General features: G+C 73.5%; 53 protein-coding genes and 2 pseudogenes (1 of these 55 cut by a window edge). 36 read left to right on the plus strand and 19 right to left on the minus strand.

The annotated features are described in order from the left end of the window. Positions 1-172: 172 nt before the first annotated feature. From AB0D46_RS27985 to AB0D46_RS27995, 3 genes and pseudogenes are all read right to left on the minus strand, one after another. The gene (locus AB0D46_RS27985) at positions 173-979 is read right to left on the minus strand and encodes a CAP domain-containing protein (RefSeq protein ID WP_362881431.1); all 807 of its coding nucleotides are present in this window, start codon (positions 977-979) and stop codon (positions 173-175) included. A gap of 504 nt (positions 980-1,483) precedes the next feature. Next, the gene (locus AB0D46_RS27990) at positions 1,484-1,903 is read right to left on the minus strand and encodes a subtilase-type protease inhibitor (RefSeq protein WP_362881432.1); all 420 of its coding nucleotides are present in this window, start codon (positions 1,901-1,903) and stop codon (positions 1,484-1,486) included. A 362-nt stretch (positions 1,904-2,265) separates the two neighbouring features. Beyond that, positions 2,266-2,414: pseudogene (locus AB0D46_RS27995) on the minus strand (ectoine/hydroxyectoine ABC transporter ATP-binding protein EhuA); the annotation flags it as partial. Between the two features lie 160 nt (positions 2,415-2,574). Here AB0D46_RS27995 and AB0D46_RS28000 point away from each other — a divergent pair. Further along, positions 2,575-3,126, plus strand: a complete 552-nt coding sequence (locus AB0D46_RS28000; protein WP_362881434.1) for a rhodanese-like domain-containing protein — start codon at positions 2,575-2,577, stop codon at positions 3,124-3,126. A 106-nt stretch (positions 3,127-3,232) separates the two neighbouring features. Here AB0D46_RS28000 and AB0D46_RS28005 read toward each other — a convergent pair whose 3' ends face one another. Next, complete coding sequence (locus AB0D46_RS28005; protein WP_362881435.1) at positions 3,233-4,495, minus strand: cytochrome P450; 1,263 nt, start codon at positions 4,493-4,495, stop codon at positions 3,233-3,235. A 159-nt stretch (positions 4,496-4,654) separates the two neighbouring features. On the opposite strand from AB0D46_RS28005, the gene AB0D46_RS28010 reads away from it, so the two are divergent. Further along, positions 4,655-4,891 (plus strand): hypothetical protein, encoded by a 237-nt coding sequence (locus AB0D46_RS28010; protein ID WP_362881437.1) that lies wholly within the window; start codon positions 4,655-4,657, stop codon positions 4,889-4,891. A 132-nt stretch (positions 4,892-5,023) separates the two neighbouring features. Here the strand turns inward: AB0D46_RS28010 and AB0D46_RS28015 are convergent, their stop codons facing one another. The 3 genes from AB0D46_RS28015 to AB0D46_RS28025 form a co-directional block, all read right to left on the minus strand. Continuing rightward, a complete protein-coding gene (locus AB0D46_RS28015) occupies positions 5,024-5,458 on the minus strand; it encodes a VOC family protein (protein WP_362881439.1) in 435 nt (144 codons plus the stop codon). A 384-nt stretch (positions 5,459-5,842) separates the two neighbouring features. Further along, complete coding sequence (gene gap / locus AB0D46_RS28020) at positions 5,843-6,838, minus strand: type I glyceraldehyde-3-phosphate dehydrogenase (protein WP_362881441.1); 996 nt, start codon at positions 6,836-6,838, stop codon at positions 5,843-5,845. A 224-nt stretch (positions 6,839-7,062) separates the two neighbouring features. Beyond that, entirely contained in the window at positions 7,063-8,019 is a 957-nt protein-coding gene (locus AB0D46_RS28025) for a helix-turn-helix domain-containing protein (RefSeq protein ID WP_362881443.1), read from the minus strand. A 133-nt stretch (positions 8,020-8,152) separates the two neighbouring features. Between AB0D46_RS28025 and AB0D46_RS28030 the strand changes: the two genes are divergently transcribed. Beyond that, positions 8,153-10,213 carry a DUF4139 domain-containing protein gene (locus tag AB0D46_RS28030; protein ID WP_362881444.1) on the plus strand — a complete coding sequence of 687 codons (2,061 nt, stop codon included), beginning with the start codon at positions 8,153-8,155 and terminating at the stop codon, positions 10,211-10,213. Between the two features lie 8 nt (positions 10,214-10,221). Continuing rightward, positions 10,222-11,784 carry a mucoidy inhibitor MuiA family protein gene (locus AB0D46_RS28035; RefSeq protein ID WP_362881446.1) on the plus strand — a complete coding sequence of 521 codons (1,563 nt, stop codon included), beginning with the start codon at positions 10,222-10,224 and terminating at the stop codon, positions 11,782-11,784. A 198-nt stretch (positions 11,785-11,982) separates the two neighbouring features. On the opposite strand, the gene sigJ is transcribed toward AB0D46_RS28035, so the two are convergent. Further along, positions 11,983-12,936: an RNA polymerase sigma factor SigJ gene (gene sigJ, locus AB0D46_RS28040; RefSeq protein WP_362881448.1), complete on the minus strand. Its 954-nt coding sequence runs from the start codon at positions 12,934-12,936 to the stop codon at positions 11,983-11,985. 170 nt (positions 12,937-13,106) lie between these two features. On the opposite strand from sigJ, the gene AB0D46_RS28045 reads away from it, so the two are divergent. Beyond that, the gene (locus AB0D46_RS28045; RefSeq protein ID WP_362881451.1) at positions 13,107-13,520 is read left to right on the plus strand and encodes a hypothetical protein; all 414 of its coding nucleotides are present in this window, start codon (positions 13,107-13,109) and stop codon (positions 13,518-13,520) included. Positions 13,521-14,346: 826 nt separating this feature from the next. Then, positions 14,347-14,703 (plus strand): CAP domain-containing protein, encoded by a 357-nt coding sequence (locus AB0D46_RS28050; protein WP_362881452.1) that lies wholly within the window; start codon positions 14,347-14,349, stop codon positions 14,701-14,703. 51 nt (positions 14,704-14,754) lie between these two features. Here the strand turns inward: AB0D46_RS28050 and AB0D46_RS28055 are convergent, their stop codons facing one another. The 5 genes from AB0D46_RS28055 to AB0D46_RS28075 form a co-directional block, all read right to left on the minus strand. Beyond that, the gene (locus AB0D46_RS28055; RefSeq protein ID WP_362881454.1) at positions 14,755-15,132 is read right to left on the minus strand and encodes a DUF4180 domain-containing protein; all 378 of its coding nucleotides are present in this window, start codon (positions 15,130-15,132) and stop codon (positions 14,755-14,757) included. Positions 15,133-15,227: 95 nt separating this feature from the next. Continuing rightward, a complete protein-coding gene (locus AB0D46_RS28060) occupies positions 15,228-15,596 on the minus strand; it encodes a VOC family protein (RefSeq protein ID WP_362881456.1) in 369 nt (122 codons plus the stop codon). An 82-nt stretch (positions 15,597-15,678) separates the two neighbouring features. Continuing rightward, the gene (locus tag AB0D46_RS28065; RefSeq protein WP_362881458.1) at positions 15,679-16,422 is read right to left on the minus strand and encodes a DUF6193 family natural product biosynthesis protein; all 744 of its coding nucleotides are present in this window, start codon (positions 16,420-16,422) and stop codon (positions 15,679-15,681) included. Continuing rightward, complete coding sequence (locus AB0D46_RS28070; RefSeq protein WP_362881460.1) at positions 16,419-16,676, minus strand: hypothetical protein; 258 nt, start codon at positions 16,674-16,676, stop codon at positions 16,419-16,421. Before AB0D46_RS28070 ends, AB0D46_RS28065 begins: the two co-directional genes overlap by 4 nt. A gap of 114 nt (positions 16,677-16,790) precedes the next feature. Beyond that, positions 16,791-17,279: an NUDIX hydrolase gene (locus tag AB0D46_RS28075; protein ID WP_362881462.1), complete on the minus strand. Its 489-nt coding sequence runs from the start codon at positions 17,277-17,279 to the stop codon at positions 16,791-16,793. 389 nt (positions 17,280-17,668) lie between these two features. On the opposite strand from AB0D46_RS28075, the gene AB0D46_RS28080 reads away from it, so the two are divergent. The 4 genes and pseudogenes from AB0D46_RS28080 to AB0D46_RS28095 all read left to right on the plus strand — a co-directional run bounded on the left by AB0D46_RS28080 (position 17,669) and on the right by AB0D46_RS28095 (position 21,171). Then, positions 17,669-18,400, plus strand: coding sequence for a hypothetical protein (locus tag AB0D46_RS28080; RefSeq protein WP_362881464.1), 732 nt, complete (start codon positions 17,669-17,671; stop codon positions 18,398-18,400). Positions 18,401-18,597: 197 nt separating this feature from the next. Continuing rightward, complete coding sequence (locus AB0D46_RS28085) at positions 18,598-19,299, plus strand: DUF4232 domain-containing protein (protein ID WP_362881466.1); 702 nt, start codon at positions 18,598-18,600, stop codon at positions 19,297-19,299. A gap of 339 nt (positions 19,300-19,638) precedes the next feature. Beyond that, complete coding sequence (bla, locus tag AB0D46_RS28090) at positions 19,639-20,556, plus strand: class A beta-lactamase (RefSeq protein ID WP_362881468.1); 918 nt, start codon at positions 19,639-19,641, stop codon at positions 20,554-20,556. 106 nt (positions 20,557-20,662) lie between these two features. Next, a pseudogene (locus AB0D46_RS28095) lies at positions 20,663-21,171 on the plus strand (DinB family protein). 103 nt (positions 21,172-21,274) lie between these two features. Here AB0D46_RS28095 and AB0D46_RS28100 read toward each other — a convergent pair. After that, the gene (locus tag AB0D46_RS28100; RefSeq protein ID WP_362881470.1) at positions 21,275-21,886 is read right to left on the minus strand and encodes a CatB-related O-acetyltransferase; all 612 of its coding nucleotides are present in this window, start codon (positions 21,884-21,886) and stop codon (positions 21,275-21,277) included. 139 nt (positions 21,887-22,025) lie between these two features. Next, a complete protein-coding gene (locus AB0D46_RS28105) occupies positions 22,026-22,769 on the minus strand; it encodes a carbonic anhydrase (RefSeq protein WP_362881472.1) in 744 nt (247 codons plus the stop codon). 238 nt (positions 22,770-23,007) lie between these two features. Here AB0D46_RS28105 and AB0D46_RS28110 point away from each other — a divergent pair, with 238 nt between their 5' ends. Next, positions 23,008-23,556 (plus strand): MmcQ/YjbR family DNA-binding protein, encoded by a 549-nt coding sequence (locus tag AB0D46_RS28110; RefSeq protein ID WP_362881473.1) that lies wholly within the window; start codon positions 23,008-23,010, stop codon positions 23,554-23,556. A gap of 81 nt (positions 23,557-23,637) precedes the next feature. On the opposite strand, the gene AB0D46_RS28115 is transcribed toward AB0D46_RS28110, so the two are convergent. After that, a complete protein-coding gene (locus tag AB0D46_RS28115; protein ID WP_362881475.1) occupies positions 23,638-24,606 on the minus strand; it encodes a YafY family protein in 969 nt (322 codons plus the stop codon). Between the two features lie 63 nt (positions 24,607-24,669). On the opposite strand from AB0D46_RS28115, the gene AB0D46_RS28120 reads away from it, so the two are divergent. Next, on the plus strand, positions 24,670-25,815 hold the full coding sequence (locus AB0D46_RS28120) for an epoxide hydrolase family protein (RefSeq protein WP_362881477.1): 1,146 nt from the start codon (positions 24,670-24,672) through the stop codon (positions 25,813-25,815). Positions 25,816-25,864: 49 nt separating this feature from the next. Here the strand turns inward: AB0D46_RS28120 and AB0D46_RS28125 are convergent, their stop codons facing one another. After that, complete coding sequence (locus AB0D46_RS28125) at positions 25,865-26,374, minus strand: 2'-5' RNA ligase family protein (RefSeq protein WP_362881479.1); 510 nt, start codon at positions 26,372-26,374, stop codon at positions 25,865-25,867. Positions 26,375-26,721: 347 nt separating this feature from the next. Continuing rightward, entirely contained in the window at positions 26,722-27,339 is a 618-nt protein-coding gene (locus AB0D46_RS28130; RefSeq protein WP_362881481.1) for a MarR family winged helix-turn-helix transcriptional regulator, read from the minus strand. A gap of 367 nt (positions 27,340-27,706) precedes the next feature. Between AB0D46_RS28130 and ectA the strand changes: the two genes are divergently transcribed. From ectA to AB0D46_RS28180, 10 genes are all read left to right on the plus strand, one after another. After that, entirely contained in the window at positions 27,707-28,276 is a 570-nt protein-coding gene (ectA, locus tag AB0D46_RS28135) for a diaminobutyrate acetyltransferase (RefSeq protein WP_362881483.1), read from the plus strand. Between the two features lie 57 nt (positions 28,277-28,333). After that, on the plus strand, positions 28,334-29,602 hold the full coding sequence (gene ectB / locus AB0D46_RS28140; RefSeq protein ID WP_362881485.1) for a diaminobutyrate--2-oxoglutarate transaminase: 1,269 nt from the start codon (positions 28,334-28,336) through the stop codon (positions 29,600-29,602). 72 nt (positions 29,603-29,674) lie between these two features. Further along, positions 29,675-30,079, plus strand: a complete 405-nt coding sequence (locus AB0D46_RS28145; protein WP_362881487.1) for an ectoine synthase — start codon at positions 29,675-29,677, stop codon at positions 30,077-30,079. Between the two features lie 62 nt (positions 30,080-30,141). After that, positions 30,142-31,044 carry an ectoine hydroxylase gene (gene thpD / locus AB0D46_RS28150; RefSeq protein WP_362881488.1) on the plus strand — a complete coding sequence of 301 codons (903 nt, stop codon included), beginning with the start codon at positions 30,142-30,144 and terminating at the stop codon, positions 31,042-31,044. A 135-nt stretch (positions 31,045-31,179) separates the two neighbouring features. Continuing rightward, positions 31,180-32,079 carry an NAD-dependent protein deacetylase gene (locus AB0D46_RS28155; protein WP_362881490.1) on the plus strand — a complete coding sequence of 300 codons (900 nt, stop codon included), beginning with the start codon at positions 31,180-31,182 and terminating at the stop codon, positions 32,077-32,079. Positions 32,080-32,327: 248 nt separating this feature from the next. Next, the gene (locus AB0D46_RS28160; RefSeq protein ID WP_362881532.1) at positions 32,328-33,815 is read left to right on the plus strand and encodes a SulP family inorganic anion transporter; all 1,488 of its coding nucleotides are present in this window, start codon (positions 32,328-32,330) and stop codon (positions 33,813-33,815) included. Positions 33,816-33,983: 168 nt separating this feature from the next. Next, positions 33,984-34,424: a hypothetical protein gene (locus tag AB0D46_RS28165; RefSeq protein ID WP_362881492.1), complete on the plus strand. Its 441-nt coding sequence runs from the start codon at positions 33,984-33,986 to the stop codon at positions 34,422-34,424. A 152-nt stretch (positions 34,425-34,576) separates the two neighbouring features. Then, a complete protein-coding gene (sigK, locus tag AB0D46_RS28170) occupies positions 34,577-35,176 on the plus strand; it encodes an ECF RNA polymerase sigma factor SigK (RefSeq protein ID WP_362881494.1) in 600 nt (199 codons plus the stop codon). Next, the gene (locus AB0D46_RS28175) at positions 35,173-35,970 is read left to right on the plus strand and encodes an anti-sigma factor (protein WP_362881495.1); all 798 of its coding nucleotides are present in this window, start codon (positions 35,173-35,175) and stop codon (positions 35,968-35,970) included. Before sigK ends, AB0D46_RS28175 begins: the two co-directional genes overlap by 4 nt. 148 nt (positions 35,971-36,118) lie before the next feature. After that, complete coding sequence (locus AB0D46_RS28180) at positions 36,119-36,568, plus strand: SRPBCC family protein (protein ID WP_362881497.1); 450 nt, start codon at positions 36,119-36,121, stop codon at positions 36,566-36,568. A gap of 273 nt (positions 36,569-36,841) precedes the next feature. On the opposite strand, the gene AB0D46_RS28185 is transcribed toward AB0D46_RS28180, so the two are convergent. Beyond that, entirely contained in the window at positions 36,842-37,201 is a 360-nt protein-coding gene (locus AB0D46_RS28185) for a hypothetical protein (RefSeq protein ID WP_362881534.1), read from the minus strand. A gap of 512 nt (positions 37,202-37,713) precedes the next feature. Here AB0D46_RS28185 and AB0D46_RS28190 point away from each other — a divergent pair. The 14 genes from AB0D46_RS28190 to AB0D46_RS28255 form a co-directional block, all read left to right on the plus strand. Then, entirely contained in the window at positions 37,714-39,852 is a 2,139-nt protein-coding gene (locus AB0D46_RS28190; protein WP_362881498.1) for a BTAD domain-containing putative transcriptional regulator, read from the plus strand. 276 nt (positions 39,853-40,128) lie between these two features. Continuing rightward, on the plus strand, positions 40,129-43,254 hold the full coding sequence (locus tag AB0D46_RS28195; RefSeq protein ID WP_362881500.1) for a BTAD domain-containing putative transcriptional regulator: 3,126 nt from the start codon (positions 40,129-40,131) through the stop codon (positions 43,252-43,254). A 224-nt stretch (positions 43,255-43,478) separates the two neighbouring features. After that, positions 43,479-44,753 (plus strand): cytochrome P450, encoded by a 1,275-nt coding sequence (locus AB0D46_RS28200; RefSeq protein WP_362881502.1) that lies wholly within the window; start codon positions 43,479-43,481, stop codon positions 44,751-44,753. A gap of 4 nt (positions 44,754-44,757) precedes the next feature. Beyond that, a complete protein-coding gene (locus AB0D46_RS28205; protein WP_362881504.1) occupies positions 44,758-45,891 on the plus strand; it encodes an acyl-CoA dehydrogenase family protein in 1,134 nt (377 codons plus the stop codon). 115 nt (positions 45,892-46,006) lie between these two features. Next, complete coding sequence (locus tag AB0D46_RS28210) at positions 46,007-47,134, plus strand: GNAT family N-acetyltransferase (RefSeq protein ID WP_362881506.1); 1,128 nt, start codon at positions 46,007-46,009, stop codon at positions 47,132-47,134. A gap of 123 nt (positions 47,135-47,257) precedes the next feature. Further along, positions 47,258-47,710, plus strand: a complete 453-nt coding sequence (locus tag AB0D46_RS28215; RefSeq protein WP_362881507.1) for an SRPBCC family protein — start codon at positions 47,258-47,260, stop codon at positions 47,708-47,710. A gap of 53 nt (positions 47,711-47,763) precedes the next feature. Then, entirely contained in the window at positions 47,764-49,059 is a 1,296-nt protein-coding gene (locus AB0D46_RS28220) for an aspartate aminotransferase family protein (RefSeq protein WP_362881509.1), read from the plus strand. A gap of 81 nt (positions 49,060-49,140) precedes the next feature. After that, positions 49,141-49,428 carry an acyl carrier protein gene (locus tag AB0D46_RS28225; protein ID WP_362881510.1) on the plus strand — a complete coding sequence of 96 codons (288 nt, stop codon included), beginning with the start codon at positions 49,141-49,143 and terminating at the stop codon, positions 49,426-49,428. After that, positions 49,425-50,690 carry a beta-ketoacyl-[acyl-carrier-protein] synthase family protein gene (locus tag AB0D46_RS28230; protein ID WP_362881512.1) on the plus strand — a complete coding sequence of 422 codons (1,266 nt, stop codon included), beginning with the start codon at positions 49,425-49,427 and terminating at the stop codon, positions 50,688-50,690. The genes AB0D46_RS28225 and AB0D46_RS28230 overlap by 4 nt, the downstream gene beginning before the upstream one ends. A gap of 17 nt (positions 50,691-50,707) precedes the next feature. Further along, positions 50,708-51,775: an SDR family oxidoreductase gene (locus tag AB0D46_RS28235; RefSeq protein WP_362881514.1), complete on the plus strand. Its 1,068-nt coding sequence runs from the start codon at positions 50,708-50,710 to the stop codon at positions 51,773-51,775. Between the two features lie 61 nt (positions 51,776-51,836). After that, positions 51,837-52,355, plus strand: coding sequence for an NADPH-dependent FMN reductase (locus AB0D46_RS28240; protein WP_362881516.1), 519 nt, complete (start codon positions 51,837-51,839; stop codon positions 52,353-52,355). A gap of 203 nt (positions 52,356-52,558) precedes the next feature. Beyond that, positions 52,559-53,272: a 2-phosphosulfolactate phosphatase gene (locus AB0D46_RS28245; protein WP_362881517.1), complete on the plus strand. Its 714-nt coding sequence runs from the start codon at positions 52,559-52,561 to the stop codon at positions 53,270-53,272. Positions 53,273-53,555: 283 nt separating this feature from the next. Continuing rightward, on the plus strand, positions 53,556-54,296 hold the full coding sequence (locus tag AB0D46_RS28250; protein WP_362881518.1) for an adenosylcobinamide amidohydrolase: 741 nt from the start codon (positions 53,556-53,558) through the stop codon (positions 54,294-54,296). 368 nt (positions 54,297-54,664) lie between these two features. Continuing rightward, a protein-coding gene (locus AB0D46_RS28255) for a bifunctional nitrate reductase/sulfite reductase flavoprotein subunit alpha (protein ID WP_362881520.1) crosses the window boundary here: on the plus strand, positions 54,665-57,205 show its 5' portion. The gene runs 1,845 nt beyond the window's last position; the window shows 2,541 of its 4,386 coding nt (coding positions 1-2,541); it begins with the start codon at positions 54,665-54,667; the stop codon falls past the right edge of the window.

Raw genomic sequence — 57,205 nt, forward strand, 5'->3', positions numbered from 1 at the left:
TCGGTGCGGTGGCCGGGCTGCCCCTCGCCGCCTGGCTGTACGGCCGCTTCGTCACCACCGGGGTCGTTCCGGCGACCCTGGAGCGCACCGCGGGGTCCGGCCGCCCCCTCGTCCTCCGTCGGCGCGGTACGCCGTACGTCGGCGCCTCGCGTCACCGGGCCGCTCGGGCGGGTCAGCGCGTGGCGCCGAAGCTCTGCGTCCAGTACTGGCCGGGCTGGGCGAGGCCGATCCCGATCTCCTTGAAGGAGCAGTCGAGGATGTTCCGCTTGTGCCCCGGGCTGTTCATCCAGCCTTCCATGACCTTCGCGGCGGTGTCGTAGCCGTAGGCGACGTTCTCGCCGTACGTCCTCCACTGGTAGCCGGCGCGGGTGATGCGCTGCCCCGGGTCCGAACCGTCGGAACCGGTGTGGGACATGTTGGAGTGGGCGGCCATGTCGGCGCTGTGGTCCTGTGCGGCCTTCGTCAGCTTCTCGTTGACGGTGAGCACGGGGCACCCGACGGCGGCCCGCTCCTTGTTGACGAGTGCCAGGACCTCGGCGGCGGCGCCGGTGGGGGCCTGGGCGTCGGCGGGGGCGCCGGTCCCGGGCGCCTCGGTCGACGGCTCGACGGGCTGCGGCTGCTCGACCGGCGGCTGCGCCGGCTGCCGGGGTGCCTGCTGGGGCCGCTCGGCGGGCTGCGGAGCCTCGGCCACCGGGTCGGCGACGGGCGGCTCGGCGACGGGCTGCGCCACCGGCTGCGCGACGGGCTCGGCCGGCGCCGCCTCGGGGGCCTCGGCCTGGACCGGAGCCTGCACGGGCTGCTGCGCCCCCGGTCGGCCGTGCCAGGGGCGGCTGTCCTGCTGGGAGGAGACGACCCGTACGGGGTCGGTCTCCTGGGTGTCCAGGCACGCCATGGCCGTGGTGGGCACGCCCACGACGGCCAGCACGCCGACGGCGACGGCTATCTTCCGGTGGTGCTTCTTCTTACGGTGCTTCTTCATGCGGGACCTCACTCGGTGATCGCGAAGCTCCCGGCGCCGGACCGCGAAGGCGCCGGAGGAGTCGCCATTCTTAGAAGCCCGGCAGGGGCCTGGCAAGCCGCGACCCCGGAGCCGTGGAGGGGGTCCGGGACACGGCTTGAATCGGCCCGAAGATCGTGCATGCCCGGGCTGCGGCCGCGAGGGCCCCCACCTGGTGGACCGCCAGAACCGGCCCCCGTCGGCCTTGTTGGAGCGGGTCGAACAGGAGTCAGGAATTCCGTTTCTGGCGGAGTGCGGCATGTCCTCGCGAAACAGCGACATAAGCCGACATGTCGCCGCCCCGAGGATCACCGCGAAGGCCGTCCGGCCGGCGTGCGGGCCGTGACGCATGTCACGGGTGCGGGAGGGAACCGAAGAGCGCGCCGCCCGCACAGCCGCCACCCGTAGCCCCTCCGGCGCCCACAACCCCTCCGCCGCGCGTCGCGGCGCCGCGACGCACGCCGCCGCACCGCGGACCGCCGTGGATCAGAAGGCGAAGACGGCGTTGCCGTTCAGGGTCGCGTTCATGACGCAGGCGTTGGAGAACGTGTGCTTCCAGGCGACCCGGCTGCCCTGCCAGACACCGTCGGCCGTGACGGTGACGGGGTCGTAGTGCATGGGGCACGCCCGCTGCGGGTCCGGGGCGGCCAGCAGCCGGTCGAAGGCGCCACCGGCGGCGTGCAGCGCCCCGCAGGCGGCGGCGGGGTCGGGGTGCGTACCCGAGGCGGTCGGGGCGCAGCTGAGGGTGGAGGCACGTAAGGCGGTGTCCGTGGCCGTGTCGCCCTGGACGATGGTGAAGACCATCGCGGACGGGGCGTACAGGCTCGTCGGGCGGGCCTCGGCCACACCGGAAGCTCCTACGAGGCACAGGAGGGCGGCGGCAGAGACCGTGGTGATGCGACGCACAGCACAACTCACTTTCGATTCCAAGGTTGAACGCAATACTTTCTTGCAATATCGCGCCTTGACTCGACAAACAGTGTCCGATGCGAAGGGGCAGCGCACATCGATGACCGATTTACGGACACTCCGTTCGGATAGCGGGCACCGAATGGTCGTTCGGGCAGCTCACGGCGGGTGCGTCCGCTCCCGGCGCGATCACCGGCCCGCCGCGGAACGGGCCGTGACCTGCGCTCGGACCCGCCGCCCGCCGCGCGCGGTTCACCGAACGGCCACGCAGCTTGACCGGATCGGACCGGTGCGGGGCGCTGCGCACGCCCGTTCGGGGTCCGACGGGCCGGCGCCCGCCGCGTGAACGGTGCTCCGGGTCAGAGCACCTTGGAGCGGAAGGCCCGGGTTCGCTCCTGTCGTGGCGCGTCCCACACGGCCGCGGGCGACCCCTGTTCGACGACGAGTCCGCCGCCATGAACACGACGGTGTCGGCGCCCTCCCGGGCGAAGCCGATCTCGTGCGTCACGGTGCGCGGCGCCGGGTCCGCGTCCGTTGTTGCGGGAACGTGGCGAGCGTGTGGCAGTCGGGCCGGGGAGCCGCTTCGAGTGCGGTGCGGCGCCTAGGATCCCCGGCACGTGCCGCCGCTTCCGCGCACGCCGTCCCCCTGCCGAGGAACACGATCCGCCATGAGTGTGACCGCCGCCCTGAGCGTGCCCGAGGCGCTGCCCCGCCTCCACGAACTGACCGTCGTGGACGTCCGTACCCCAGGCGAGTTCGCGTCCGGGCACCTGCCGGACGCCGTCAACGTGCCGCTCGACCGGCTCGGTCGGTCCCTGCCGGAGCTGCGGGAGGCGTCCGGTCGCAGGCCGCTGCTGGTGGTGTGCGCCTCCGGAGCCCGTGCGTCGAACGCCGTCGCCGTCCTGGCCTCCCACGGCCTCGACGCGTCCGTGCTCACCGGCGGCACCACCGCCTGGGCGGCCGGCGGCCACCGCCTCGTCCACCCCGACGGCCGGCCGCGGGCCGTCTGGGCCATGGAACGCCAGGTCCGCCTCGCCGCGGGTTCCCTGGTCCTGCTCGGCCTGGTCCTCGGCCGCTTCGCACACCCCGCGTTCCAGCTGCTGTCCGCGGGCGTCGCGGCCGGGTTGGTGTTCTCGGCCCTCAGCAACACCTGCGGCATGGCGGTCGTGCTGGGCCGGCTGCCGTTCAACCGGCGGGCGGGCGCGGCAGCGGCTCGATGAAGGGGTGTCCGGACGAACGCCGCCCACCGGGGCACGCCTGCCCGGCGGTCGCGGCCGCCTGACCGCCGGGACCGGCCGACCGTCCCGGTCCGGTGCGCCCGAGCCGCTACACGGGTCGGATGACCATGCCGCTGCGCGGCCGGGTGGGTATCCGGTTCAGCGGGATCGTCAGGTCCTGGCGCGCGACGGTGTGGTCCAGCCGGCCCAGCGCGGTGGCCAGGGCGGTCAGCACACCGACCACGACGTCCTCGCCGGGGCAACGGTGCCCCGTACGGACGTCTCCCCCGCCCTGCGCGATCAGCAGGTCGCCGTGCGGTTCGCGGCCCAGGAAGCGGGTGGGGTCGAAGACGTAGGGCCGTTCGAACAGCTCCGGGTCGTGGTGGTGGCCGTACACGTCCAGGAGGACCAGGGTGCCCGCGGGAACGACGTCGCCCCGGTGTTCGAGGTCGTGCGCGGCGACCCCGCCCACGAAGGGGACGAACGGGTAGAACCGGCGGACCTCGTGCGCGAACGCCCGCGCGTACGTCCAGTCCCCCGCGCGCAGCCGTGCGCGCAGCTCGGGGTCGCGCTCCAGGGCGTGCGCGGCGAAGGCGGCGAACCAGGCGATCGCGACGGTGGGCCGGATGATGTTGAGCAGTTCCACGGCGGCGGTGTGCGGGTCGAGGGGCATGCCGTCGGCGTCGCGGTGCTCGGCCACCGTCTCCAGGACCGACCGGGACGGCCCCGCGCCGCCGCCCGGGAAGGTGAGGACACCGGGATGCGCGCGGCCGGCCCGTACGTCCGTCACGGCGTGCGCCAAGCCCTGCTCCTGTCGGGCGCGGGCCCGGCGGGCCTTCCAGTGCCGTGGCCCGGGCGTCGCGAAACCGTCGACCATGGCCACGCAGTCCTCGGCGATCTCGCGGGCCGCGTCCTGGGTCACGGGCAGGCCCACCCAGTCGCAGACCGCCTCGGCGAGCACCGCGGCCATCCGGTCGAAAAGCACGATCTCCCGGCCGCGGGCCCGCGCGAACGCCTCGTGCCAGTGCGTCCCGATCCGGTCCACCAAGGCGGCGACGCCCTCGCGCGACATGAGCAGGGACACGAACATCTCCTTGCGGACCCGGTGCGCCTCGCCGTCCAGGGTGTGGACGGCGCCGCGACCGAAGAGGGTGTCGAGCACGGGCCCCGGTAGGGCGTCGTGCCGCAGGACGTGCCGCTCCTCGTAGAAGAACGCGACATCGGCGGGACCGTGCAGGACGATCGCGGGCCGCCCGAGCACGCGGGTGCGCACCGGGCCGCCGTCCGAGCCCCGGCGTCGGCGCAGGTCGGGCAGCCAGGCGTAGCCCTGCGTCCACAGGGAAACGGTGCCGTCGATCATCGGGAGGGGCATGCCCGGCGCCTACCCGGCGATCCGGACCGCACGCGGGTTCGCCCCGGGGGCCGCTATCGGGTTCCCTGCCCGTGCCCCGTGCGCGCCCCGCCGCCACGAACGCGGTTTCCGTTCGTGTCGCCGCGCCCGCCGGCGCCCGGGACGTGGAACCGTCTCCGCATGACCGAAAGTTCGACGCCTCACATCTCCGCGGCCCGGGTCACCGTGCTGGCCGTGCAGCCCGGCAACCCGCCCTTCCGCCTCGTCGAGGTCGACGGGGAGTTCATCGGGAGGGCCACATCGATGACGGACGTGCTGCTCGTCGCCGCGGAGGCCGGCGTCACGGTCCACGACCTCGACGACCCCGAGGACGTCCACTGGGTGGGCGGCGGCAAGTTCACCTGGCACGTGCGCTAGGCCGGCGCGCGTGGCCGCGTCCCCGCCGGGCCCGGCCACCACCCGACCGGTCCCGCCGGCGGCCGGCCGGCGCGGGACGCGCCACCTCGGCCCCCGGTCCGGCGCCGGTCGCCGCGCGCCGCCCGGACTCCGTTACGGGGAACCGAGGTCCGGGATCGTCAGGGCGCCGTCCTCGGCCAACGGGAATCCGGGATTGTGGGCGATCTCCCAGAGGTGGCCGTCGGGGTCGGCGAAACAGCCCGAGTAGCCGCCGTAGAAGGTTTCCTCCGCAGGCTTGCTGAGGGTGCCGCCGGCTCGATCCGCCGCGGCGAGGAGGGCGTCGACCTCCTGCCGGGACCGCAGGTTGTGGGCGAGGACGATGCCGCCGAACCCCGTGCCACGGCTGTCGGTGAGGCCGCAGTCCAGGGCGAGCTTGTCCCGGTCCCACAGGACCAGCCCGAGGCCACCGGCCTGGAAGAAGACGGTCTCCTCGACCTCCTGCCCGCGCCAGCCGAGACGCTCGTAGAACACCCGGGAACGCCCGAGGTCCGCCACTGCCAGGGTGATCAAACTGACGCGCTGCTCCATGACCGGAAGCTAACACGGGCTCCGGCGCGATCCGCGGAAGTCCTGCGGCGGGGACGACCGGCGGCCCGGACCATGGCGTGTTCCCCGTGTCGGCCACCGCGCCGGGGGCTCCCCCGCCGGGGTGATCGTCCGGTCCACCGCTGCGGGCGGATGGCGCCGGCGCTCACGCCGCCGGGTCGGGCATCGGGTCGAACAGCCGCCACGTGGTGAGGGCGAACCGGTCCAGGAGCACCGGCGCGTGATCGGGGCCGGACGCCCGACGGTCGGCGGGCGCGGGCCGGGGCGCGCGTCCGTACGTCCGCGCCGCGTCGGCCCTACCCGCGCGGGCTCCGGTCGGGCCGTCCGTGGCGGCCTTCCGGAGTCCCGGCGGTGGGTGGTGTCGGCTCAGCCTGCGAGCAGGGTGAGCGTGTCGATCACCCGGTTGGAGAAGCCCCACTCGTTGTCGTACCAGGCGACCACCTTGATGTGGCGGCCGTCGACGCGGGTGAGCTCCGAGTCGAAGATCGAGGAGGCGGGGTTGCCGGTGATGTCGGAGGACACCAGCGGGTCGTCCGAGTACTCCAGTACGCCGGCCAGGGGGCCGTTCGCCGCGGTCCGGTAGGCCTCCAGCACCTGCTCGCGCGTCACGTCGCGGGCGACGGTGGTGTTGAGCTCGACGATCGAGCCGACCGGCACCGGCACCCGGATCGAGTCGCCCGACAGCTTGCCGGCGAGGTTGGGCAGGACCAGACCGATCGCCTTGGCGGCGCCCGTCGAGGTCGGCACGATGTTGACGGCGGCGGCGCGGGCGCGGCGGGGGTCGCGGTGCGGGCCGTCCTGCAGGTTCTGCTCCTGCGTGTAGGCGTGCACCGTGGTCATGAAGCCGTGCTCGATGCCCGCCAGGTCGTCCAGTACGGCGGCCAGGGGCGCCAGCGCGTTGGTCGTGCACGAGGCGTTGGAGACGATGGTGTGCACGGCCGGGTCGTAGGTGTCGGAGTTGACCCCGTACGCGAGCGTGACGTCGGCGCCGTCGGACGGCGCGCTGACCAGTACCTTGCGCGCACCCGCCTTGATGTGGCCGCGGGCGGCCTCCGCCGAGGTGAAGCGGCCGGTCGCCTCCAGGACGAGGTCGACACCGAGCTCGGCCCAGGGCAGCCGCTCCGGTTCGCGTTCCGCGAGCACCGTGATGCGGTGGCCGTCCACGACGAGGACGTTCCCGTCGACGGTCACCGGGCGGCCGAGCCGGCCGGAGGTGGTGTCGTAGGCGAGCAGCCGGGCGAGGCCGGCGGGCTCCGTGAGGTCGTTGACGGCGACGATCTGGAGGTCGCTGTCGCGTTCCAGGAGCGCGCGCAGCACGTTGCGACCGATGCGGCCGAATCCGTTGATGGCGATGCGAGTCATGAGCGATGTCCCTTCGTTCGCCACCAGATTCGCTGCCGCTCCCCGCTGCGCGACAGAGGCGGGATCGCCATGGTTCACAAGGATCCCGCCAGAAGGATCTCGCCGAGGAATCCCCTCCCCCGAGCTACGGCCGCCGGGGTCCCGCCGCCCGGCGCGGGCGGGCGGCGCGCTCTCGCGTGTGCGCCGCGCGGGCGGGCGCCGCGCTCTCGCGTGTGCGCCGCGGGCTATGCGCCCCGGGTGAAGGTGCGCCGGTACTCGGTCGGGGTGGTGCCGAGGATGCGTTGGAAGTGGAGCCGCAGGTTCGATCCGGTGCCGAGGCCCACGTCGGCGGCGATCTGCTCGACGCCCCGCTCCGAGCGTTCGAGCAGCTCGCGGGCCAGGTCGATCCGGGCCCGCATGATCCACTGCATCGGCGTGTACCCGGTGTCCTCGGCGAAGCGCCGCGAGAACGTGCGGGGCGAGACCCCCGCGTGCCGGGCGAGGACGTCCAGGGTGAGGGGGTCGCCGAGCCGGTGCAGCGCCCACTCCCGGGTGGCGGCGAACCGCTCGCCGAGCGGCTCGGGCACGCTGCGCGGTACGTATTGCGCCTGGCCGCCGCTGCGGTAGGGGGCCGCGACCAGTCGCCGGGCGGCGTGGTTGGAGGCGGCCACGCCGAGGTCGCCGCGCAGGATGTGCAGGCACAGGTCGATGCCGGAGGCCGCGCCGGCCGAGGTGAGGACGCTGCCCTCGTCGACGAACAGCACGTTCTCGTCGAGACGGACCAGCGGGTGCCGGGCCGCGAGGGCACGGGCGTAGTGCCAGTGGGTCGTGGCGCGTCGGCCGTCGAGGAGACCCGTGGCGGCGAGCGCGAACGCGCCCGTCGAGATCGCGGCGAGTCGGGCGCCCCGCTCGTGGGCGGTGATCAGGGCGTCGATGACGGGTCGCGGCGGATCATCACGGTCCGGGAAGCGGTACCCGGGGACGAAGACGATGTCGGCCCACGCGAGGGCCTCCAGCCCGTGGGTGACGTGGTACGAGAGTCCGTCGCCCCCCGCGACCAGCCCGGGCGCCGCCCCGCACACCCGTACCTCGTACGGCATGCTCGCGCGGGTCGTGAAGACCTGTGCGGGGATCCCGACGTCGAGCGGCTTGGCGCCTTCGAGGACGAGCACGGCGACGCGGTGGAGGCGAGGAGCGGACACGCCCCCGACCCTACGCGCCGCCCCGGCGCCCGCCCGAACTCCTCGGGGCGCCGTCGGCGCTCGTTCCGGCCCGGCCCGTCAGTGGCCCGGCGTAGGCTTCCGGCAGGCACGGACGTCGTGGGGGGCGGAGCGGATGGCTGCTGGAGCGGGACAGAGGTGGGGGTCGGAGCTCGACTCGGTCGTGGTGTACGCGCGGGGCGCGCTGTGTCGGCGCCTGGCACGCGGCAGTGTGCCGTCCGACGGCCGGGTACGGGTGAGCGGCCTGCCCCGTTCGCTGGACCCGGGTTCGCTGCGGGCCGCGGTGCTGGGATCGCCCGGCGTGCGGGTCACGGAGGCCCGGGTGGAGGTCGAGGCGCAGCCGCACGCCGCCGACGCTCCGGACGCGTTGCGCCGTGAGGTCGAGCGATTGGCCGCGGAGCACGCGGCGGCGCTGGCCCGCCGGGACCGGCAGTTGGGCCTGATCGAGGAGGTCCGGGCGCTGCACCCGGTGCCGCCGCCGCGCGGCGAGGAGGATCCGCACCGTCGGACGCCGGTCGACGCCTGGTTGGACCTCGCCGACTTCGTCGACGGGCGACTGGTCCGGCTGCACGCCCGCCTCGTCGAGCTGGAGGAGGCGCTGGCGCTGGTCGGGCACGAGTGGGCCGTCGCCTCGGACCGGCTGGCCCGCGCCTCCACCGACGCCCCGTCGGCGCACCTGGAGACCACGCTCTGCGCGGTGCTGACCCTCGACGGCGCCGCCGCGGAGGCCGAGGTGGAGCTGGAGTTGGAGTACGGGGTACCGGGCGCCGTCTGGGTGCCCGCCTACCGTCTCACCCACCGTCAGGGCGACGGGACGGGTCGTCTGGTGCTGCGGGCCTCGGTCGCCCAGCGCACCGGCGAGGACTGGTCCGGCGTCCGGATCGCGCTGGCCACCGCCGACCTGCGTCGCCGGACCGACCTGCCGAAGCTCCGGTCGGTGCGGATCGGCCGCCGGCAGGGCGACCTCGCGCCGTCCGGCTGGCGGGAGCCTCCGGCCGGCCTCGCGGACCTGTTCGCCGGGTACGCGGCGGCAGGCCCCCGCCCGGCCCCGATCCCCGCACGCGCCACGACCGTCGCCGCTCCCGTAGCGGCTCCCCCGCCGCCGCCCGTACCGTCGCCACCACCGCCGCCACCGGCGCCGCAGGCCTACGGGGGGCCGCCGCCGCCCGCGCCCGGCGGCGCCCCCCAGTCCCTCGCCGGCGGGGCACCGGCCTTCGCGCAGCCGGCCCGGGCGCGTAGGTCGGCCGGGCCCGGCGGGCCCCGGCCCGGCGCGGCCGGCGCCATGGCTCCGGCAGCGCCGGCGGCTCCCGGCATGGCGGCGCCGCCGGCGCGGCCCGCGGGTCCGCCGCGGCCGAGCGGCGCCGAGCTGGACTACGCGACCCTCGTGCTGCGCGGGCCGGAGGAGCCGGTCGGCCGCCGGGGCCGGCTGTTCCCGGACCAGCCCGTCGACCCGGTTGGGGCCGAACACCGCCGCCGCGCCGAGGCGGTGGCCGCGCTGCCGCTGCCCGGGCACGCCGTACGTCCCCGCGAGTCGGCGGGCTCCTTCGACCACCGCTTCGACGCGGCCGCCCGCGCGGACGTGCCGTCGGACGGCGGCTGGCACACCGTCACCGTCACCGAGATCCCGGTCGGGCTGCGGACGGAGTACCTCTGCGTGCCGTCCGTCGAGCCGACCGCGTACGCGACGCTCGTCCTGTCCAACGCCACCGAGCAGGCCCTGCTGGCGGGCCCCGTGGAGGTCACCGTCGATGACGAGTTCCTGCTGACCGCCGCCCTGCCGACGCTGGCCCCCGGCGCCACCCGCCGACTGGGGCTCGGCGCGGCCGAGGGGATCCGCGTCACCCGGCGGACGAACCTGCGCGAGTCGACGGCCGGGCTGCGCAACAACACCACCGTCCTGGACCACCGGGTGCACGTGGAGGTGGCGAACCGGCTTCCGGGAGCCGTCACCGTCGAGGTCCGCGAGCGGGTGCCCGTCACCTCCGAACCGGACGTCCGCATCGAGGAGCGGGCCGACTGGACCGCCCCCGAGGAAGGCGCTCCGGAGCACCATGCTCCGGGCACCCGGGTCTGGCGGGTGGAACTCCCCGCCGGCGCCACCACCGCCCTCGAAGGCGGCTACGAGATCCGCATCCCGGCCGGCAAGGCCCTGGTCGACGGCAACCGCAGGAGCTGAAGCACACCATGTCCACGGACCCGAAGCCGATCGCCCTGCCCGTCACCGCCGTCACCTGTCTGGAGGACCGCGCCCACGTCGAGCGCACCGCCGTCCTCGATCTGGAGGGCGGGATCCAGCGGCTGCGCCTGGGACCGGTCACCGCGCTGGCCGTCGACCGGACCCTGCACGCCGAGTTGATCGCCGCGCACGACGCCGCCGTGCTCGACGTACGGATCGTGCGTGCCTGGATGCCGCGCGGACCGCTGTCGCCCGCCGCGGACGATTCCGCCGTGCGGCACCGCGTGCACGCCATGGAGCAGGAGCGGACCGCCCTGGAGCAGCGCCGCGACCGGCTGGGGACCCGGCTCGCCGTCCTCGGCCGGCTCGCGACGGACCTGCTGCGGGAGATCGGCGAGGGCGCCGGCTCCGGGGAGAGCGAAGGGGAGCGCTGGCACCGCGAACTGGACCGCGTCGACGCGGAACGCGACGCGTACGGGGAACAACTCCGCGCGGTCGAGACACGACTGAACACGCTGTCCGTCGAACTCCGTTCCTTCCGCACGGCCTTGGACCTATCGGAGGAACAGCCCGCCGAGCTGGTCGCGCACGTGGAGCTGACCGTGGACGCCGCGGTCGCCGGGCCGGTCCGGCTGCGCCTGACCCACCTGGTTCCGTGCGCGTTGTGGCGGCCCGCCTACCGGGCGGTGCTCGACGGGGACTCCCTGACCCTGGAGACGGACGCGATGGTCTGGCAGCGCACCGGGGAGGACTGGTCCGACGTACGACTGACGTTGTCGACGGCCCGGTCGGCGCTCGCCACCGATCCGCCGCGGCTGGCCGACGACCGGCTGACGCTCAAGGACCGCTCCGCGGCCGAGCGCCGCGTCGTGGACGTGGAGCTGCGCGAGGAGGAGATCGGCGACCTCGGTCCGGCCCCCGTGCTCGGGCTGCCGGGGGTGGACGACGGCGGTGAGCCCCGCGTACTGAACGCCCCCGTACCGGTGTCGGTACCGGCGGACGGCCGCGCGCACCGGGTGCCGGTCTCCGCCTTCACGGTGGCGGCGAGCAGCGAGTACGCCTGCTCGCCCGAGTTGTCCCCGCTGGTGACGCAGGTGGTGCGGTGCGACAACCGGTCGGGGCACGCGCTGCTCGCGGGCCCGGTGGACCTGGTGCGCGGCAGCGGGTCCAGCGGCCGCGGCACGCTGGACTTCACCGCTCCCGGCGCTCCGCTGGAGTTGGCCTTCGGCAGCCGGGACGACCACAGGGTGGTCCGGTACGCCGAGGAGTCCCGGGACTCCGTCGGCATCTCCCAACGGACGGTGGTCACGCGCACGGTGCGGCTGCACCTGTCCAGGTTCTCGGCGCCCGGCGACCAGGACGACCGGGTCGTCACCGTGCGGGAGCGGATCCCGGTGTCGGAGGTCTCGGCGGTGGAGGTGCGCCTGCGCCGGGAAGCGTGCTCCCCGGCGCCCGACGCGGTCGATGCCGAGGGCATCGTCCGCTGGGACGTGACGCTTCCGCCCGGCGGTCGCCGTACGGTCACCCTGGCCTACGAGCTGTCGGCGAGCGCGAAGGTCGTCGGGCTCTGAGGCCGGGCCGCGCGGGCCATGAGGCGGGCCCGTCAGGCCGGGTCGACGGTGCCAACGCGGCTCGGGTCGGTCGTGTCGTGGACGGCGTGGCGGGCCGAGCGGGTGGCGCCGGTGATCGACGTGACGCAGAAGAACGAGTCCTCCGGCTTGGCCGGGACCGGCGCCCGTTCCAGGGTGACGGCCGGTCCGGGAAGGGGGTCAGTTCCGGCCGCTGTCGGTCCACGGGCGGAGTTTCTCCGGGTTGCGGATCGCCCAGATGTGGGTGATCAGGCCGTCGGCGAGGTTGAAGGCGGCCACGGTGACCGTGGTTCCGGCGTGTTGGGCGACCAGGCCGGGTCGGCCGTTGACCGTGCGTTCCAGCAGCGTGAGCCCGGGGGCCTTGTCGGCGATGTGGATCAGGTAGGCGGCGATGTTCTCGCTGCCCTCGACCGGGTGCAGGACGGTGCCGACCATTCCCCCGCCGTCGGCGGTCATCGTCGCTGCGGGATCCAGGAGGCCGACGAGGGCCTCGATGTCCTTGGCCTCCCAGGCCTCCTTGAAGTCGCGCACCAGAGCGGCCTGCCCGGCCGTCGCGGCCGCCGGCGCCTGCGCGGCGCGAATGCGGCGGCGGGCCGAGGTGGCCAGCTGCCGACAGGCCGCCGGTGTCCGGCCGACGATGGCGGCGACCTCGGCGAACGGGTACCGGAACACGTCGTGCAGGACGAACGCCACGCGTTCGGCGGGAGTCATGGCCTCCAGTACGACGAGAAAGGCCATGTTCACGGACTCGTCCAGGGTGACCCGGTCCGCGGGGTCAACCGGTTGGCCCGTGCCGCCACCGGTGGATCCGCTGATCCACTCCCTGCGGTCGGGCAGCGGCTCCGGTATCCACGCGCCGACGTAGCGCTCGCGCCGCACCCGCGCCGAGCGGAGCAGGTCCAGGCAGATGCGGCCGGCGACCGTGGTCAGCCAGGCGCCGGGCGCGGCGATGGCTTCCTGCTGCTCGCGCGACATCGCGTACCAACGGGCGTAGGTCTCCTGCACGGCGTCCTCGGCCTCGGCCAGCGAACCGAGCAGCCGGTAGGCGAGGTTGATGAGCTGGCGCCGCTCGCCGACGACCGCGCTCAGGTCCGGCTCGGGCCGCTCGGGTGTTGCCTCGGATGGGGTGATCATGGTGGCGGCCTCTCCTCGGTTCTCTCGTCCGGTTCCGTTCTCGGCGGTTCGACGAAACAGCGCATCGGATCGTGAGGCCGTCGGGGCGCCTCACATGTCGCGGGCCCATCTCGTCGGGCCAGCAGGACAGTACAGATCCACCGCCGCGAGGCAGAAGAGGGGACCCCATCATGGCCATCACCCGGACGACGACGACACATCAGCGCCTCACCACGTTCCTGCGCGTCTCCGTCGTCCTGCAGACCGCGGCCCTGTTCTTCCAGGCCGTCACCGCCGGAATGTTGCTGTCCTCGTCCGTCGGTGGGGTGTTGCACGATGTCGGCTCACGCGTGATGTACGGCGCCTCGATGTTGTACGTGCTCGCGGCGGTCCTCGCCTGGCGGCCGGGCGGCAGATCGCCGCGTCCCATCCTGTACGCGTCCGGCTTCCTGGTGCTCGCCTCGGTCCAGGTGGTGCTGGGCATCGCCCACATACCTGCGGCCCACGTCCCCCTGGGCGTCCTGATGTTCGGCCTGAGCGTGCTGGCGCTGGGCGCGGTGGTGGCCCCCCTCCTGCCGCGACGCTCCGTCGAAGCCCGGGCGTAGTCGCCGGAGGACGACCGTCCGGGAAGTCCCGGACGGTCGCCCTCCGGTGCGGGCGGCGAAACGGTGACATGCGCCACACGGGACGCCCGGGTCACGGAACCATTACGGCCGCATGCTGGTCCGTGACATGTCACCATTTTCCCGTCCGCGGTCGACATTCCCCTCTCCGGCGAAATGGGCATCTCGCATGCTGGGACGCAACCGAGCAATGCTCCTCGTCAGCGCGATTTCTGAAGGTACGTCACCCGTCTCACCCCGGCCCCGGCCCGCGCGGCCGGCACGATCTCCCGGCCATGACAAGCCCGGCGCGCACCGCCACCGCTCGGGCCGGCGGCGAGACTTGCCGGCCCGTTGGGGGGCTTCTAAGAATGGCGGCCCGTCCGGCGCTCCGGCGGCAGGGGACGCAGGACGCTTCGCAGAAACCGAGTGAGGTCAGGTCACGTATGCAGAGGCACCGCAAGACGACGCGCTACCGGAAGATATCGATCGCCGCAGTGACGCTGGGCGTCGTGGGCATACCCACCGCCGCGATGGCGTGCCTGGACACGGGCGGCAGCTCGGCCGACGCCTCCCGGAAGCCCTCCGCGCGCCCTTCCTCCAGCGCTTCGGTCCCCGACGTGCCCCTCCCCGGGATCGCCTCGCCCACCCCGTCGACCCGGACCCAGGGTCCGGGCACGAGCCCGACGGCCCCCGTAGGTGAGGGCGGCAACGGGTCGACCGTGCCCGTCGCCCGGACCTCCCCGGCCACGCCGCCGGCGCGGCCGAGCAGCCCGCCGGCGGGCAGACCCCGCCCACCGCCCCGGGTTCCGGGCCGACGGCGCAGGTGGTGGCCCTCGTCAACCAGGAGCGCGCCAAGGCCGGATGTTCGGCGCTGACGGTCAACGACAAGCTGACGGCGGCCGCGCAGAACCACAGCCAGGACATGGCCTCCCACAGCAACATGTCGCACACCGGATCCGACGGCTCCGACCCGGGCCAACGCATCACGCGCGCCGGCTACGCCTGGAGCACGTACGGCGAGAACGTCGCCTACGGATACGGCTCGCCCGAGCAGGTCATGAACGGCTGGATGAACAGTCCGGGCCACAAGAAGAACATTCTGAACTGCTCGTTCAAGGAGATCGGCGTCGGCCTGGCCCAGCCGAACTCCTACTGGACGCAGGCCTTCGGCGCCACGCGCTGACCCGCCCCACCACCGGGGCGGGATGCCGACGGGTGTCCCGCCCCTGCCCGATCAGTTGGTGCCGGTCCCGCTCCGCAGGCGGTCCCGCAGCTCCTCGATGTCGGCGAGGAACCAGGTCTGACGGCCCCGGTTGCACTCGCGGACGAAGTCGCGCAACGCCGAACTGGCCTCGGTGTGGGGGGTGATGTCGCCGAGCACGACGAGGCCCATGCCGTAGGTGGCGAACTTCTGGACGATGTCCCCCGCGACGCGGCTGCTCAGTCGGAAGAACGTGTCGTCGAGACGTTCGGCGGGGATGACGACCCAGCGGGCGCCCTCGTAACCGGCATTGCCGATGAGGTCGAGGGCATCGGCTTCGCAGCGGATGGCGTCGCCGTCGGGGGCGCAGGTGAACACGGGGACGTCATGGATGGTCAGCAAGGTACTCATGGACTCCGAGGGTAGTTCCGTCCCGCGCCGTATGCCCACCGATTCTCACCGGGACCGCCCGACGGGTACGGGAGCCTCCCACCCGGCCCACGCTCCTACTCTCTGACCAGGCAGAACGGATGCCCCGCCGGATCGGTGAGGACCCTCCACCTCTTCTCGTCCGGCTGGTGGACCGGCTTGCCCGCCCCCAGTGCGAGCAACCGCGTTTCGGCTTCGTCCAGGTCGTGGACCGCGAAGTCGAAGTGGAACTGTTGCGGAACGCTCTGGTCCGGCCAGCGGGGCGCCCGGTAGCCGGCCACCCGCTGGAAACCGATGAAGAGGCCGCCCTCACCGCCCAGCCCCGCGAAATCGGCATCGGATCGCGGATGCGGTGGGAGGCCGGTGGCCTGCTCGTAGAACGCGGCCAAAGCCTGCGGATCCGGGCAGTCGAGGGTGATGGCGCACAACTTCATCGTGACGGGCATGAGGGCAGCATGCGGGAAACGGCGACCGGTCACCGCCGAATACCGGGGGCGAGGGCCGTGACCGGCGGTGGCGGAACGTACGTCAGCAGCCGAGTGCGACCGGGGGAAGGTACGGCGGGAGACGGCGTACGGCCGCGGACACCGCCTCCGCCGGCGTGGGGAACACCGGATCGTCCTCGTTCGGAAAGCCTTCGGCCACCGAGTACCGGACTGGCGGCGTGTCGACCACCAGCGATGCTCCGACGGGCCTCAGGCGAGGGCGCGTCCTCGTGGAGAAGCGCAGGGACCAGTGACTGGTGAACGGGTAGAGCCGGCGCAGTGCCGGTTCGGCGTGGGCGGCCTCGATCAGGGCCTGGTAGAGGGGCCGCCAGGCGTACTCCAGCTCTCGCGCCTCGGTGCGCAGGTGCTGCCAGGCACTGGCCACCAGGCCCGCCGGGTCGAGGTCGGGGACCTCGAAGCGGCCGGTGAGGTGGACGAAGGGAGTCGCGCGTCGGATGTCGCCCAGTTCCACCCCGTCGTGCCAGGCCGACGCGGCTTCGGCGACCGCCGCGAGGTCGTCCGTCGTGCCGTCGATGAGCGTCATGTCCTCGAAACCGTCGCCGCCGCGGATCGACCACTGCCGCGCGTGGTGTCCCGCGCTGATCCGAAGGGGTCTGCGGTGCGGCAGCGGGCAGCCGACCGTGACACCGCGCAGCGGGGCGAATTGGCGGGAGGTGAGCCGTACGGAGTCGAGACGACCGCCCGCCGCGGCCCGGAGGGCTGCGGCCAGGGTTCCGTGCGCGGCTATGTCGGGATACAGGACGGCCGGGTCGGGGGGTGTCGTCACGGCTCTCGATTCTGCCCGAACCGCCCGGGGCGGTGCGGCGCGTGGGGGGGCTCGGGTCGGCCGTGGGTGGGCCCGGCTGCCGCGGCGGGCGGTACGGGTCGCGGCCAGGTCCGGTTCTCGTCGGTGACGGGTTCCGTTGCGGCGTCGGTGACGTTCGCGCGGGGGTCGGCCAACGCCGCGAGGGCGGGTCCGATCGGCGGGAAGATCGGCAGGGCGGCGCTCTCCCGGTAGTCGACCCGTTCGACGATCCCCACCTCCTGGCTGCCGTCGGGAAGTTCGTCGCACTCCCGCTCGGCGAAGCCGGCACGGACCTGCGGGGTGATGTGCAGTCGGTGGATCAGGTGGAGCTCGCGCGGCGGCGGCGCCCGCTACGGCCCGGCCGCCGCGACCGGGATGACGACCGGTGACTCCTGCGGCCCGTCGGGCCAGAGCCACAGGCTTCCGGGCGGCGCGCTGCCGGTCAGAGAGGCCAGGACGGGTTCCCGACGCCGGCGGGACGGGTGGGCGGTGATCCGCGCCCGGGCCTCGTCCAGCGGGACCCAGGCGGCCTCCAACACCTGCTCATCGGGGTCGAGGGGGGCGAGCGTGCCCGTCGGTCGCTCCGCGCGGAAGGTGATGACGGTCCAGGTGCCGTCCCAGCCCGGATCCCCGGTGACCGCGTGCTGCGAGACGCAGGCCAGGCTCGTCGGCCCGGTGAGGGTCAGTCCGGTCTCCTCGTGAACCTCACGTACCAGGGCGTCGTGCGCGAGCTCGCCCGGTTCGACGACCCCGCCGGGGAGCACCCACTGCTCCTGCTCGTCCCCCAGGCGCTCGCGCACCATCAGCAGGCAGCCATCCTGTTCGACGAGGGCCGACACTATGGTCCTGGACGTTCCCGACATCCGACTCCACTCCCCTGATGCGCTCCACGTCCCCGCGACGTCGACCGGACGAACTCCCGTCGCGCATGGAACGGTCGACGGAGGGACAGGCGGGTATCCGTGCACCCGTCAGTCCACCGAAGCGTAGTCGGATCATGGATCCACGCCCACGGCACCGGCGCGTTCCCGCCCGTCACCCGGACGTGGGAAGCCGCCCGGAACCGCTGCCGGCAGCGCCGGCCGTACGCGACCGTTCACCGGTCGGGTGACAGTGCGCTCGCGCCGCGCCGGAGGGGTGGGTCGCAGCGCGATCATCGGAGGTCGCATCCTTGGACCGAACGACCTCGCGTACCCGCGCGACGCACCCGAGCGAAGAGGAGCAGCCGATGAACACCGCCGGAGCAGGTCCGCAGCTGCCGGACGCGGCCAGCGTCGCCAATGCGAAGACGACGCTCCTCCAGCTCCTGGCCCGGGCGGGCGTCTTCACCGGCGACGCGGAGGAGCTGATCGGGGTCGTCGAGGCCGGCGCCATCGCCCGCGCGTACGAGGAGATCACCGGCGGGCCGGCGGGTGCTGCGGGCGGGACCGGGGGCGCCCCGGACGGCTCGGGCCGGGCCGGCGTCGGCGACGTCGTCCACGAGCTCGGGGGCATCGCCGAGCGGGCCCTGCGCCGCGCCGTCGGCTCCGACGCGTCGGTCTCCTCGCCCGAGGAGCGTCCGCGGGTGCGGCGGATGGAGGTGGAGCGGGCGCAGGTGGCGGTCAGTCCGCTGTACCTGTCCCTCACCTCCGTGTCCGACTTCGACCCGGAGGTCACCACGGAGGTGCTCTCCGCTGTCCTCGGCACGATGGGCTACAGACAGCGGGCCATGTACGCCGGGCAGCTCACGGAGTTCGGCACGGCCCACCGGGCCCGCCTGGAACGGCTGTACGCGCAGTACGGGCCCGGCAGCGCCATCGCGATCCACGGCCGCTACTCGCTGATCCACTCCCCCACCAGCCTCGCCGTGCTGGAGCGGCTCGCGACGGCCCCGGCCGCGCTGCGCGAGGAATGGGACGCGGCCGAACTGCCGCCCGCGTGGCTGGACGGCCTGCTGACGGCGTGGGACTCCTCGGCCTGACCGGCGGGGTCGGCCCCGCGACGGGCTGGCGGTGATCGGGCCACCGCCAACGACGAGGGGGAAGGAGAATCCCTTCATCCCGGTGGTGTCACGAATGCGCCACAGCGCGGTCGTGGCGCGAACCGGGTGGGGCGCGGGGTCGTGTCCGTCGGCGCGAGAGCCGGTACGGGACCGGTCGCGAACCTCGGGGAGCTCCCATGCGCTGCACAGTGGCCGTACGACGCGGCACGTTGGTCCTGGCGACGGCGGCGGTGGCCGCGGCCCTGGTCACCGGTTGTACGCCGACGGGCGAGGACGGCGCGGCCACCGGCCCGTCGACGCCTCCGACGGCATCCGGCCCGGCGAAGCCCACCGCAGCCGCCACACCGACGGGTCCGGGGGCCGGTGGGGCCGCCTCCGGCGGAGGCGGCAAGGGGACGCCGAGCGCGTCGGGCTCCACTCCGGCAGCCGGGGCGAAACCCTGCACGAGTGGGCACGTCAAGGTGTCGGAGGGCCACCAGGCGGACGTCAGGCCGCCCGGCACGGGCACGGGGGCCGTCGTCGTCTCCGTCACGAACACCTCGTCGCAGCCCTGCGCGTTGACCGGCTTCCCCACCGTCGCGGGGGCGGGCAACGGCTCCCCCGACAAGAACCGACCGCTCACGGTCACCCGCGCCGGCGCCGCGGCCCCGGTCACCCTGGCCCCGGGGGCCCGCGCCTGGACGAAGCTCACCTTCGTCCAGGTGCAGGGCGAGGCGGACGGGTACTGCGTGTCCGGAGCCACCCCATCCAGCTTCCCCACGCTGGTCCTGGGCGTGCCGGGCGCGGGCGCGCACCAGATCGCCATGGACGACGGGGTGTTCGCCGAGTGCGACGACAAGGTGACGGTCACGGCGTTCTCCGCCACCAAACCGTCCTGATTCCCCGCGCCCGGGCCGGACTGTGCGTACCGCCCGATAGGCGGCATCGGTGTCATTCCACCCTTAGGCCCCTCCCGGGGACCAGTCGGTCTTCGGCCGATCCCGTGGGTCACCCTCCGGCCGCACCCCTTCCCGCACCTCTCCCGGCCGACGCCGTCGTGGCTCCTCAACCGACAACTGCGCTGATGCGAAAGTCAACTGACGAGCCGTCCGACACCAAGGGAGACCACGCCAGCAACAGGGGGGAACCGAATTGATCACTTTTGACGTCTCCCGACTCACCTGACCGCGCAGAACTGACGAACCCTGATGGAAACTGACGGAAGAGGAGAAGCTGACGTGAAGACCCCGGGTACCATCCCGTCCCGTCGCTCGCTGCTGACCGCGGGAGCGGGGGCGGCCCTGGCCGTGGCGCTGCCGGCGGGCACGGCCCGTGCGGCCTCGTCGCCCGGTCCGACCGATGTCGTGCCGCGGTTGCGCGAACTGGAACGCGCGTACGGGGCGCGGCTGGGCGTGTACGCGCGGGACACGGCGACGGGCCGGACCGTGCTCCACCGCTCCGACGAGCTGTTCCCCATGTGCTCGGTCTTCAAGACCGTCGCCGCGGCGGCCGTCCTGCGCGACCTGGACCGGGACGGCACGTTCCTGGCCAAGCGCATCCACTACACGCAGCAGGACGTCACGGACGCGGGCGGCGGCGAGATCACGAAGCTCCCCGAGAACATCGCGGGTGGTCTCACCGTGGCCCAGCTCTGCTCGGCGGCCATCGCCCAGAGCGACAACGCCGCCGCCAACCTGCTGCTCCGCGAGCTGGGCGGCCCCACCGCGGTCACCCGCTTCTGCCGCTCGGTGGGGGACCGTACGACCCGGCTCGACCGGTGGGAGCCCGCACTGAACTCGGCCGAGCCGGAGCGGGTGACCGACACCACCACGCCCCGGGCGATCGGGCAGACGTACGCGCGGCTCACCCTCGGCCGGCTGCTGGTGCCGCAGGACCGGGAGCGACTGACCGGCTGGTTGCTGGCCAACGCCACCAGCGCCGACCGGCTGCGGGCGGGGCTGCCGCGCGACTGGGCCGTCGCGGACAAGACCGGCGCCGGTTCGTACGGGACCAACAACAACGTGGGCGTCGCCTGGCCGCCCGGGCGACCGCCGGTGGTCCTGTCCATCCTCAGCACCATGCCGGACGTTGACGCCGTCCGCGACAACACCCTGATCGCCAAGACCGCGAAACTGCTGGCGGACACGTTCGCATGAGGGCCCGGCCCACAAATGCGTTCGCGGTCCGGGGTGCTCGTGGAGGATCATTCGCCGCATGAGTGACCAACCCGCGCGATGGACCCAGGCGACCGTGTACGCAGACATGTGGGTCGACCCCGCCGACGACCCCCGTGACACGGGGCCCAGTCCGGAAGGCGAGCTCGCGACGCTGGGCGACTTCCTGTCGGGCTACCGGCTGACCCTGCGGATGAAGTGCGAGGGCCTGACCCCGGAACAACTGGCCCGTCGTTCGGTACCACCGTCGACGATGTCACTGCTCGGTCTGCTGCGGCACCTCGCCGAAGGGGAACGCGACTGGCGCAACTGGATCACCGAGGGTGATCCGCTGCCGAAGCTGTACGGGAAGCGCGACGCGGACTTCGACGAGGCCGTTGCCGACCAGGCCCAGGTCGACGCCGCGTACGTCGATCTGGAGCGCGAACAGGCCGCGACCGACGCGGTGTTGGCCGGCCATCCGGACCTGGGCGAGCGCTGGGGAAGGACGACGTCGCGGTGCGGGAGCTGTTGGTCCACCGGATCGAGGAGTACGCCCGCCACTGCGGACACGCCGACCTGTTGCGCGAGTGCGTCGACGGTCGGGTGGGCCAGTAGGACACGGGGGTCGCTCGGGAGCCCGGCCGAGCCCAACGGGGTTTCGGCGGGGCTCCCGGGCGGCCTCGTCCGCTCGATGACCGTGCCCGCCCGATGACCGTGCTCACCCGGCGCCGGCCGGGGCGGCGGCCTCCAGGTCGTCGACGCTGCCGGACATGACGGTGCGCACGTGCCGGGTGAGGTGCTCGACCGGCCAGTCCCACCAGGCCACGGCGAGCAGGCGGGCCACGTCCGCCGCTCCGTAGCGGGTACGGATCAGTTCGGCCGGGTTGCCGCCGACGATGCCGTAGTCGGGTACGTCCGCGACGACGACGGCGCCGGAGGCGACGATCGCGCCGTGTCCGATGCGTACTCCGGGCATAATCGTGACGCCGTGGCCGAACCAGACGTCGTTGCCGACGACGGTGTCCCCGCGTCCGGGCAGACCGGTGATGAGGTCGAAGTGCTCGGCCCAGCCGCCGCCCATGATGGGGAACGGGAAGGTCGAGGGGCCGTCCATCCGGTGGTTGGCGCCGTTCATGATGAACCGGACACCGGTGCCCAGCGCGCAGTACTTCCCGATGACGAGCTTCTCCGGCCCGTAGTGGTGGAGCACGTTGCGGGTTTCGAAGGCGGTGGGATCGTCCGGGTCGTCGTAGTACGTGTACGCGCCGACCTCGATGAGCGGCGACGTCACCAGCGGCTTCAGGAGCACGACGCGCGGCTGTCCGGGCATCGGGTGGAGAGTCGCGGGGTCGGGCGGACCGTCGGGCCGGTCGTCGCGCGGATCGGGATTCATGGTGGCACCACTCCGAACGGTCTGTGCGGGCGCGGACAGTGCGTCCATGATCCCGGACCCGGCGCCGGCGGGTCCGTCAGGGGGCGTCGCCGATCAGGTGGACCCGCTGGTCGGTCAGTTCGTACCGGGCCGGAACGACGGCCAACCCGCCGGCCCCGATCCGGGCGGCCAGGACGGGCTCGGCGAGCAGGCGCGCGGCCACCAGCCGTACGTTGGCGTCGACTGCGGCGTCCACCCTCGCGTCACCCGTCAGCGTACGGTCGATCGCCGGACGGATCTGATCGACCAGGTACTGCATGTGGCCCGGCAGCCCTCCACCGCTCTCGTCCGCGTGCACGGCCGCGGCGACCGCCCCGCACGACTGGTGCCCCAGGATCACGACGAGCGGAATGGCCAGCTCCACGACCCCGTACGCGATGCTGGCCAGCACGGCTTCGTCGAGGACTTCGCCCGCCGACCGTACGGTCAGCAGGTCGCCGAGACCTTGGTCGAAGACCAGCTCCGGCGGCACCCTGGAGTCGACGCAGCCGAGGATGACGGCGAAGGGGTGCTGGCCCGTGACGACGGTCCTGCGCACCGCCTTCGTCGCGTCCGGGTGGCGCTCGTGCAACGTCCTCCAGCGCAGGTTCCCCGCGTCGAGCGCCCGCAGCGCGGACACGGGCGTCGTCGGGCGCGGCCCGTTCAGGCCTTGCGTCGGGGAGGGCCTGACGTCGGGAAGGCCCGCGATGAGCCCGGCGCCGACGGCGACCGTTCCCGTCAGCGCGGCCCGCACGAACAGGCGCCGGCCCCTGTCCTCATGACGTTCGACATCGGGAGTCATAGCGGACCAAAGTAGGCGCATATGCGCTCCGATACGATGTTCGGCGCTCTTCTTTGATCGGCCTTGATCGAGCTTTGGATGAATTTCGACGAAGCGTCTTCGTGCAGCGCCTGGACCGTCGGCAGGACACGACCTCCGATGACGTCGTCCACCGTCGGCGCGGACGGCGTTCGCGGGGAGGGGGCCGGGGCGGCGGGGGCGGGGCACTCTCCCCATGACCGCGTGCGAGGGTGGACCCGTGACGACTCTCGCCCAACTCCGCCGGACCGCGCTCGCCCTCCCCGAGGCCGTGGAACAGCCCGCCGCCGGCGGCGCCGGGGTCGTGTTCCGCGTACGGGACCGGTGGTTCGCCCGGACCGACGCGGACGGGGAACTCGGCCTCCACCTGCCCGAAGCCGAGGCCCGTCGGGTGCTCGACGCCCACCCGACGGCCCGTACGGTCAGCCGCGGCACCGCGGCGATCGGCGTCCGGATCCCGCTCGGGGACCTGGACGGCCAACAGCTGAACCACTGGGTACGCCGGGCCTGGCTCGGGCGGGCCCCCAAGGCGCTCGCGACAGCCCGGTCGGCCGCCGCGACCGTCACGGCCGGGGAGCTCGGCGACCTGCTGCGGGGCATCGGCAATCCTGCGACCCGGGCGCTGGCCGCCGCCGGTATCACCACCCTGGACGGGGTCGCCGGCCTGCGGCGGGCCGAACTGGCGGCGCTGCACGGCGTCGGCCCGAAGGCGGTCCGGGTCCTGGAGGAGGCGCTGGCCGCCACCGGTCGGGCGTTCCGGGTGGCGTAGGGCCGGGGGCGTTCCGTGCGGCGTGGGGCCGGGCGCGTTCCCGGGCCGCCCTCACCCGGCCCGCCGCCCGGCCCGCCCGCCTCAGTCCGTCGGGGGTGTCGAGCGGGCGTAGCGGTCGGCGAGCCGGCGCAGGTGGGCGACCAGTTCCGGCGGCTCGATGACGTCGAAGTCGAAGTCGAGCATGCCCAGGTGGACGGCCAGGGTCTGCAGGGTGTCGGCGCCCGTGATCAGGGTGCAGTTGTCGGCGTCGACGGCTTCCACCGTGCCGACCGCGGGGTTGATCCGCTCGACCACCTCCGCCGCCGGCGCGTGGACGCTCACGCGGGCGTGGTGGCGCCAGGCCGCACTCGACACCCGTCCGGAGACGTAGGCCGCGAGGTCGGCGTCGGGCCCCTCGCGCGGGACGAAACGCGGGCCGGTCGGGGTGCGGGGTCGCATCCGGTCGATCCTGAAGGTCCGCCAGTCCTCCCGTTCGACGTCCCACGCCACGAGGTACCAGCGCCGCCCCCAGTTCACCGCCCGGTACGGCTCCACGACGCGTCGGGTCGGTGAGCCGGCGTGGTCCAGGTATTCGAAGCGCAGGCGTTCCCGGTCCCGGCAGGCGGAGACCAGGGTGGTCAGCACCTCCGCGGAGACGGTCGGCGCCGGGCGGTCCGCCGGCACGGCCACGGTGTACGCCTGGAGCGTCCGTACCCGCCGACGCAGCCGCGACGGCAGTACCTGTTCGAGTTTGGCCAGGGCCCGCAGGGAGGTTTCCTCGGTGCCGGGAACGGCGCCCCGCGCGGCGGTCCGCAGGGCGATCGTCACCGCGACGGCCTCCTCGTCGTCGAGCAGCAGCGGGGGCATCGCGGCCCCCGCACCCAGCCGGTAGCCGCCGGTAGCCCCGCGTGCGGCGTCCACGGGGTAGCCGAGTTCGCGCAGGCGGTCGATGTCGTTGCGGACCGTACGTCCGCTCACCCCCAGGCGTTCGGCCAGCTCGGAGCCCGGCCAGGAGCGCGGGGTCTGGAGGAGGGAGAGCAGTTTCAGGAGGCGTGCGGAGGTATCGAGCATGGAACCAAGCCTGTGAGGTCATTAGGAAGGCAACGTGCCTATATCGAGACTAACGTCTTGCCCATGGAGAACAGCAGCGACATCGACGTCCGGATCCACCCGTACCGCATCGACATCGCGCAGGAGGAACTCGACGACCTGCGGGACCGGCTGGCGCGCACCCGCTGGGGCAGCGAGATCCCCGGTGTGGGCTGGAGCCGGGGCGTGCCCACCGCCTACCTGAAGGACCTGGCCGCGTACTGGGCGGACGGCTTCGACTGGCGCGGGGCGGAGGCGGAGCTGAATGCGTTCCCGCAGTTCACCACCGAGATCGACGGCCAGAACATCCACTTCCTGCACGTCCGTTCGCAGAACCCGGCGGCCGTCCCGCTGCTCCTGGTGCACGACTGGCCCTGCTCGTTCGTCCAGTTCGCAGACGTCATCGGGCCGCTGGCCCGGGACTTCCACGTCATCGTCACCTCCACGCCCGGCACCGGCTTCTCCGGCCCGCTCGGCGAGGCCGGTTGGAACACCGGGCGGATCGCCGGCGCGTTCGTCGAGTTGATGGACCGGCTCGACTACGACGCGTACGGGGTTCAGGGCACCGGCGGCGGGGCGTGGATCGTCGCGGAGATGGGGCGCCGGGTGCCCGACCGGGTGATCGGCGTGCACGTCAACGGTCTGATCACCTTCCCCTCCGGGGACCCGGCCGAGTTCGTGGGGCTGACCGGGCCCGAGCAGGAGCGGCTGGCCCGGCTGGAGGCGTTCCAGCAGGAGAGGATGGGCTTCAACGCCATCCAGTCCACCCGCCCGCAGACCCTCGCCTACGGGTTGCACGATTCACCTGTCGGTCAACTGGCCTGGATCGTGGAGAAGTTCAAGGAGTGGACGGATCCCGCGGCCGAGCTTCCCGAGGACGCCGTCGGCCGGGACCGGCTGCTGACGAACATCAGCGTCTACTGGTTCAGCGGCACGGCCGGCTCCTCGGCGAACCTCTACTACGAGGCCGGCCACGACGCGAGCGCCTGGGCCCCGAAACCGCGCGGCACCGTCCCGACCGGCGTGGCCGTCGCACTCGGCACCGACGTCGCCATTCGGCGTTTCGCGGAGCGGGACCACCACATCACCCACTGGACGGAACTGGAACGGGGCGGCAACTTCCTCGCCCTGGAACAGCCCGAGGCCTTCGTGACCGACGTACGCTCCTTCTTCACCACCCTCGGCCCCTGACGCGTAAGCCCCCGCAGCCGCCCCCACCGCGCGCCGGCCCGGCGAGAGGTCAGGCGAACCGCGCCGACGTTCTCCGCTGCCATCCCCGGTCCGTCAGGGCCACCAGATGGGCCGCTTCCGCGCGGGCCGGGAGCGGCAGGAGTTCCCGTACCCGCTCGCCCACGCGACGGGCCTCCGTCCCGTCGCAGCCCAGCGCGACGGTGACGTGGGCGCTGGGCGACTCGCCGAAGCGACCGCCGTACGGGCGCAGGTCCGGCCAAACATCGCGGAACGCCGCGATGGCCGGGTCGAGTTCGCCAGCCCCGACCGCGACGAACCCGGGCGCGGTCACCAACCGGCGCAACAGCAGGTCCGCCGCCGGGATCGACCCGGCGAGCCGGTGGAACTCACGCTCCGTGTCGTCGCCGAGGTCCGCGACGGGCACGAACGGGTACATCACCGTCACGTGGGCGGGCAGCCCCGTCCGCACGAGGCTCGCCCTCACACTGGCGGCCGCCCGCAACAACACCTCTGCGGGCGGCAGTTCGATCACCACGGCGGTCGTTCCGATGGGCGGCACGAACCCATCCTTCCACGCGCCCTCCAGGTCCTGACACCGTGAACGGACCAGGGCGGCCGGACCACGGGGAACAGGTCCGGAACGGTCTCTCATACCGCCGCCCTGCCCGGACCACTTCCGAGGCGCCACAGGATATGGAGCCTCGGCGCCGCGACCATGGTCCGATCGCTCTCCCGCTGGAACTACCGGGTCCAGCGGGCCACCGCCCAGGGCGTGGCGTGTCCGCGGAGCGCTGAGGTCGGTGAGCGGCCTTGGGCGCAGGCGCGCACGGGCGACGGGCCCCTTGCTGCGGCGGGCCCGCAAGGCCATCGACGGTTTCGGCGACCCCGTCGGGTCGCCCTGCCCGCTCAGCCCGGGAAGGCGTCTTCCGGCCGTCCGACGGCGAGGGGCGGGAGGGCGTGGGGAGCGGGCGCGGTGGGGAGGCCGGCCGCGGCGGCGAAGGCGGCGAGGGTGCCCACCAAGGCGGTGCGTTCGACGGGGCCGAGTCGCGCGAGGACCGCCGAGGTCTCCGCCCGCCGGCGGGCCGTGACGGCTTTCACCAGGCGGGAGCCGGAGTCCGTGGCGGTGAGCACCGTCTCCCTCCGGTTCTCCCGGTTGGGCCTGCGGTCCGCCAGGCCCGCGGCGATCAGTCGGTCGACCATGCGCATGGCGGTGGACGGGTTGACCTCCATCAGACCCGCGAGGGAAACCAGTTTCACGTGCCGGCGTGCCACCAGGACGTCGAGCATCCGGAACTGCGCGGGCGTGACTCCGTCTCCGGCTGCCGCCAGGGCTCGGGCGGAGATCGAGGCCAGCAGGTCGGAGGCGGCCAGGACCGCGTGCGTCACGTCGTTGACGTCGTTGACGTCGTCGACCTCGGCGACCTCGTCGGCGCCGAGGACGGCACGGATGGCCTGGACGGTGTGGGCGTCTGCGGCGTCGTTCGCGGCGCGTGGGGGATCCGCGGGGCGCGTTTCCTCGGTCATACCTCTTTGTACCGCCTGACAGTTCGGGATACCCAGTGGTCCGGTGCCCCGGAGGGGACTCAGATGTGGGCGCGGGACGACGGTCGGACCGAGGGGGCGGTTTCACATGTCCCGTTCCCTCGAGTCGAAACGGGGGGACGGCCCAATGTCGTGGCTTTCACACGGCAAATGTGGCACAGGGCAAAGACGTTACGATCTCGTGATCTTTGGAAATTTTGGGGTGGTTTATGCCGATGAATAGGCATTCCAGGCAAGCTCCTGAGGGGCTTGTCCGCATCGTGGACGGCACCGGATATCACGGACGTACGGCGTACGGAACCCCGTACGGGCATGTTTTTTGGGGAGATGGTCGGTAGCTTCGGCCCGCATGACCGCCGCCCATCCAGATCCGGCCACCCGTCCTCGACCCTCCGTCCCCACTCCCCCACCCGGGATCCGGGCCGACCGGCCCGACGTCTCCGACGGCCCCGACCTCTGGCGCATCGCCCGCGAGACGCGGACGTTGGACGTCAACTCGCCCTACAGCTACCTGCTGTGGTGCCGCGACTTCGCCGCCACCTCGGCCGTCGCACGCGACCCCGACGGCCGGCCGGCCGGCTTCGTCACCGGGTACCTGCGCCCCGACGCGCCGGCCACCCTGCTGATCTGGCAGGTCGGCGTGGACGCCGCGGCCCGCGGGAAGGGCGTCGCCGGGTACCTGCTCGACCACCTCACCGCGCGCGTCGCCGCCGAGCACGCGCTCGATGTTCTGGAGACCACCATCAGCCCGGGAAACACCGCGTCGGAGCGGCTGTTCGCGTCCTACGCCGAACGTCACGGTGCGCGCGTCACCCGGAAGGTCCTCTTCGCCGAGGAGCACTTCCCCGGTGGCGCCGGGCACCACGACGCGGAGGTGCTCCACCGCATCGGTACCCCCGGCGAGCCACTGACCACGTAGCTCGGCCCGCTCGTCCAGCCGTCATCACACACATCCCACACCACAGGAGAGTGCCGCTTGACCACGACAGCACCGGTCCCCACCGTCTTCGAAACCGTCGAATCGGAGGTGCGCAGCTACTGCCGCGCCTGGCCCGTCGTCTTCGACCGGGCGCAGGGCAGCCGCCTCCACGACGAGAGCGGCCGCAGCTACCTGGACTTCTTCGCCGGCGCCGGCTCGCTCAACTACGGACACAACAACCCCGTGTTGAAGCGGGCGCTGCTCGACTACATCGAGCGCGATGGCATCACGCACGCCCTGGACATGTCGACGACCGCCAAACGGACCTTCCTGGAAACCTTCCAGTCCACCGTCCTCGCCCCCCGCGCTCTGCCCTACAAGGTGATGTTCCCGGGACCCACCGGGACCAACGCGGTCGAGGCGGCGCTGAAGTTGGCGCGCAAGGCCAAGGGGCGTGAGGCGGTCGTCTCGTTCACCAACGCCTTCCACGGCATGTCCCTGGGCTCGCTCGCCGTGACGGGCAACGCCTTCAAACGCGCCGGCGCGGGTGTTCCGCTGGTCCACAGCACGCCGATGCCCTTCGACAACTACCTCGGGGGCCGGACGCCGGACTTCCTCTGGTTCGAGCGGTTGTTGGAGGACCAGGGTTCCGGTCTCAACAACCCGGCCGCCGTGATCGTCGAGACCGTGCAGGGCGAGGGCGGCGTCAACGTGGCGCGCGCCGAGTGGCTGCGCGCCCTGGCCGACCTGTGCCGGCGACGGGACATGCTGCTGATCGTCGACGACGTGCAGATGGGTTGCGGCCGCACCGGTGAGTTCTTCTCCTTCGAGGAGGCGGGCATCACGCCCGACATCGTCACCGTCTCCAAGTCCATCAGCGGCTACGGGCTGCCCATGGCGCTGTGCCTGTTCAAGCCCGAGCTCGACATCTGGGAGCCGGGCGAGCACAACGGGACGTTCCGCGGGAACAACCCGGCCTTCGTCACGGCGACCGCCGCCTTGGAGACCTACTGGCGCGACGGCGTGCTGCGCGAGCGCACCCGGGTACAGGGCGACCGCATCGAGCGGGCCCTGACGGACCTGTGCGCGGAACACGAGCGGGACGGTGCTTCGTACCGCGGTCGCGGCATGGTGTGGGGCCTGGAGTTCACCCGCAAGGAGCGCGCCGGGGAGGTGTGCCGCAGGGCCTTCGAGAACGGCCTGCTCATCGAGACCTCCGGCCCGGAGAGCGAGGTGGTCAAGCTGCTGCCCGCGCTCACCGTGTCGGCGGACGAGCTCGACGAGGGCCTCGACATCCTCGCGCGGTCCGTCCGCGAGACGGCCTGACCGCACCACACCAGACCGCACCCCACCCCACCCCAGCCCACCGCACCCGACACCACGAAAGGCAGCCCCACCGTGATCGTCCGATCCTTCCGTGACATCGAGGGCACCGACCGGCACGTCAAGGCCGCGTCCGGTACCTGGGAGAGCAAGCGCCTCATCCTGGCGAAGGAACGCGTCGGTTTCTCGCTCCACGAAACCGTCCTGTACACCGGCACCGAGACGTCCATGTGGTACGCGAACCACATCGAGGCGGTGGTGTGCGTCGACGGCGAGGCCGAGCTCACCGACGAGGAGACCGGCGAGAAGCACCGCATCACGCCGGGCACCGTGTACGTCCTCGACGAGCACGAGCGGCACACCCTGCGCGTCATCAGCGAGTTCCGCTGCCTGTGCGTCTTCAACCCGCCGGTGACCGGACGTGAGGACCACGACGAGAACGGCGTGTACCCGCTGCTCAACGAACCGGATCCGGTCTGACGTTTCCCCCGGTCCGACCCGGTCCGCACCCACCGAAACCGAGAGGAGAGGCAAGCAACGCCATGCTCACCGCAACCGAACGCACCCTCGCCGACCTGTACCCCACCCGGGGCTCCGAAGAAGTCCTCATCGGACGCAAGGACCCCGTCGTATGGTCCGAACCCGGCACTCCCGGGCCCTTCTGGGCCCGCGAGTTGGAAGGTTTCGAACGCGACGGATTCGTCACCGCGGAGCGGTTGATCAGCCCGCAGGAGGTCGAGGAGTACCGCGCCGAGATGGACCGACTGGTGTCGGACCCCGACGTGCGCTCCGACGAACGGTCCATCGTGGAGCCCGGTTCGGGCGAGGTCCGCTCGGTATTCGAGGTCCACCGCGTCAGCGAGGTGTTCGCACGCCTGGCCGCCGATCCCCGGCTGGTGGACCGGGCGCGGCAGATCCTCGGTTCCGACGTGTACGTCCACCAGTCCCGCATCAACGCCAAGCCCGGTTTCGGCGCGAGCGGCTTCTACTGGCACTCCGACTTCGAGACCTGGCACGCGGAGGACGGCCTGCCCCGGATGCGTACGGTCTCGGTGTCCATCGCCCTGACGCCGAACCACCCGACCAACGGCAGTTTGATGATCATGCCGGGGTCGCACCGGACGTTCCTCGGCTGCGCGGGTGCGACGCCGAAGGACAACTACAAGAAGTCCCTGCAGATGCAGGACGCCGGAACGCCCTCCCCCGAGGCCCTGACGCGGTTCGCGTCCGCCTGCGGCATCCAGCAGTTCACCGGGGCGGCCGGGACGGCGACCTGGTTCGACTGCAACGCGATGCACGGTTCCGGGGACAACATCACCCCCTACCCGCGCAGCAACGTCTTCCTGGTGTTCAACAGCGTGGAGAACCTGCCGATGGAGCCGTTCGCGGCGCCGATCCGGCGGCCGTCCTTCACCGCCTCGCGGGACTTCACCCCGCCGGCCTGAGCCGCCGGCCCAACCCGTCGGCCTGAACCGCCGGGCGGGCACGCCGCACCCGTCGTGCCCGGGCTCCGGTCCGGGCGCGGGGCCCGGTCCCCCCAGGCCCGTGCACGGGTCCGGCCCGTTCCGTACCCTGGCGGCATGCGCATGCGCCCCACCCTGAGCTGGACCCCCACCGAGGACCCGGAGCCAGGCACCACGGATCTGGAGCCGGTCTCCGACCTGCTGCGCGCCGGCGGGGTGCTGGTGCTTACCGGGGCGGGCATCTCCACGGAGTCGGGCATCCCCGACTACCGGGGCGAGGGCGGGAGCCTGCGCCGGCACACCCCGATGACGTACCAGGAGTTCACCGCGAGCGCCCGGGCCCGGCGCCGGTACTGGGCGCGCGGTCACCTCGGCTGGCGCACCTTCGGCCGCGCCCGGCCCAACGCGGGTCACCGCGGCGTCGCCGCGTTCGGGCGGCACGGGCTGCTCTCGGGTGTGATCACGCAGAACGTGGACGGTCTGCACCAGGCCGGCGGGAGCCGGGACGTGGTGGAACTGCACGGGAGCCTCGGCCGGGTCATCTGCCTGTCCTGCGGCGAACTCAGCTCGCGCGGCGACCTCGCCCGACGGCTGGAGGAGGTCAACGCGGGCTACGAGCCCGTGGCCGCCGCGATGAACCCGGACGGTGACGCCGACCTCACCGAGGAGCAGGTCGGGGACTTCCGCGTGGTGCCCTGCGCGCGGTGCGGCGGCGTCCTCAAGCCGGACGTCGTGTTCTTCGGCGAGGCCGTCCCCCCGGAGCGGGTCGAGCGATGCCGGGCCCTGGTAGACGGGGCGTCCTCGCTGGTGGTACTGGGATCCTCGCTGACGGTGATGTCCGGGCTGCGGTTCGTCCGGCAGGCGGCTGGGGCGGGTAAGCCGGTGGTGATCGTCAACCGGGATCCGACCCGGGGGGACCGGTACGCCGCCGCCCGGGTCGAGCTTCCCCTGGGGGCGGCCCTGACCACGCTGGCCGAACGCCTCGACCTCCCTCTCGACGGCCCGTCCGCGCCCTGACCACGGCTCGGCCCCGACCCCGTCGGCAACGGTCCGATCAAGGCCGGCCCGCGAACGGGGGCCGGCGCCACCACGCCCCCCGTGCCCGCCGAGGTACGGTTCATGGTCGGCGTGAGCGGCTCGTCGCCCCACGCCCACCGACTCAGGGGGCCGATCCGACCCTCCGCTTCCACCCGCACTACCCGGCCTGTCGACGGGGTGTGCCCGAGCACGACAGGTCCCCTTCCTTGTCTTTCGCTGATGCGGTCGTGTCCCCCGCCGCGCGCCTGCGCGGGCTGAGGCCCGACTGGCTGTCCGACCCACGGGTGTGGCGCACCGAGGTGCTGGCCGGCCTGGTCGTCGCGCTCGCGCTGATACCCGAGGCGATCTCCTTCTCGATCATTGCCGGGGTCGACCCCGCGATCGGGCTGTTCAGCTCGTTCACGATGGCCGTGGTGATCTCCGTCGTCGGCGGACGGCGGGCGATGATCTCCGCCGCGACCGGGGCCGTCGCCCTGGTGATCGCGCCGCTGAACCGGGAACACGGTCTCGGTCACCTGATCGCCGCGGTCATCCTCGCCGGCGTCCTCCAGGTCGCCCTCGGGGCGCTGGGCGTGGCGAAGTTGATGCGGTTCATCCCCCGTTCGGTGATGGTCGGGTTCGTCAACTCCCTGGCCATCCTGATCTTCATGACGCAGATCCCCGAACTGCGCGACGTGCCCTGGCCGGTGTATCCGCTCCTCGCGGGCGGCTTGGCGCTGTTGGTGTTCCTCCCGCGGATCACCACCGCCGTGCCGGCGCCGCTGGTGTCCATCGCCGTCCTCACCGCCCTCACGGTCGGCGCGGCCATCGCGGTGCCCACCGTCGGGGACAAGGGCGCCCTGCCCACCTCGCTCCCGGTGCCCGGCCTCCCCGACGTACCGTTCTCGCTGGACACCCTGACCACCATCGCCCCGTACGCCTTCGCCATGGCGCTCGTCGGGCTGATGGAGTCGCTGATGACGGCGAAGCTCGTCGACGACATCACCGACACGCACTCCGGCAAGACCCGGGAGTCCATCGGCCAGGGCATCGCCAACATCGTCACCGGCTTCTTCGGCGGCATGGGCGGTTGCGCCATGATCGGTCAGACGATGATCAACGTGAAGGTCTCCGGCGCCCGCACCCGGTTGTCGACCTTCCTCGCGGGCGCGTTCCTCATGGTGTTGTGCATCGTGTTCGGCCCGGTCGTCTCCGAGATTCCGATGGCCGCCCTGGTCGCCGTCATGATCATGGTCTCGTTCGCGACCTTCGACTGGCACTCCATCGCCCCGAAGACCCTGGCCCGGATGCCCGCGGGCGAGATCGCGGTCATGGTCATCACCGTCGCGGCCGTGGTGGCCACCCACAACCTGGCCGTGGGTGTGGTGCTCGGGTCCGTGACCGCCATGGTCGTCTTCGCCAAGCGCGTCGCCCACCTCGCCGACGTCACCGCCGTCGCCGGCCCCGACGACGACACCCTCGTCTACCGGGTGACCGGCGCGTTGTTCTTCGCCTCCTCCAACGACCTCGTCGGCCGCTTCGACTACGCCACCGACGCGAGCAGGGTGGTCATCGACCTGAGCGCCGCCCACATCTGGGACGCCTCGTCCGTCGCCACGCTCGACGCGATCGGGACGAAGTACGCGCAGCGCGGCAAAACCGTCGAGATCACCGGCTTGAACGTCCCCAGTGCCGACCTCCACAGCAGGCTCTCCGGGCAGCTCACCCGCCCCTGACACCGGGATCCGGGCCCCGGCGCCCTCCCGCGGTCCGCCCACCGCACTCACGGACGAACCGCATAAAAACGGATCGATCCATCCCATCCACGCCCCCCGGCGGCTTCGAACTACTTGTGTCACATCAACCACTGCTCTCACCACGGTGAGGGCGAGGAGGTGGGATCCATGTCCGTTCCCATCCGTGTCAGACACATGGCGGTGGCCGTCGCCTCGACCGGCATCCTGGTGGGCGGCGCGGCACTCGGCGCCGCGGCCCCCGCCATGGCGGCGCCCGCCGCGACGCAGACCGCGTCCGCGTCCGTCACGGGCGACCGCGGCGAGCGGTGCGTCTGGAAGAAGGGCCATTGGGACAAGCGGTGGGTCAAGGGCCACTGGGAGAAGCGCTGGGTCAAGAACCACTGGGACAACCACGGCAACGGGAACTGGAGCGGATACGGGAACGGGGACGGAAGCGGGGACCGTGACCGTGACCGTGACCGCGGTCGCGGCCACGGCGACTCCCAGTGGGGCAACAAGGGTCACTGGAAGTGGGTGTACGTGCCCGGCCAGTGGGACAAGCAGTGGGTCAAGGGCCACTGGGACTGCTCGTACAAGCACCGCTGGTAGCGGCTGCTCCCACCCGCAGCACACACGGTTCGACGAGGGCCCGCACCGCGGGCCCTCGTCGCCGTGGTACCCGTCCGCTCCGGATGCGCCCGGTCCACAACGGTGATGGGATCGGAAACCGACGCACGCACCCGAGGAGCACGGGACCTCAGATGGCGGACAGCACGAACAGGGCGGTGAGCGCGGACGGCGTGAGCGCCGACCCCGACGACGGGCCGGACGCCTTGCTGCTCCGGGTCGCCCAGGGCGACGCGGAAGCCTTCGCCCCCTTCTACGACGCGCTGGTCGCCTCCGTGACGGGCGTGGTGTGCCGGGTCCTGCGGGACGAGGACCAGGCCGCGGAGGTCACCCAGGAGGTGATGGTCGAGGTGTGGAGGACCGCGGCCCGGTTCCGCCCGGAGATCGGGACGGCGAAGGCCTGGGTGCTGGTACTGGCCCACCGGCGGGCCGTGGACCGCGTGCGTTCGGCGGAGGCGCGCGTGGTGCGGGAGGAGAAGGCGGCCCTCCTGAACCTGCTGCCTCCCTTCGACGAGGTCGCGGACGAGGTCGAGGGACGGGACGAGTACGCCCGGGTCCGGCGCTGCCTGGACGCGCTCAGCGGGCCCCAGCAGGAGGCCGTACGGATGGCCTTCTACGAGGGGATGACCTACCGGGAGGTGGCCCGCTCCCTGGAGGCGCCCGAGGGGACGGTCAAATCCCGGCTGCGCGACGGCCTGCACCGGTTGCGCGGCTGTCTGGAGGCGTCCCGATGAGCATCGCGCCCGACCCCCACGCGTCCCTCGGGGCGTACCTGCTCCACGCGATGCCGGCCGACGAGGAAGCCGCCTTCGCCCGGCACCTCGCGGGCTGCGTGTCCTGCCGCCGCGAGGCCGCCGCGTTGGCTCCCGTCGTCGCGGACCTGTGCGCCACCCCGCCGGTGGCGCCGCCCGCGGAGTCACGGGCCCTCGTGCTGGAGGGGATCGCCCGGACTCCTCAGGAGGGCGCCGACTCCCCCACGCCGCCGTCCCACGCTCCGGGTGCACCCGTCGGCCGGGCCGGTGCGCCGGTGGCCCGGGTCCCCGGCCGGGTGCGGCGCCTGCGCTGGGCCCTGGCCTGCTGCGCCGTCGCGGCGGCGGCCTTCGGCGGCGTCGCCCTGTGGCAACACCAGGAGGCCGAGCAGGCCCGCACCGGCTTGTCCGCGTCCAGGCCCGCAGGCCCCGCCCGGGAACTGGCGGAGGTACTGGCGGCTCCGGACGCCCAGGTCAACGCCGCGCGCTTCGAGGACGGGGCCACCGGTTGCGTCATCGTCTCCCGCAGCGAGAGCCGGGCCGCCTTCATCGCGACGGGCCTGCCGAAACTGCCCGCCGACCAGGTGTACGCGCTCTGGTACGACGACGACGGCACCACCCGTTCGGCGGGCACCCTGGCCGGTGGCGGAAGCTGGCACATCCAACTCCTGGACGGGCCGGTCGACCGGGCGACGGCCGTCGGCGTGACCGTCGAATCGGCAGCGGGGTCCACCGGGCCCACCACCGCGCCGGTCGGAGTCGTGGACATTCCCGCCTGACCTGCCGCACGCGGCGGGCCGGGCGGCCGGCCTGAAGTCCGCGGGTTCGGGGAGTGCCGGCCGCCGGTTCTGGGCAGGCGCGCCGAAAGCGGGCAGCAGCGGTGCTGCCCGCGCCCTTACCCCACAGCCGTGACCAGGAGGGTCCACCATGTCGCAGGTCAAGGAATCCATCGCCGTCGACGTCCCGGTCGGTACCGCGTACGACCAGTGGACGCAGTTCGAATCGTTCCCGCAGTTCATGGACGGTGTGGTGACGATCGAGCAGCGGAGCGAGACCCTGACCCACTGGAAGACGCGGATCTCCGGCGTGGAGCGGGAGTTCGACGCGGAGATCACGGAGCAGATCCCCGACACGAAGGTCGCCTGGGTCTCCGTCGGCGGCGACACGGAGCAGGCCGGACTGGTGACCTTCCGCCCGCTCGACCCCTCGCACACCGAGGTCACGCTGCGCATGGACTTCGACCCCGAGGGGATGGCGGAGAACCTCGGCGACAAGCTCGGGTTCGTCGACCGTCAGGTCAAGAGCGATCTGCAGCGGTTCAAGCACTTCATCGAGAACCGCGGTGAGGCGACCGGAGCCTGGCGCGGCCGGATCTGAGCAGCCGGACAGCGGACAGCCGGACACCACGGGCGCCGCACACCCCTCGCCGGCGCACGCTGAGCCCCCCGCCACGTCGTGGCGAGCCCCGCACCAGGACCCGGCCCGGGCGACTTCGGTCGCACCGGGCCGGTCCTGTTCTTGTTGTTCTTGTTCTTGTTCTTGCTTGTTGTTCCCCGTGGATTTCCCACGCCGTTGCGACGGACCACCTCGTGCGCGGCGTCCGCCGTCGGGCCGCAGCCCGACGGTCACCCCCTGCGCGCGCCGGCTCCGCTACGCGCCGCGCCGGCGGCCCGCGTGCACGGCGAGCGCGGCGACGGCCGTCACGGTGAGGACGCCCGCCTCCAGGAACCCGTCACGGGAGCGCCAGGACAGGACGGACCAGCGGGACCGCGCGGACAGCAGCGAGCCCGTACTGAGCCAGGAAGCGGTGGAGAGCAGGGAGAGCGAGGACCCGATGGAGGCGGCGGACAGGGCGGAGCCCACCGAGCCGACGGACAGCACCGAGCCCACGGAACCGATCGACAGGACGGAGCCCACCGAGCCGATCGAGAGCACCGAGTCCTTGGACCAGAGGGAGAGGAAGGAGCCGTCACCCCGGCGGCACGACTTCGTCAACGTACGCGGTTCGATCACCCGTCCATCGTGACACGGGGACGGTCCTGAGGGCCTGTACCGAGCACCGGTCGTGGGACCGAACGGACGGCCGGAACGCGTCCCGCGTTCCTTACTGTGGGTAACTGGACGGCCGGAGGCAAGAATCCGGCCGACCTCCGCGTCCCGGCGGCGCGCCCCCGGGTCCAGTACGGCCGCCGGGGCTACGGTCACGGAACGCCACGCCGGCCCGGCGGGGTACGGCAACCCCGCCCGGGCGCCCGCGGGGCGGGGAACCGCGCTGCCCGAGCGCCTGCGCCGCCGGGCGGTGCGCCGGTGGCCGAACTAGGCCGTCCGCATCGGGACATGGGAGAAACTCCTGTTCAGGGGGGTTTCCCGCAGCCGGGACGGATGTCCTGGCCGCATGCGGCGCAGCCGACCGGGTGTGCGCGGGGTTGACCTCCCGCGGCACTTCGCACTCCTTCCCGGCAGGGCACAGGAGCAGGCCCGCCGGGGCCGGGCCGGACCAGTACGAGGGCATGGGGCACGACATGAACACCGACGCGATATCCCTGCGGTTCACGCTGCTGGGCCGCCTGCGGGCCTGGCGCGGCCCGCGGGAACTGGAGTTGGGTTCGCGCCAGCAGCGGACCCTGCTGGCCCTGCTGTTGTTGCGGCAGGGTCGACCCGCGCCCGTCGACACCTTGGTGACCGACATCTGGGGCGACCTGCCGCCGGCCCGTGCCGTGGGGTCGCTGCGCACGTACGTCTCTCGGCTGCGCAAGGAGATCGAGACGCCGGACCCGACGGGCGAGGGGCGGCGGGTGCTGGTCTCCGAACACGGCGCGTACGCCCTGCGGGTGGCCCCGGAGGCGGTGGACCTCGGGCTGTTCCAGCGGGACGTGACCGCCGCCGAACTCGCCCGTGCGGCGCGCAGGCCCGAGGAGGCACGCGTCCTGTTGCACGGCGCCCTCACCCTGTGGGGGGAGGAACCCCTGGCCGGGTTGGGAGGTCCGGGTGTCGAGGCCGAGCGGAGCAGGTTGGCCGGTCTGCGGCTCGCCGCCCTGGAGACACGGCTCACCCTGGACGTGGAACTGGGGCACCACATAAGGGCGTTGGCCGAGCTACGCGCGTTGACGGAGCAACATCCCCTGCGGGAGCGACTGGGCGCCCTGCTGATGCGGGCGTACCTGCTGAGCGGCCAGGACGGGGAGGCACTGGCCGTCCACGACCGGACGCGTCGGCTGCTGGCGGCGGAGTTCGGGATCGACCCGGGGCGCGAGATGGCCGCGATGGCCGAGGGCATCGCGCTCGGCGCGGGCGGGGCGCGTGGTGCGGGCGGCGTGGGCGGTACTGCCGGCTCGGACGGTACCGGCGGACCGGGTGACACGGGCGGTACGGGCAGTGCGGGCCGATCGGACGCGGGCACCAGCGGGAAGGGCCCGGCTGCGAGGGCCTCGGGGTGCGAGGGGCCGTGCGAGGGGGCCGCCATCGGGACCGGACCGGCGGACACCCCGCGCTCCGGACGGCGATCGGCGCCGGAAGATTTCCGACGGCCGGCCCAACTGCCGCGCGCCCTTGCCGACTTCACGGGCCGCGAGGAGACGCTCGCGCGGGTGATCGGCGAGCTGACCGGTGCGCGGAGCGACCCAGCGGAGCCGGGCGCGGCCCGGCCGGCTCCGGTCGTCGTGGTGTCCGGCTCCACCGGCATGGGCAAGAGCGCGCTCGCCGTGCACGCCGCCCACCGGGTGCGCGGCCACTTCCCCGACGGCCAGCTCCACGCCGACCTGCGCGCCCCGGACGGCACTGCGGTGGCGCCGGCGACGGTCCTGGAGTCCTTCCTCCGCGCGCTCGGGGGCGCCGGCCGGGCGGTGCCCGAGCGGCAGACCGACCGGGTGGCGCTCTACCGGTCGGACCTCGCCGAGCGCCGCGTCCTGGTGGTCCTCGACAACGTCGAGGACCCGGCGGCGGTCGACGACCTGGTCCCCGGCGGTCCGGGCTGCTCCGCGCTCATCACCAGCACCACCCGGCCCTCCGGGCTGGCCGGGGCCCGTCACACCCATCTGGACGTGCTCTCCCGTACCGAGGCGTTGACCTGGTTGGAGGCGGCGATCGGCGCGGCCCGCGTGGCGGCGGAACCCCAAGCCTGCTCCGAACTGGTCGAACTCTGCGGGGGGTTGCCGTTGGCGCTGCGGATCGTGGCGATGCGGCTCGCCACCCGACCGGCCTGGGCCGTCGACTCGGTGGTGGGCGCGCTGCGCGGCCGTCACCGGTTGGCCGTGCTCGGGATCGCCGACCTCTCCGTGCGGGAGGCGTTCCGGCGGGAGTACGGGTGCCTGCCCGCTCCCCTGCGGTCGGTGTTCGCCCGGGTGGCGCTGCTGCGGGAGCCGGACGGGCGGTTCGGGCCGGGCGCGGTGGCGCCGGCCCTGGGGGTTCCGCCGGCCGAGGCCCGCGCCCTGTGCGAGGAGTTGGTGGACCGCAGCTGGCTGGAGTCCGCGCTGCCCGGCCGCTACCACGTGCACGGCCTGCTGCGGGAGTTCGCCGTGTCCGTCCACCGGGACGAACTGGCGCCCCGCGCCGACGGGGACCGGCCCGTGGCGATGCTCTTCGCCCCCGACGGGGCCGACACCCGCCTCGGCAGCCGGTCGTCGCGGCCCCCGCGCGGCCTGCGGGAGGGTTTGGCCTCCTGACCCGGGCGGGTGGCCCCTCCCGCCCGCCCGGGCGCCCCGTACGCGCCCACCGCACCCCCGCGTGCCGTTGAACGCCGCGTCCGCCGGGCCCGTGTCCTTCGTGGTCACCCGTACGCCGCCGCGGCCCGCGCCGCGAAGGCAACCGTGCTCCCGATCCCGAGCGCGGACCCCGACACCGACGCGGTCCGGCCACCCGGATCCCCGGCCCCGGGGCCCGCACGCCTCGACGGCACGCCCGTCGCGGCCCCTCCCGAACCCCGTTGGAGAACCTCCCCCGTGCCTGCCGCTCACCGTCCGACCGCCGCTCCGTTCCACGCCTCCGACCCGGCGCCGCCCGCCCTGTCCTTCCGGGTGCTCGGCCCGCTGCGCGTGCGGACCGACGGGGTCGAGACCGACGTACGGCCGCCCCTGGCGGCGGCCCTGCTCAGCACCCTGCTGCTGCGGCACGGCCGCCGGGGCAGTACGCAGGCCCTCATCGACGCCGTGTGGGGCGACGGCGCCCCCGGCGGGGCGCCCGGGGCCCTGCGCGGCCACGTCGCGGCCCTGCGCCGGGTGGTCGAGCCCGGGCGGGCGCCGCGTACCCCGGCGCGGGTGCTCGTCTCCCGCCCGAACGGCTACGCCCTCCACCTGCTGCCCGACGCCCTGGACCTGACCGTCTTCGACCGGCGGGCCGGCAGCGCCGCCCGGGCGGTGCTCGCGGGTCGGCCCGGGGACGCCCTCAAGCTGTACGACTCGGCGCTGGCGCTGTGGGACGGGGACGATCCCCTGCCCGGCGTGCCCGGTCCGTTCGCGGCGGCGCAGCGTTCCGCGCTGCGGGAACGGCGGCTGGCGGTCCTGGAGGACCGGTGGGAGGTGGTACTGCTGCTCGGCGGTCACGCCCGGGCCGTGGAAGAGCTGCGCGGGGCCGCGCAGGCCCATCCGCGGCGCGTACGGCTCCAGGAACTGCTGATGACCGCCCTGTACGAGTCGGGCCGGCAGACCGAGGCCCTGGACGTGCACGCCCGCGCCCACGAAGCCCTGCGCGGCGCGGACGGGCCGGGGGCCGGGGCGGGACTCGACCGGATGCGCCGGCGCATCCTGGCCGGCCCGGGCGCCACCGACGACGACGGCCCGGGCCGGGGCGGGCCGTCGAGCAACGAGCATCCGGCGATCGTCACGGTCGACCCGGCGGCACGGGAGCGGGGTTCGGGGGCCGGCCGGCCGGCCGCGCCCTTGCCCGTACCGGCCGCCGCACGTTCGATGTCACCGGCGCTGAGCCTGCCGCCCGACCCCGCGGACCTCGTCGGGCGCGACGCGGAGGTCGTGCGGTTGCGGCAGGTCCTGGAAGGCGGCTCGGTGGCGGCGTCCGGCGCGATCAGCGGCATGGGCGGCGTCGGCAAGACGGCCCTGGCCGTGCGCGTCGCGCACGAGGCGGCGGCGAGCTTCCCCGACGGGGTGTTCTTCGTCGACCTCTGCGGCATGGACGACCGGCCGGCCGACCCCCACGAGGTCCTGGGCGACCTGCTGCGCGCCCTCGGGGTGGCCCCGGCGCAGTTGCCGGCGGAGACCGTCGAGCGGGTCGCGCTCCATCGTGCGCTGCTCACCGACCGGCGCGTGCTCCTCGTCCTCGACAACGCCCGTGACCTGGACCAGATACGCGATCTGCTGCCGACCGCGCCGGGCTGCGCCCTCCTGGTGACCAGCCGGACGTGGCTCACCGGGTTCGGCAACCTCGGTGGGGCGACCCTGGTGCACCTGGAGGAACTGGCCGACGGGGTGGCCCTGGACCTGCTGGTCCGACTCGTCGGGGAGCAACGGGTACGACGGGAGGAGGAGGCCGCGCTGGCCCTGGTCGCCGACTGCGGACGGCTGCCGCTCGCCCTGCGCGTCGTCGCCGCCCGGATGGTCGGCTGCCCGACCCTGTCCGTCGCGGAGACGGGCCGTCGACTCGCGGACGAGCGGCGGAGGTTGGCGGAGCTCAGCGGCGACGGGGGCGCCGTGGAGGCCACCTTCCGGCTCGGTACGGCGCTGCTCACCCCGCACCAGCTGCGGGCGTTCCGGTTGCTGGCCCTGCCCGACCTGCCGGAACTGGGCGCGATGAGCGCCGCCGCGCTGCTGGACCGACCCCGGGCGGAGGCGGAGGCCCTGTGCGAGGCCCTCGTCGACGCCAGTCTGCTCCAGTCCCCGGCGCCGGGCCGCTACCGCTACCACGACCTGCTGCGCCTGTTCGCCCGGACGTCCGGGGCCGAGGAACTGCCCGCCTTCGACCGGGGGTCGGCGATGCTGCGGTTGCTGGACGCGTACACCGGCATGGCCCGCGAGGCCTACCGGACCGCGACCGCGGGCGACCCGTTCCCGGCCGACGAACCGCCGACCCCGCAGGCGCTCTCCCCGGCGGGGGCGCCCACGGGCCGTCCGGGCGGCGGTGGGCGGCCCGATCGCCGGTTCACCTCCCCGGCGGAAGCCACCACCTGGCTGTTCGACGAACGGCTGCACCTGCTCGCGCTCGTCGAGCAGGCCGCCGGTTTCGCGGAGGTCCCGGCGTCGGTCTGCGCGCACCTGCTGCTGGCCACGGACCCGTTGGGGCGCGACAGCACGGGCAAGCGGCACCTGGAGCGGGCCGCTCGCGCCGTGCTGGCGGCGGCGGAACGGTCGGACGACGCGGTGGCCGGGGGCATCGCGCACTTCATGCTGGGAGGTTCCTTCGCCATCCGCTTCGCGATGGGTCGGGCGCTTCCGCACCTGCGTACGGCGGCCGACGTCTTCCGTCGTGAGGAGCGGTGGCCGCTGCTCGCCCACGCGTTGAACGCCCTGGGTGGCTGCGCCCTCGCCCAACGGGACTTCCCGACCGCCGTGCGCCTCCTCACCGAGGCGCTTCCGCTCAGCCTGGAACCGCCCAGCCCGGCCTGCGAGTCCGTCACCCTCGGCTTCCTCGCCCTGGCCCAACTGGCCACCGGGCGCGCCGAGGAGGCCGTACGGTCGGGCCGCACCGCGGTCGCGTTGGCGCGGTCCTGCGGCGACGCCCCCGGTGAGGCGAACGCGTTGCGCTCGCTCGGACAGGTCCTGCTGTACACGGGGCAGCGGCACGAGGCGTTGGCGTGCATGCGCACCAGCCTGCGGCTGTGGCGTACGACGGGCTCGGCGTTCCGGGAGGCGCTGGTGTTGGGCGGGCTCGCCGAGGCGTTCAACCTGCTGGGCCGGTACGAGGAAGCCGTGGCCCATGCCACGGAAGCGCGCGACGTCGCCACGCTGCACGGGGACGCGTACCTGCTCGGTCGAGCGCTGACGCAACTGGGGGACGCGGTCGCGGCGTTGGGTCGGGCGGGGCAGGCGGCGTACTACCGCCGGCAGGCGTTGCAGCTCTTCCGGGACCTCGGCATGCCGGACGCGGCGGACGTCGAGGCGCGCCTCGGTACCGGCTGACCGGCGCGGCAGCGTGCCGCGCGTCCGCTTGGAACAGGGCGCGGCCCCGGCGGCGTTGACGTCCGGTTGATGCGCTGTTGACGTCGCGCGAGCAGGGCGGTGACAGGCTCTTGTCACCGCCCCCCGCACGGATGTCCTCTCCCCTTCGGAGGTCCCTGCCGGGGGGCGGCCCGGGCACACCGCGGCATCCCGGGACCGCACGCCGATCTGCTGAGGACTCCCCTTTGGACCCCCAGGCTCTGCTCTTCTCCTTGTTCACACCGGAAGGTCGGGAAAACCCGTTCCCGGCGCTGGAGGCGCTCCGCGAGAACTTTCCGGTCTACTACGACAAGGACCTCGACACCTACTTCCTGACCACGTACGCCGATTGCCAGGGCGTGCTGACGGACACCTCGTTCCGTACGCCCGACCTGAGTTGGTGCGAGGACAACCTGCCGGACTGGCGCGAACACCCGGCCGCCGACTTCTTCTACGCCTCGATGCTCCGCGCCAACCAGCCCGACCACACCCGGCTGCGCCGGCTGATCGGTGCGGGGTTCACCCCGCGCCGGGTGGCCGCGCTGAGTACGGCGGTCGAGCAGCTCACCGACTCCCTCCTCGACGAGTTCGCGGCGGCCACGACGGACGGCGCCGCGGCCAACTTCCAGGAGCTGGTCGGGTATCCGCTGCCCGTGGCGGTCGTCGGCGAGCTGATCGGCGTACCGGCCGAGGACCGGCTGCGGTTCCAGCGGCTGGGCGGCGACGCCAGTCGACTGCTGGAGCCGGTGCGCACCGAGGAGGACTGGGCCCGCGCCGATGCCGCGGTGACCGAACTGCGCGCCTACTTCGAGGACCTGCTCCGGCGCCGGGCCGTCGAGCCGCGCGAGGACCTCGCCACGGTGCTGCTGGAGACCGGCCAGGGCCAGGAGCGGCTCAGCCGGAAGGAGGTCATCGACACCCTGATCCTCACCTTCGTCGCCGGTTTCGAGACGACCGCCGCCATGCTGGGGATCGCCACCCACGCCCTGCTCACCCACCCCGAGCAGTTGGCCGCGCTGACCGCCGACCCCGCGCTCGCGGCGCAGGCGGTCGACGAGGCGCTCCGCTGGGACACGCCCGTCCAGATGACCGAGCGGATCGCCTCCGAGGAGACGGAGATCCGCGGGGTGACCGTACCGGTCGGCGCCAACGTGACCACCGTGCTGGCCGCCGCCAACCGCGACCCGGCGCAGTTCCCCGACCCGCACCGGTTCGACGTGCGCCGGACCGGGAGCAGGGTGCTGAGCTTCAGCGCCGGTCCGCACTACTGCCTCGGCGCGGCCCTGGCCCGGCTGGAGGGTTCCATCGCCGTCCGTCGGCTGTTCGCCCGCTTCCCCGACCTGGCCCTGGCGGGGACACCGGTACGGCGCGAGTCCTTCAGCCTGCGCATGTACGAGGACCTGCCCCTGACCACCACGGCCGGATCGGCGGCGACCCGTCCGCGGGCCGCGGTCGGCGCGACGACGACGGCGAAGGACTGAACCCATGGCATTCCTGGACACCGAACGCGCGGTGCTCGAAGCACTGCTCCCCGGCCTCGACGCCGAGCTGGCCCGCCATCCGCTGGCCGAGCTGGAGCGGCCGGGCAGCCCGGCCGTCGCCGCGTTCCGCGCGGCGGGCGGCGCGGCGCTGCTGGTGCCGCGGGCGAACACCGGCCTCGGCGCAGATCCGCTGCAGGCCGTGCGGCTGCAACGCGCCGTCGGCGCGCGCTGCCCGTCGCTGGCGGTCGCCACGACGATGCACCACTTCTCCGTGGCGAGCCTGGTGGAGGCCGCGAAGAACGGCGCCGGCTTCGAATGGATGCTGCTGGAGGCCATCGTCGGCAAGAAGATGCTGCTGGCCTCCGGGTTCTCGGAGGGCCGCACCGGCCAGTCCATCCTGCGGCCCGCCATCCGGGCCGAGCGTCGCGGCGGCGAGATCGTGCTGAACGGCAGCAAGAAGCCGTGCAGCCTCGCGCACTCCATGGACCTGCTGACGGCCTCGGTGGTGATGACGGACGAGGACGGCGCCGAGCGGCTCGGGGTCGCGATCGTCCCCGCCGACACCCCCGGGGTGTCCGTGCGGCCCTTCTGGCGCAGCTCCGTACTGGCGGGCGCGGAGAGCGACGAGGTCGTCCTGGAGGACGTCGCGCTCGACCCGCAGATGGTCGTGCTCACCGAGGTCACCGCCGATTCGGTGCTGGACCCCCTGAACGTCGCGGGCTTCCTCTGGTTCGAACTGCTGATGTCGGCGGGCTACTTGGGTACGGCGAGCGCCTTGGTGGAACGCGTCCTGCTGCACGGCCGCGCGCCGGCCTCGGTGCGTGCGGCGCTGGTGACCGAGGTCGACGCGGCGATGCTCGCGGTGGAGGCGGTGGCGCGGACGATGGGCGAGTCCCCGCAATGGGGCGAACCCCTGCTGGTCTCCGCGCTCACCGCGCGCTACGCCGCGCAGGACGCCATCGCACGGACCACGGCGACCGCGCTGGAGGCGCTCGGCGGCATGTCGTTCATCGGCTCCGACGAGGGCACCTACCTGGCCTCGGCCGCCGCGGGCCTGAACTTCCACCCGCCGTCCCGGGCGCGGATGGCCGAGCCGCTGTGCGCGGTGCTCGACGGCGAGCCGCTCCGTGTCGGCTGACGGCGGGAGCGCGGCGCCCGGCGCTTCCGGTCGGGCCCCCTCCTCCCCGACCCCGACTTGGGTCGCGGCCGAGGCGGATCCGGGGGATGCGGATGCGGTCTACACGGTCGAGCGGTTGGACCGCGCCGAGGACCTGCCCCGCCCGGTGTGGGACGAACTGGCCCCGTCGCACGACCCCATGTGGGGTCAGGACGTGTTCAGCGCCATGCAGGGCGCGCGGATCGGCCCGGACCTGTACGCCTACCTGCTGGTGCGCCGGGACGGCCTGCCGTTCGCGGTGCTGCCGCTCAGCGGGGTACGGGGACTGCGGCTCGACCAGGTCGTGGGGCCGCGCGAACGCCGCCTGATGGCGCCGGTGGCCCGGACCTTCCCGAGGCTCGTACGGGTGTCGATGCTGTTCTGCGGCAACTTCCTCGGGCAGGGCCACGTCATGGGCCGGGGCCCGCTCCCCGCCCGGGCGGCCCGGTTGCTGGTGCGGGAGGTCATGGACTACGCCCGTGAACAGCGGCTGGGCACCGTCGTCTTCAAGGACTTCGTCCCGCACGACCTCGAAGCGCTGGGCCCGGGTCTGGAGGAGGCGGGCTTCTTCACCGTCGCCTCCCTGCCGGACACCGAACTCTCGCTGGAACACGTCGACTTCGAGGCGTTCCTGAATTCACTGTCGGCCAAGCCCCGGCGCAACGCCCGCAACAAGATACGGAAGTTCCGCCGGCAGGAGGACCTGCGGATGGAGGTGCTCGACGACTTCGGGCACCTCGTCCCGGCCATGATGGAGCTGTACCGGCAGGTCATGGACCGGGCCGACCAGACCCTCGACGTACTCGACGAGGAGTTCGTCCGCGCCCTGTCCGGCGGCGACCCGGGCGAGGACGAGGACGCCCGCACCGATCAGCGGCTCGTCGCCTGCTTCGAGGGCGACCGCCTCGTGGGCTACCTGCACTGCCTGTTCCGCGGCAACGGCGCCGTCGGCGCCCGGATCGGCCTGGACTACGGGCTGGCGCACCGGGCCGGCCTCTACCACAACCTGCACTACGCGGCGATCGAACTGGCCCTCGCGCGGGGTTGCCGCCACATCCGCTTCGCGCAGACCGCGTACGAACCCAAGCGCGAGTTCGGCTGCGAGCTGGTCGAGCAGTCGTACGCGCTGAACCACACCGGACGGCTGCTCCGCGCCGTTCTGCGGCTCCTGCTGCCGCCCGCCCTGGAAGCGGCCCGCGAACAGGCCCTGGCGCCCAAGTCCTGACGGGCCGCCGCCGGCCGTGCCGGAACCGCCCCGACCGCGCCGAAACCGTCCCGACCGCGCACGACCTCCCGCACGTCATCGACGAGCCCCCACGGGCTCCCCCACCGGAAAGTGAGATCCACCATGCCCCTCGTCCAGGTCGAGATCCCCATCGCCGCCCGCCCCGAGGACAGTTGGAACGCCGTCATCGACGTCGAGAGCTACTCCTCCTGCATGGACAGCGTCCAGTCCGTCACCATCGTCGACCGCGCCGGCCCGGACGAGCGCACGACGGCCTGGTCCGTCCACCTGAAGGGTTCCGTCCTGGAGTGGGTGGAGGCGGAGAAGCTCGACCACGTCGCCCGGCGCTTCGACTTCCACCAGGTCAGCGGCGACCTCGCGCACTTCGTGGGCCACTGGGCCGTGCGTCCCTCCGAGGACGGCGGGAGCCACGTCTCCCTGACCGTCGAGTTCGAGATCGGCATCCCGCTGCTCGCCGACATGCTCAACCCCGTCGCCGCCACCGCCCTGCGGGAGAACGCCGAGCAGATGCTCCAGGCCCTTGAGCGGCGGCTCATCGGCGGCGCCGCCCGCTGATGGGGTCCCCGCCCACCGCGTCCACCGTTCCGCCGCTCCCCAGGAGGTCCCCCGTGGCCGACCCGTCCACGACCGTCCCGCCCACCGCCACCACGACCGTCCCGCCCACCGCCACCACCGCCGCCGAGGTCTTCGACCAGCTCCGCCGGCACCAGTCCCCGAAACTGGCGCTGACCGGCAAGTTCGCCGGTCAGGGCGCCGTGGAGGCCAGTGCTCTGGGCTCCCGCGTCACCCTCTCCGACGGCCGTGCGGCACTCGACTTCGGTTCCTACGCCGTCGCCCTGCTCGGCCACCGCCACCCCGGTGTGGTGGCCGCCGTGGCCCGGCAGCTGGAGGTGATGCCGACGTCGACGCGCAGCCTCGCCAACCCGGTGGCGGCCCGGGCGGCGGCGCTGCTCTCCGCCTACCTCGGCGACCGGCTCCCCAAGGTGTACTTCGGCCTGAACGGCGCCGACGCCGTCGAGGTGTCGGTCAAGCTCGCCCGGCTCGCGACCGGCCGGGACCGGGTGCTCGCGGTGACCGGCGGCTACCACGGCAAGACGCTGGGCGCCCTGTCCCTGACGCACAGCCCGCTGTTCCGCGCCGGGCTGCGGGGCGCCGTCGTCGACGTGGTCCACATCGACCCGCAGGACCCGTACGCCGTCCGCGCGCAGCTGGCGGCGGCTCCGGTGGCCGCCGTGGTGTTCGAACCCGTTCAGGGGGAGAACGGCGCGGCGCCGCTGCCCACCGCCGTCCTGCGCCAGTGGTGCGAGGACGCCCACGCCCACGGGGCGTTCGCCATCGCCGACGAGATCCAGTGCGGGCTGCGCCGCTGCGGCGAGCGTTCGGTCGCCCTCGCCGACGGCCTGCCCGTCGACGCCGTGCTCGTGGGCAAGCCGCTCGGCGGCGGCGTGGTGCCGCTGTCCGCGGTGGTGTGCACCGAGGAGTTGTATGCCCCGCTGGCCCAGGACCCGTTCCTGCACTCGGCGACCTTCGGCGGCCACCCGTTGAGCTGCGCCGCGCTGCCCGCGGCCCTGGAGGCCGTCGAGGAACTCGCCGAGCACGGCGCCAAGTTGTCGGCCCGGCTCGCGGACGGCCTGCGGGACCTCGGCGAACGCCACCCGCGGGTGATGGCCGGCCACCACGGCCGGGGGCTGCTGTGGGGCATCGACTTCACCACCCCCGCGGCGGCGGGCGAGGCCGTGGTCTCCCTGGCCAACAACGGGCTGCTCGTCTCGCCCTGCCTGGGCCGCCCCACCACGGTGCGGCTGCTGCCGCCGCTCGTCACGACCGAGGCGGAACTCGACGAGGCGCTCGACATCCTCGACACCGCACTGGCCGCGGCCGCCCCGGCGGGCCTGCCCGGCTGACCCCCACCGCCGCGGTCCCCGGTCGACCACGGCGCGAGCACGACCGTTCCCCACCCATCCACCACCCATCGGAGGACCCAGGTGAACCCCACCGAACCCACCACCGAAGCCCCCGTCGTCTCCCCCGACGACCTGTTCGGCCTCGTCCGCGAAACCATCGCCGACGTCCTCGGCACCAGTCCCGACGTCATCGTGGAGAGCACCGACCTGCGAACCGAGTACGGCATCGACAGCCTGGAGATGATGTCGATCGGCGCCCAGCTCGAACGCGCGCTCAACGTGCGGATCAAGGCCGAGGACCTGATGCGCGCCGAGACCGTCGGCCAGGCCGTCGCCTTCCTCGCGGAGCGTCGGGCGGGCCGTTCATGACCCGGCAGCACCCCGAGCCCGCCCCCGGCCCGGCGGGCGGACGCCCGCGCGTGGTCGTCACCGGGATCGGCGTGAAGTCCCCGGCGGGCCTCACCCTGGACGAGGTCATGGACACCGTCCTCGCGGCGCGCCCCACCGCCGCGGTGCACAAGGACCTGATCGAGTCCGGTTCGCCCGTGCACATCGCCTGCCGGGTACCCGAGTTCGACGTCGCCTCGTACATCGCGCACCGCGAGCGCCGGCAGATCGACCGGCCGACGGAACTGGCCCTGTGCGCCGCCGCGGACGCCGTGCGGCAGGCCGCGCTGCCCGACCTGCCGCCCTCCCGGGTGGGCGTCCACCTCGGCACCGGCATCGGCGGACTCCCCACCATGGAGGGGCTGGTCCGGGACAACGACGCGAAGCCCACGTCCATGCCGGTGCACTCCGTGCCCCGGACCATGGCCAACTCGGCGGCGGCCCGCGTCGCGATGCGCTTCGGCTTCCAGGGCTCCTGCGTCACCTACGCCACCGCCTGCGCGAGCGGCGCCACCGCCATCGGGGAGGCCGCCCGCCGGATCCAGTACGGGGAGCTCGACGTCGCCGTGGCCGGCGGCTTCGACTCGGCGGTGACCACCTTCATGCTCAGCGGCTTCTCGCGGATGCAGGCCCTGTCCACCCGCAACGACGACCCGGACCGGGCGAGCCGCCCGTTCGACGCCGAGCGCGACGGGTTCGTCATGGGCGAGGGCGCGGCCGTGCTCGTACTGGAGCGGCGCGAGTCGGCGCTGCGGCGCGGAGCGACCATCCTGGGCGAGATCGCCGGCTACGCCACCAACGCCGACGCCCACCACATCGTGGCCCCGCACGCGGACGGCGCGGTCGCGGCGGCGTGCATGGCGCAAGCCATCGCGGACGCCGGACTGCTGCCGTCCGACATCGGCCAGATCAGCGCGCACGGTACGTCCACGCAGGCCAACGACCGGGCCGAGGCCGCCGCCATCCACCGGTGCTTCAACGGCCAGGCACCGCCGGTGACCGCCGTGAAGGGCGTCACCGGGCACCTCATCGGCGGCTCGGGAGCGTTGGAGGCCGCGATCGCCCTGGTCTGCGCCGAGCGGCGGCTCGTACCTCCGGTCGCCAACCTCACCACCGCCTCGGAGGCGGACCGGATCGACGTGGTCGCCGGAGCGCCGCGCCGGGTCGACGCCGCCCCGGTGCTCTCCAACTCCTTCGGCTTCGGCGGACAGAACGTCTGCCTGGTCCTGCAGCCCGCCACCTGAACCCCAGGAGCCTTGCCATGCGCATCCTCGTCACCGGCGCCTCGGGCGTCGTCGGCACCGAAGTGGCCGAGCGCCTCGTCGCGGAGACCGCCTCCACCTCGGGCCGCGCCGGACCCGCCATCGTCCGTACCGCGCGCCGTGCGGCCGGCGGCGCCACCGATCCGCTGACCGCGCCCGTCCCGTGGGACATCGGCGCCGCACCCGCCCCGGACCCGCTCACCGACCGGCCCTGGGACGTCATCGTGCACACCGCGGCGTCGACCCGGTGGACCATGACCCGTCAGGAGGCCACCGACGCCAACATACGGACGCTGCGGTCGGTGCTCGCGCTCGCCGGACCGGACACCCACGTCGTCCACGTCTCCACCGCGTACGTCGGCGGCGTACGCGCCCCCGAGGACCTCAGGGGGGAGGAGTTCGAGGGCTACCGCAACGGCTACGAGTGGTCGAAGGCCGCCTGCGAGGAGATCGTGACCGGCGAGCACCGCGGACCGGCGACGATCGTCCGCCCGCCGCTGGTCCTGGGCCGGCGCGGCGACGGCGCCATCGGCCGCTTCTCCGGCCCGTACAGCCTCTTCCCGGCGCTGGTCTCCGGCCTCGCGGCGGTCGTCGTCGGCGACCCGGACGGCTACGCCGAGATCGCTCCCGTCGACGAGGTCGCCGGGGTGGTCGCGGGCGCCGCCCTCGGCGCCCCGCCCGGGTCGCCGCGCACCGAGGTGATCTCGTCCGGGCAGGACAGCATGCGCCTCGCCGACCTGGTCCGCATCACCTGCGACACGCTCAACGCGTTCCGGGCCGAGCACGGCGTGGATCCGATCGCGCAGCCGCCGACCGTGTCCACGGACAGCTGGAACCGTTTCTTCCTGCCGTTGGCCGCGCAGTGGCTCTCCCCCGTCCAGCAGGAGGCCGTGAAGCTGCTGGCGATGTTCCAGAGCTACACCAGCATGAGCGAGCCGTTCGAACCCACCCACAAGGTCCTCGACCCGGGCGGGGTGATGGCGGCGTCGGTGCTGCACTGGGCGCGGAGCAAGCCCCGTCAGGCCCTCGGCCGTACCGTGCCGTGGACGTTGATCGACGCCGCATGAGGGACGGGGGCCCGCCGCCGGCGTCCCTGCCGCCACCCGCCCGAGGAAAGGACGACCGACCGTGCACGCCCTGCTGATCAGCGGAAGCCCCCGGGTGGGCTCCGGCACCACCGCGCTGGCCGCGTTGGTGGGCGACGCCCTGCGCACCCGGGGAGCCACCGTCACGTCCCTCGAACTGGCGCGGGCGGCGGGGCCACGCCCGCGGGACCTGCCCCGGACCTACGACGCCGTCGTGCTGGCCAGCCCCGTCCACCACGGCAGCTACTCGGGCCTGCTCAAGGTGGCGTTGGACGAGGTGCCGGGCGACTGGCTGGCCGACACGGCCGTCGGCGTCCTCGCGCACGGCGCGGGCCCGCGGACCGGCAGCGTGGTGTGCGAGCACCTGCGTACGGTGGCCAGGGCGCTCGGGGGGTGGGTGGCCCCCACCCAGATCGCCTCGTGTCCCGCCGACTTCGTCCCCGGGCCGCACGGCGCCGCCCCCGCGCCGGACGAACCCCTGCTGCGGCGCTGCCAGGCGCTCGCCGCGGAACTGCACCGCTGCGCGACGATGCTCCGCACACCGGTCGCGGAACCCGTCTGACCCCACGCCACCCGTGCGCGCCACGAAGCCCCGACGCCCCGACGCCCCCGCCAGGCCCCCGACCGGGCCGACCGGGCCGGCCGGGGGCCTCGGGGCGCACGGCGTCCGAGCGGCTCCGCCCCGGCCGGGCGCCCCCGAAGGGGTCGGTGTGAGGCCCGTCACGGCCCGGCCGTCCCGGGGTCGGCATGCGTGATCATGGCCGGATGGATGCTCGTTTCCTCGGCATCGGGGACCTGGCCGAGACCCCCTCCGTGGCGGTCGTGGTCGACGTCATGCGCGCCTACACGGTGGCCGCCTGGGCGTTCGCCCGCGGCGCGGAGAAGATCGTCCTCGCCGAGTCCCTGGAGGAGGCCCTGGCGCTCAAGGACCGGCATCCGGACTGGGTGGCGCTCAAGGACGGTCCGCCCGCGCCCGGCTTCGACGCCGTGAACTCGCCGGGCCTGGTGCGCTCCGTCGACCTCGGCGGGCGCACCGTCGTGCAGAAGACCACGGCGGGCACGGTCGGCGCCCTCGCGGTCAAGGACGCCTCCCTGGTGCTGTGCGCCGGTTTCGTGGTGGCGGAGGCGACGGCCCGGCTCCTGCGGACGCGCGGGGGCGACAGCGTCACGTTCGTGGTGACCGGCGAGGACGGTCGGGCCGAGGAGGACCTGGCCTGCGCCCAGTACATCGCCGGCCGGGCGAGCGGGGCCGCGACGGACGCGGCCGGGTACCTCCGCCGCGCCGCCGACTCGCGGGCCGCCGGCGAGTTGACGCGGGGGGTGCGTCAGGGCGCCCATCCCGACGACGTCGCGCTCTGCCTCGAACTCGACCGCTTCCCCTTCGCCATGGTGGCGACCCCGGAGGGCCCGCTCATGGTCCTCCGCCCGCTCGACGTGCCGGCGGGCACCGCCGGCAGCGGTGGCGTCGTCGACCGGTGAGGCCGGGGGGAACTCCGGACCGACAAGTTGCGCGTCGCCCGCGCCGACCTGCGCGCCGGCCGCATCGACACCGCCGCGCACGGGGTCCGCGTGGGCCTCACGACCGACGGCTCCTGACCCACCCGGTGGCCGGCCGGGGACGGATGCCCGTCGCGGTGTCCGTCCCCGGTTGGGCCGCACACCGGCGCGGGCCGACCCGGCCCGCGCCGGCGCTCCGACCCGGCCGGCACCGCCGCGGTACGACGGGTTCCGGCCGGTGATCCGCGGCGGGATAGGGTGCGGCATGTCCTCCGCGCCGCTCGACCTGTCCTCGCTGGAGCGCCTGCCGCTCCTCTCACGCGTGGAGGACGGCCGGGCGCTGCCGATGCTCCTGTGGGTGCCCGGCCGCAGCCGTCGCATGATCTCCAGCGCACCCCTGGGCGGGGGCATCGGCGAGCGCCGATGGGTGCTCAACGCCCAAGTGGCCCACGGATACCGGCGGATGGATCCGGACGTGCACCTCGCCGAACTCGCGGCGCGGGCCGGGGCCCCGGGGTCGGGTGTGGGACTCATGACCGCCGCCTCGGTCGCCGATCACGGCCGCGCCTCCGACGGGGGCGTGCAGGCCGTGGCGTCCGCCGGACTCGGCGTACGCGGCTGGGCCGCCGACCCGGCGCCGGGCCTGCCGGGGCCGAGGCCGGCGGGGACGATCAACATCGTCGTGTCGGTACCCGTCGCCTTCTCCGACGCGGCCCTGGTCAACGCGGTCGCCACGGCCACCGAGGCCAAGGTCCAGGCGCTGCGCGACGCGGGGGTGGATGCCTCCGGCACGCCGACCGATGCCGTGTGCGTCGCCGCGCCCCGACCCTCCGTAGGGCGGCCGGGTGAACCCTTCGCGGGTCCCCGGTCGGTCTGGGGGGCGCGGCTGGCGCGGGCCGTGCACGAGGCGACGTACCGGGCGTGTCTGCGCAGCGAGGACCCCGAGCGGCTCCTGGCCGCGGGACGGGCGAGCGGCCGCTCGGGGGACGACCTCAGCGGTGGGTGACGTTCGGGGACCTCTTGACGACGAAGGCGCTCATGCCCCCCTTCGGGTCGGCGGTGGCGAGCACGGCGCGGAACGGCCGGCGGTCCGGGTTCGCGGTCGCACCGGAGACGGCCGACGCTCTCCACTGTCGTCGCTGCCGCAGGCGGCTCCGATCCGCAGGCCGGACGGCGCCCATTCTGCTTGCTCGTGCGCGCCGCTCACATCCGACGCGGGCGTACTGTGCGGCCCGGTTTACACTTAGTGCCCCCGGGTCGTGACGGCCCGGAAACGCGCTCTTCCTACGGTCCTGAACGTGGGAACCGTCCCACCCCTGCCGCAGCCGACCGGCACACCGGAACAGGGCCGTGTCCCAGGTGGGAGGAGCCTTCGTGACGACGTCGGATTCGAAGGCGGAGCGGGTGCGGACGGTCTGCTCGTACTGCGGCGTCGGTTGCGGCATCGTGCTCGACGTCACCCGGGACGCGTCGACCGGGCGGCGTACGGTCGAGAAGGTCGTCGGCGACACGTCGCACCCGACGAACTTCGGACGGCTCTGCACCAAAGGAGCCACGAGCGCGGACCTGATGGCGGCCCCCGGGCGCGCGGCCACGGCGCTGATCCGGTCCGAGCGCGGCGCCGCGGCCGTCGAAGCGGACCTCGACGAGGCCATCACGACGGTGGCCGGGCGACTCCGGTCGCTGCTGGACGAGTACGGTCCCGACGCACTCGCGTTCTACGTCTCCGGGCAAATGTCCCTGGAGGCACAGTACTTGGCGAACAAGCTCGCCAAGGGCTTCGTCCGGACGAACCAGATCGAGTCCAACTCCCGCCTGTGCATGGCCAGTGCGGGCACCGGCTACAAGCTCTCGCTGGGCGCCGACGGGCCCCCGGGCTCCTACCAGGACTTCGACCGGGCCGACACGTTCCTCGTGATCGGCGCGAACATGGCCGACTGCCACCCGATCCTGTTCCTGCGCATGATGGACCGGGTCAAGACCTCCGGCGCCAAGCTGATCGTCGTCGACCCCCGGCGCAACGCCACGGCCGACAAGGCCGACCTGTTCCTCCGGATCGAACCGGGCACGGACCTGGCCCTGTTGAACGGCCTCCTCCACCTCCTGGTGGAGAACGGGCACACCGATGAGGCGTTCATCGCGGAATTCACCGATGGTTGGGAGGAGACGCGTTCCTTCCTGGCCGAGTACCCGCCCGCGAAGGTCGCCGAGATCACCGGAATTCCGGAGGCCGACATCCGGCGGGCCGCGCAGTGGATCGGCGAGGCGGGTGAGTGGATGAGTTGCTGGACGATGGGACTCAACCAGTCCGTCCACGGCACCTGGAACACCAACGCCCTGGTCAACCTGCACCTCGCGACGGGCGCGATCTGCCGCCCCGGCTCCGGACCGTTCTCGCTGACCGGTCAGCCCAACGCGATGGGCGGTCGCGAGATGGGATACATGGGCCCCGGTCTGCCCGGCCAACGCTCCGTGCTGGTGGACGCGGAGCGTGCGTTCGTCGAGGAGTTGTGGGGTGTCGAGGCAGGCACCCTGCGCACCGACGTGGGACGCGGAACGGTGGAGATGTTCGAGCGGATGGCCGCCGGGGACATCAAGGCCTGTTGGATCATCTGCACCAACCCGGTCGCCTCCGTCGCCAACCGCAAGACGGTCATCGCCGCCCTGGAGGCCGCCGAACTGGTCATCACGCAGGACGTGTTCGCCGAGACCGAGACGAACGCCTACGCCGACGTCACCCTCCCCGCCACCCTGTGGGCGGAATCGGATGGCGTCATGATCAATTCTGAACGGAACCTCACCCTGGTCCGAGGCGTCGTCGATCCGCCCGGGCAGGCCCTGCCCGACTGGGAACTCATCGCCCGCGTCGCGTGCGCGTTGGGTTTCGCCGACGCCTTCACGTACGCGAGCGCCGAGGACGTCTTCGAGGAGCTCAAGCGCGCCTGGAACCCGACGACGGGTTGGGACCTGCGGGGGGTCACCTACCCACGTCTGCGCGAGACCCCGGTCCAGTGGCCGGCCCCGCCGCCGCCTCCCCACTCCGTGGACAGCGGTACCGGTACCGAGACGGTCGCCGGTACCGGTACCGAGACGGTCGCCGGTGCCAGTTCCGACCTGGTCGCCCACACCGGTACCGACGACCGCAACCCCATCCGCTACCTCAACGACGGCATCAGCCAGACGCTCCTGGTGCGCGAGGACGGAACCCGGCCCCGGCTCGCGTTCCCCACCCCCTCCGGCCGCGCCCGGTTCTTCGCCCGCCCGCACCTGCCGGCCGCCGAACTCCCCGACGGTGAGCACCCGTTCGTCCTGAACACCGGACGCCTCCAGCACCAGTGGCACACCCTCACCAAGACCGGCAAGGTCGCCAAGCTCAACAAGCTGAACCCCGGCCCCTTCGTCGAACTCCACCCGGAGGACGCCGCCGCCATGGGCGCCGAGGAGGGCGACCACATCGAGGTCGCCTCCCGGCGCGGTCGCGCGGTGCTGCCCGCCGTCGTCACCGACCGGGTCAGCCCCGGGAACTGCTTCGCGCCGTTCCACTGGAACGACTTGTTCGGGGAGTACCTCAGCATCAACGCCGTCACCAGCGACGCCGTCGACCCGCTCTCGTTCCAGCCCGCGTTCAAGGCCTGCGCCGTGGCACTGCGGGTCGTGGCCGCCCCGCAGTCGCGGGAAACCCACCCCGGCCCGACGTCGCAGCGCCCCGGCACGCCGACGCCGCGACCCCACGACCTGCCCGCCGCGGCGCGGGCCGGCGAGGCGACCACCGCCGTCTCCGCACTGGCCACCCTGTTCGGCCTGCCCGAACTCACTGGGCCACCGTTGGCGGAGACGGAGCGCACCTACCTGGCCGGCTACCTGTCGGGGCTCTCCGCGGCGCCGCCCACCGGCGTCCCGGTCCTGCCCGCGGGC

The organism is Streptomyces sp. NPDC048383 (assembly GCF_040651775.1).
Taxonomy (GTDB): Bacteria; Actinomycetota; Actinomycetes; order Streptomycetales; family Streptomycetaceae; genus Streptomyces.

Bases quoted from the DNA above. Each gene is read 5' to 3' on its own strand.
- thpD (WP_362881488.1), top strand. From the start codon at position 30,142: ATGCTCACCGCAACCGAACGCACCCTCGCCGACCTGTACCCCACCCGG.
- sigJ (WP_362881448.1), bottom strand. From the start codon at position 12,936: ATGATCACCCCATCCGAGGCAACACCCGAGCGGCCCGAGCCGGACCTG.
- AB0D46_RS28045 (WP_362881451.1), top strand. From the start codon at position 13,107: ATGGCCATCACCCGGACGACGACGACACATCAGCGCCTCACCACGTTC.
- AB0D46_RS28130 (WP_362881481.1), bottom strand. From the start codon at position 27,339: ATGACCGAGGAAACGCGCCCCGCGGATCCCCCACGCGCCGCGAACGAC.
- AB0D46_RS28010 (WP_362881437.1), top strand. From the start codon at position 4,655: ATGACCGAAAGTTCGACGCCTCACATCTCCGCGGCCCGGGTCACCGTG.
- AB0D46_RS28165 (WP_362881492.1), top strand. From the start codon at position 33,984: ATGTCCGTTCCCATCCGTGTCAGACACATGGCGGTGGCCGTCGCCTCG.
- AB0D46_RS28250 (WP_362881518.1), top strand. From the start codon at position 53,556: ATGTCCTCCGCGCCGCTCGACCTGTCCTCGCTGGAGCGCCTGCCGCTC.
- AB0D46_RS28205 (WP_362881504.1), top strand. From the start codon at position 44,758: ATGGCATTCCTGGACACCGAACGCGCGGTGCTCGAAGCACTGCTCCCC.
- AB0D46_RS28060 (WP_362881456.1), bottom strand. From the start codon at position 15,596: ATGCCCGTCACGATGAAGTTGTGCGCCATCACCCTCGACTGCCCGGAT.
- AB0D46_RS28015 (WP_362881439.1), bottom strand. From the start codon at position 5,458: ATGGAGCAGCGCGTCAGTTTGATCACCCTGGCAGTGGCGGACCTCGGG.
- AB0D46_RS28055 (WP_362881454.1), bottom strand. From the start codon at position 15,132: ATGAGTACCTTGCTGACCATCCATGACGTCCCCGTGTTCACCTGCGCC.
- AB0D46_RS28035 (WP_362881446.1), top strand. From the start codon at position 10,222: ATGTCCACGGACCCGAAGCCGATCGCCCTGCCCGTCACCGCCGTCACC.
- AB0D46_RS28230 (WP_362881512.1), top strand. From the start codon at position 49,425: ATGACCCGGCAGCACCCCGAGCCCGCCCCCGGCCCGGCGGGCGGACGC.
- AB0D46_RS28180 (WP_362881497.1), top strand. From the start codon at position 36,119: ATGTCGCAGGTCAAGGAATCCATCGCCGTCGACGTCCCGGTCGGTACC.
- AB0D46_RS28235 (WP_362881514.1), top strand. From the start codon at position 50,708: ATGCGCATCCTCGTCACCGGCGCCTCGGGCGTCGTCGGCACCGAAGTG.
- AB0D46_RS28155 (WP_362881490.1), top strand. From the start codon at position 31,180: ATGCGCATGCGCCCCACCCTGAGCTGGACCCCCACCGAGGACCCGGAG.
- AB0D46_RS28105 (WP_362881472.1), bottom strand. From the start codon at position 22,769: ATGACTCCCGATGTCGAACGTCATGAGGACAGGGGCCGGCGCCTGTTC.
- AB0D46_RS28030 (WP_362881444.1), top strand. From the start codon at position 8,153: ATGGCTGCTGGAGCGGGACAGAGGTGGGGGTCGGAGCTCGACTCGGTC.
- AB0D46_RS28215 (WP_362881507.1), top strand. From the start codon at position 47,258: ATGCCCCTCGTCCAGGTCGAGATCCCCATCGCCGCCCGCCCCGAGGAC.
- gap (WP_362881441.1), bottom strand. From the start codon at position 6,838: ATGACTCGCATCGCCATCAACGGATTCGGCCGCATCGGTCGCAACGTG.
- AB0D46_RS27985 (WP_362881431.1), bottom strand. From the start codon at position 979: ATGAAGAAGCACCGTAAGAAGAAGCACCACCGGAAGATAGCCGTCGCC.
- sigK (WP_362881494.1), top strand. From the start codon at position 34,577: ATGGCGGACAGCACGAACAGGGCGGTGAGCGCGGACGGCGTGAGCGCC.
- AB0D46_RS28100 (WP_362881470.1), bottom strand. From the start codon at position 21,886: ATGCCCGGACAGCCGCGCGTCGTGCTCCTGAAGCCGCTGGTGACGTCG.
- AB0D46_RS28085 (WP_362881466.1), top strand. From the start codon at position 18,598: ATGCGCTGCACAGTGGCCGTACGACGCGGCACGTTGGTCCTGGCGACG.
- AB0D46_RS28080 (WP_362881464.1), top strand. From the start codon at position 17,669: ATGAACACCGCCGGAGCAGGTCCGCAGCTGCCGGACGCGGCCAGCGTC.
- AB0D46_RS28115 (WP_362881475.1), bottom strand. From the start codon at position 24,606: ATGCTCGATACCTCCGCACGCCTCCTGAAACTGCTCTCCCTCCTCCAG.
- AB0D46_RS28190 (WP_362881498.1), top strand. From the start codon at position 37,714: ATGAACACCGACGCGATATCCCTGCGGTTCACGCTGCTGGGCCGCCTG.
- AB0D46_RS28120 (WP_362881477.1), top strand. From the start codon at position 24,670: ATGGAGAACAGCAGCGACATCGACGTCCGGATCCACCCGTACCGCATC.
- ectA (WP_362881483.1), top strand. From the start codon at position 27,707: ATGACCGCCGCCCATCCAGATCCGGCCACCCGTCCTCGACCCTCCGTC.
- AB0D46_RS28245 (WP_362881517.1), top strand. From the start codon at position 52,559: ATGGATGCTCGTTTCCTCGGCATCGGGGACCTGGCCGAGACCCCCTCC.
- AB0D46_RS28175 (WP_362881495.1), top strand. From the start codon at position 35,173: ATGAGCATCGCGCCCGACCCCCACGCGTCCCTCGGGGCGTACCTGCTC.
- AB0D46_RS28005 (WP_362881435.1), bottom strand. From the start codon at position 4,495: ATGCCCCTCCCGATGATCGACGGCACCGTTTCCCTGTGGACGCAGGGC.
- AB0D46_RS28000 (WP_362881434.1), top strand. From the start codon at position 2,575: ATGAGTGTGACCGCCGCCCTGAGCGTGCCCGAGGCGCTGCCCCGCCTC.